Below are 55261 nucleotides of genomic sequence, written 5' to 3' on the forward strand. Positions count from 1 at the left end.
GGACCGCCGCCGGATAGCGGGCGGCACGGCGGCCACGGCGATCGCTGACAACGCTGTGCTGGATCGCTTCGAGATCTACTCGATGCAGACCGACAACTCCGATCTGACCGGCTATTACCAGGTCCTGGCGTACGACATCAACCGCCGCAGCACCGTCGAGATCAGCCCCGAGGCGACCGACGTCAGCTATCGCGCGGGTGTGCTGTGGTGGTCGACCGGAAGTCAGGACCAGTTCGTCCGCCACTCCCTCGACCTGCGGACCGTCTGAGGGCCGACGACCCGTCTTGATCGGTGGCAAACTCCACGGCATGGACGCCAAGGATCACCTCCGCCACTACCTCGACGAGGCCCGGAAGGTTCTGTTGTGGAAACTGGACGGCCTTTCCGAGTACGACGTCCGCCGTCCGCTGACCCCGACCGGCACCAACCTGCTGGGCCTGGTGAAGCACTCGGCCGGGGTGGACGCGGGTTACTTCGGCGAGGTGTTCGGCCGCCCGTTCCCCGAACCGATGCCCTGGATGTCGGAGACCGCCGAGACGAACGCCGACATGTGGGCGACGACCGACGAGTCCCGGGCGGACCTGATCGCCCTGTACCACCGGGTCTGGGAGCATTCGAACGCCACGATCGCGGCCCTTGCGCTGGACGCGATCGGTCAGGTTCCGTGGTGGGGCGCCGACAGCGAGGTGACCCTGCACCAGATCCTGATCCACGTGACGGCGGAGACGAATCGGCACGCCGGCCACGCCGACATAGTCCGCGAATTGATCGACGGCGTGGCCGGCACCCGCGCGAACGGCGTCAATCTGCCCGCGGCTGACCGGGAGTGGTGGAGCGCCTACCACGCCCGCCTGGAGGAGGCGGCACAAGCCGCGCGCTGAGCATCATGGCGGCCGGCAACGGCCCCCGGACGTACGCCGAGGGCCGTTGCCGCGGGACCGCTAGGAGACGATGCAGTTCCTGCCGTTCGCGCCGCTTCCGGTCTTGACCGGCTCGGCGCCGGTGTTGTTGCCGGTGTAGAGCCAGCAGGTGGGGATGCTGCCGATGTTGTTGCCCTTGAGGGTGGCGACGTCGCCGAAGTTGGTGTTGACGCCGGCGATCACCTTGCCACTGGTGGCGGTGACGTTCTGGATGGTCACCTTGCGGGCGGCCTGGGTGGAGCAGTTGCCGCAGGAGCGGTAGAGCTTGCCGAAGTTGGAGACCTTGAAGTTCTTGATGGTCACCGAGCCGCCGGCACCGCGGTTGTCCTGGAACACCTTGTCCGACGCGCTGGCGGCGCTGCCGCCGTCGATCACGACGGTGGCGTTGTTGCCGCGGAAGGTGGCGGCGTCCTCGCCGACGTCCTGCCAGGTGACGTTGCGGATGGTGCAGCTGCCGGCGCAGTGCACGCCGTCGGCCGCCGGGGAGCCCAGCACGACGTTCTGGATGGTCGCGCCGGACGCCAGGTTGAACAGCGGGTCCTGGCCCTCGGCCTGGCCGCCGGAGCCGAGGTCACCGGAGCCGATGTAGCGCTTGCCGCCGCCGTCGAAGGTGCCGGTCACCTGGATCGTCTTGGTGACCTTCACGTCGGTGGCGGCGGACGCCAGGCTCACCAGCGAGACCGAACCGGCCAGGGCGGCGGCCAGCACGGCGGCGCCGATGAGCAAGCGTGGTCGTTTCATTTTCGGACCTTTCGTCGAGTACCCGGTCAAGGCGTGACGCACGGGAGGAACATATGCCTCGGTAACCGGCTCGAGAACGGTTCGATATCGATGGATGTCTTAAGAGAAATTTAATCGATGCTTTTTTCAAGGCTAGGAATACTGCAAATAGCCATTGACATGGGCAAATGCCGGTTTTATGCAAACCTTTGCAAACAAGATCGGCGGCGCCCGCGCCGGCGGCTGTCCGGCGCGGGCGCCCGCCTCCCGACGGCCGAGCGGAGCTAGCCCTTGAGCCGGGCCATGGTCCCCTTCGCCGTACTGATCAGAGCGTCGTCGACAGCGGGTCCGCTCTTGGACAGGACCGCGATGGTCAGGTACAGGTTGCCGTCGTAGACGGCCAGGTGGGGACCGGTCAGCGGGTCGTCGTAGGAGTAGGCCCCCTGACCCAGGCCGGGCACGTCGGTCTGCTTGTCGCCGCCGGAGTCGCCGGCCTTCTTGAGACCGTCGAACTGCGACTGCATCGAGCTGGTGTCGGACACGTTGGCCTCGACCAGGACGCCGACCCGGGCGCCGGTCTTGCCGTACTCCCGTTCACACCGCGTGATGCTCAGCCCCGAGCCGGTGCGGCCCGGCCCCTTCTCGGCGTCGATCAGCGGCCCGAACTTGGCGGTCAGGGCCTGATCGTCAATGATCTTGCAGAGGTCGTCGGGCGCCCGGTATCTCCCACCGGCCACGCCCGCCTGCGAGGCCGCGACCGCGGGGGCCGAGGCGGGTGAGGCAGTTGGCTTGTCCGACCCTCCGCAACCGGACACCGCCAGCCCGAACAGTGCGACTACGACCAGTTTTGACGTCTTCAGAACTTCTCACTCCTTCACAAATCGAGCATTACCCATTCCTGAAGGAGGTTAGCCGGGTGGCGCCGACCGCGCTGACCCGTGACCGGCGGGCAGCCACCCCGGCCCGGTCCGCACCCACTGAGCCGTCCCCACAGCAGTACGGTGGAAGGCATGAGTGAAACCGAGACCGCCATCCTGGCGGGTGGGTGCTTCTGGGGTGTCCAGCAGCTCGTCCGCCGCCAGCCCGGCGTCCTCGACACGCGCGTCGGTTACTCCGGCGGCGACGTGCCGAACGCCACCTACTACAACCACGGCACCCACGCCGAGGCGATCGAGATCATCTTCGACCCGGCGGTCACGTCGTACCGGAAGATCCTGGAGTTCTTCTTCCAGATCCACGACCCGACCACGCTGAACCGGCAGGGCAACGACATCGGCCTGAGCTACCGCTCGGCGATCTTCTACACCAGCGACGAGCAGAAGCGGGTGGCCGAGGACACCATCGCCGACGTCGAGGCGTCCGGCCTGTGGCCCGGCAAGGTCGTCACGACGGTCGAGCCGGCCGGTCCGTTCTGGGAGGCCGAACCCGAGCACCAGGACTACCTCGAACGCCTCCCGAACGGCTACACCTGCCACTTCCCCCGGCCGGACTGGGTCCTGCCCAAGCGGAGCGCGTGAAGACCGAGCGTGCGGTGGCCGGCCCCTGGTCGCTGGCCACCTCCCGGGCGTTCTGGGCAGGCTTCGCCCCGGCCGCGCTGCGTGACCAGCCGGCCGGCGGCGAACTGCGCACCGTCTTCCTGGCCGAACCGGACTGGACCCGGGTCACCGCGACGGTCCGCCAGGACGGCCCGACCGCGCACCTGACCGTCGACGGTCCCGGCGACCTCGAGGCGGCCGCCGACCAGGTCGCCCGCTTCCTGTCCCTGGACGTCGACGGCCGCGGCTGGCCCGCGGTGGGCGAACGCGACCCGGTGATCGGCGAGGCCCAGCGGCAACTGCCGGGCTTCCGGCCGTGCGGCTTCCACTCACCGTACGAGGCGGCGGTGTGGGCCGTGCTGACCCAGCGCGTCCGCATGTCCCAGGCGCGCAAGACCCGAGCCGACCTGATCGCCCGGCACGGCCACGACGGCGCGTTCCCCGACCCGGCCCGGCTCCGCTCCCTCGACCTCGACCTGTTCGGCCGCCAGACCGAATATCTGCACGCGGTGGCCGAGGCCGCCCTCGACGGCCTGCTGGACGGCGCCCGGCTGCGCAAACTGAGCGCCGAGGCCGCCGTCGCCGAGGTCAAACAGGTCAAAGGGCTGGGCCTGTTCGCCTCCGAACTGGTCGCCCTCCGCGGCGCCAACCACCCGGACGGCCTGCCCCGCCACGAGCCCCGTCTCGCCGCCGCCATCCTGGAGAGCTACGGCAGCGACGCGAGCCTCGAAGAACTCTCCGCGGCTTGGCGCCCTTACCGGACGTGGGCCTCGGTGTACTTGCGGGCGCTGGCCTGACCCGGTCGCTCCGGCCCGGCGCGCGCCGGCCGCGTTCCCAGGCGCCCACGGCAAGCGCCACCGAACACCCGCTCGGCCGCCTCCGACGCGGCTGCCCGGCAGGTTCTCCTCACCGAGGCCCGCACGGCCAACACCTTCGCCCCGGCACCGGTGCCCGACGCCAAGACTGCGGCCGCCCCCGGCGGTGGCCGTGCTGGCCATGGACACCCGGTTCCACGCCGCGACTCGACCACGACGACGGGGTGCCGTGGGCCTGACCGCCCATCCCGAGCTAGGCGGCGGTGCGGTGCTCGGCGGCGGGCCGGAAGGCGGCGATCGCGGCGGCGGTCATCGGGCGGCCGTAGTAGTAGCCCTGGGCGTAGCGATAGCCCAGCCGGTAGAGCTCGGCCGCCTGTTCCGCCGTCTCGACGCCCTCGGCGACCGCGCGCAGCCGCATGCCGTCGCAGATGCCGATCAGGGCCGCGGCCACCACCGACTCGTGGCCGCCGGTCGCGATGTCGTCGACGAACGACTTGTCGACCTTGAGGATGTCGGCGGGACAGGTGCGCAGCAGGCCCAGTGAGGAGTGGCCGGTGCCGAAGTCGTCGAGGGCGATCTTGACGCCCTGGGCCGCGATCGCCCGCAGCTCCGTCATGGCGGTGCCGCCGTCGAACACCGCCGTCTCGGTCACCTCGACCGTGAGCTGATCCGGTGGCAGGCCGGTGCGGCGCAGCACGACGGCCACGTCGGCGGCGAAGCCGACCTCGCGCAGCTGGCGGGCCGACACGTTGACGGTGACGGTGCGCGGGGCGGCGTCCCCGAGCTCGGCGCGCCAGCGCACCGCCTGCCGGCACGCCTCCTCCAGGATCCACGCGCCCAGCGGCACGATCAGGCCCGTACGCTCCGCGGCCGGAATGAATTCGGCCGGGCCGACCGGCCCCCGCTCGGGGTGGGTCCAGCGCACCAGCGACTCGACGCCGAAGAGCTCGCCGCCCGGCATCGAGACGATCGGCTGGTAGAGCAGGAACAGCTGGTCGGTGTCGAACGCGGTGCGCAGGTCGGCGGCGAGCCGGGCGAGGGCGGCGGTGCGCTGGTCCATGGCCGGCTCGTACGCGACCGACCGGCCCTTGCCCTGTCCTTTGGCCTCGTACATCGCGACGTCGGCGCGCCGCAGCAGCTCCGGGGCGGTGTCGTCACCCCGGGCCGGGGTCAGGCCGATGCTGGCCTCGACGACCAGTTCGTACCCGCCGGCCCGGACCGGCCGGCGCAGCTCGGCCGCCACCGAGGCCAGGCCCGTGGCGGCGTCCCCGAGCAGCAGCAGGGCATATTCGTCGCCGCCGAGCCGGGCGACCATGCTGGTGGCCGGGACGGACGAGACGATCCGCTCGGCGACGGCGGTGAGCAGCTCGTCGCCGACCGCGTGGCCCAGGTCGTCGTTGATCGCCTTGAAGTCGTCGAGGTCGATCAGGGCGACGCTGACGTGGTCCGGGTCGTCCTCGAGCGCGGCGTCGATGGCGCGGACCAGCTCGCCCCGGTTCGGCAGCCCGGTGAGCAGGTCGTGGGTGGCGCGGTGGGCCAGTTCCCGCTGGCGGGCGTCGAGGTCGTCGAGCAGCCGGGCGTTGTCCCGCAGCGCGACCACCTGGCGGGCGGCGACCAGGATCGTGACACTTACCGACCCGACGGCGATCATCAGCCGGTCCGGGGCGCTCGAGCCGGTGGTGGTGAGAAGCAGGGCGCCGGTGGCGAGGACCGCCGCGTACGGCATCAGGGAGAGCCGCCGCGACACCGGCCGCGGAAGCGGCCGGCCGACCCGGGTGGCCCGCGTCTGCCGGTCGGCGGCCAGGCAGGTGAGCAGGCAGGTGGTCGGCAGGATGACGTACGCCGAATTGAGGTGCGGGCGGGCGGCGAGCAGCGGTGCCAGGGCCCCGCCGCCCGCACCGACCGCGCCGGTCAGAGCCAGGATGTGCAGCGCGCGCCGGTCGATCGGGTCGGTACCGGTGAAGGCGACCTTGATGAACGCGAAGACGCAGATGAACCCGGCCGCCACCACGACCAGGAAGGAGACCGACGCGGACGGGCTGTTGCCGAGCCAGTCGCGCCAGCGTGGATAGAGCAGATGCCAGGAGAACGTCAGCACGGTCACGATCACCGTGGCGATGTCGAGACCGAACCGGATCCACTCGATCCGGGCCCGTCTCGACCCGGGGATGCGCATCAGCCCGATCAGCATCAGGAGCAGGCCGGACACGTACACGACAGAGGTGACGACGCCGATCTGGCCGTTCTCGGCGCCGGTGAAATAGTCGCGCGCGGCGCTGGCCGACCCCAGCCCGACCAGGCCGACCCCGACCGAGACGTACCGCCAGAAGGTGCGGCCGTGCGCCCCGGCCCGCCACGAGGAGACCACGGCCAGCGGCACGGCGACGAACAGCGTCAGCCAGCCGAGCTGCGGCGGGACCCACACGGCGAGCCCGATCGCGAACCACAGCACGGCGAGGACGTCGAGGCCGATGCTCGTGGCCAGGACGCGGGTCAGCCGCCATGGCGGTACCACTGCCTCCACGACGATCTCTTCGGCCGCCCGGCCGTTTTGCAAAGCGCGTCGACGAGGCGGATCTAACATCGGACTGTGCAGCCCAAGACGGATTCGGCGGCCCGGCCGACGATCAAGCGGTTCCTGCACGGCGAGCTCGCCAAGGTCGACGACGAGGGCTGCATCCTCGACCTCGTCGTCGAGCTGACGGACGGCGTCGTGCACCACCACCTGGGTGGCCAGCACCCCGGACAGCGCGAGGTGGCCACCCGTTACGAGGTGGGCCCGGCCGGCGACCTGACCGTGTGGTCGGTACGCCTCGACCGGGACCTCCCGCCGGAGGTCCGGCGGGTGATCACGTACAGCTCGCAGGGGTGGCTGACCGTCGAGGGCCCGGCGTTGCCGCTGGACGTGCGGGTGCCGGAGCCCGCCGCGATGGTCGACCCCCGGGGCTGGCAGGACTCCTACAAGGGCCCGGGCCGCTCTCAGCTCGGGTCGTAACCGCCGTTCGCGATCTCCGCCGGCGCACTCGGCCGGGACGGCTTGCAGCCCAGCTCCCGGCGCGCCTTCTCGCCGGTGGCCCGCTGGTCGAGCAGCAGTGCCTCGCCGAAGCCACCGAGCCGCTCGACGGGCTGGTGGTGCCGGGCCGCAGACGCCGAACGGCGGCCCACCCGAAGGTGAGCCGCCGTTCGAGAAGCGTCGGATCAGAGCGGGCGAATGTTCTCCGCCTGCAGGCCCTTCTGGCCCTGGGTGATCTCGAACTCGACGCGCTGGTTCTCATCGAGGGTGCGGAAGCCGCTCGACGCGATCGCGGAGAAGTGCGCGAACACGTCGGGGCCGCCGTCGTCCTGGCTGATGAAACCGAAGCCCTTGTCGCCGTTGAACCACTTGACTGTTCCGGTAACCATGTCTACTCCTTCGCAGGCTGTTCGAGCCGCACCGCGCGACTCGCACGCCGCCGTGTTGATAACCTGCGCCGAACCGACACAAAAACGAAAAGGCGCCCATAAGGCGCCCGAAACGTCTACGGAAATCAAAACTGCAACGGGGCTAACCTAGCACAGGAGTCAGCGGGCTGCCGACAACGTCACCGATGGGGTCACGCCGTAGACCGAGGCGTACGCGGCGGCGAACCGGCCCAGGTGCGTGAACCCCCAGCGGTGCGCGGCCTCGGCCACGGTGCAGTCACCGTGCCGGAGCTGGTCGTGGACCCGGCTCAGGCGTACGCGTCGCAGGTAGGCCAGCGGCGCCATGCCGATGTGCTTCTGGAAGCCCTGCTGCAAGGACCGCACGCTCACCCCGGCGAGCGCGGCCAGCGACGCCGCGGTGTACGCGCTTTCCGGATCGGCCCGCATGGCCTCGACGACCACCCGCACATGGCGGGGCCGGGCCGGCGACACCGGCTTGTGCAGCAGCTCCCGGTACGGGTGGTCGATCGCGTACAGCAGGGTGGTGATCAACGCCTCGGCCAGCGGCTTGGTGACCAGCGGGCGGTGCAGCGCGCTGTGGAAGTCCTCGAAAACGTCGGTGAAGACGCGGAACAGCCGCAGCCACGCCGGCACCCCGGCCATTGGCAGCTCCGGCGAGAAGTCGACCGGACCGGGGATGTAGCGCTCGAGCAGGTTCTCCAGGTGCAGCTCCAGGTCGGCCCGCGGAATCTGCAGGTAGGTCATGTCGGTGCTGGGCTGGATGCGGTTCCGCCGGGGGGCGCGCACCGGCCGGTAGAACCCGGCCATGGCGGGCGTGATCCGCCACCGGTCGGTGGCCTCACCGACGTCGAGGCGGCCTTTGTGCACGGTCGCCAGGGCGTACACCTCGGTGCTGGCGGTCGTCAGGACGAGATCGGCGGGCACTCTCGACCGGGCGACCCGGATCCGTCCCACCATGCGGTTGTCCAGCCGCAGCCCCGGGGTCTCGAAGCTGGGCGAACGGTCGGCGGAGAGCCGGATCCGAGCGTGCGTGGCGTACCACGCGATGATCTCGTTCAGATCAGCCGACTTGAACATGGTTCGATGCATTCTTGCCACGCTACGGGAGCTCACCTGCGCGGGAAGAGGCCCTTCGGCCGTACCGCGCTACTGATCAGAGATCGACCGGTACGAACGGACGTTTCCCGGTTCCTGTTCGGACACCGGCGGTGTGGCCGGAACGGGTGGCGTGGCCGGGACCGGTGGCGTGGCGGTGGCCGGCGGCACCACCCGGGTGGCCCGGCGGCGGGAGACCGCCACACCGGCCAGGCACAGCGCTCCCCCGGCGAGGGTGAACCAGCCCGGCACCTCGCCGAGGAACAGCCACGACATCAGCACGACCAGGGCCGGTACGACGTAGGTGGTCGCGCCCAGCTTGCCGGCGGTGGTACGGGCCAGCGCGTAGGCCCAGGTGGTGAACGCGATGGCGGTGGGACCGACACCCAGGTAGAGCATGTTGAGGGTGGCGGACGGCGGAGCCTGCGCGGCTTCCCGGACGAGCAGACCGGCGAACGGCAGCAGCGCGACCGCGGCCACGAGCGCCGAGAAGGTGGTGATCTGCAGGGCGCTGCCGTGCTTCAACGCGGGTTTCTGGGCGACCACGCCGATCGCGTAGGTGATCGCGGCCAGGACGCACAGCAGCACACCGAGCAGGGAGGAGCGACCGCCGCCGGACATCGACAGACCCACCACCGCCGTGCCGGTGAACGACACCGCGATGCCCAGCCACAGCGAGCGCGGTGCCGCCTCGCCCAGCAGTCGGGCGCTGAGCAGGGCGATCAGGATCGGACCGACGTTGACGATGAGCGCGGCCGTGCCCGCGTCGACCAGGCGCTCGCCCCAGTTGAGGAAGACCATGTAGCCGCCGAACCACAGCAGGCCGGAGATCAGGATGCCCGGCCAGGCCCGGCGATCGGGCCAGCCCACCCGGCGGACCAGAGCGAACGCCCCCAGCAGCACCGCCGCGGTGGCCAGCCGGCCCAGCGCGAGGGCACCCGGCGAGTAGGCCTCACCGGCGCTCCGGATGGCCACGAACGCGGACGCCCAGAAGAACACGGTCACCGCGGCCGCCGCGAGGGCACCGGTGCTCTGTCGATCGCTCATGCGACGAACCTAGGAGCGCGACCCTTCGGCGGCCACCGAAATTGCGACCGGCCCCGATTGCGACCGGCCCCGGTCGCGACCGGCGCGGCTCAGATGGTGATGCCGGGACCGGCGCTGTCGTCGACGCCGAAGGAGATCTTGTCGACCACCTCCACCACGCCCGGGATCCGGTAGGCCAGCCGGGCGGCCTCGGTCGCCGACGACCACAGCCGCACCTGGCCGGTGAGCACCGTCACCCCGTCGGTGACCTCCGCGGCGACCCCGTCGGGCAGCACGCCTGTCACGTCGGCCCGGATGTCGTCGTCCGGGCGCAGGTGGATCTTCAGCAGGTCGCCGCGGGTCACGATGCCCACCAGCCGGCCCAGGTCGTCGACCACCGGCAGGCGCTTGACCCGCTCGGCGTCCATCTTGCGGGCCGCCGCCGGGATCGACGTGCCGGTCAGCACGGTCACCACCGGCGCGCTCATCAGGTCGGCCGCGGTCCGCCCGTGCGCCTTGCCCCGTTCGCCACGGCGGCGCCGGCCCTCGAACAGGCGGGGCTCGCCGCCCTCCGCGTACTCGATCTTGCGCAGCAGGTCGGCCTCGCTCACCACCCCGATGACCCGCTGGAAATCGTCGACCACCGGTACCGCGCTGAATCGGCGCTCGACAAGCGTGTCCACCACGGACCGGTAGGAGGCGGCCTGCTCGACCGACACGACCGCCACGGTCATCACGTCGTCAACCGTCCAGTTCCGCATGACTTCCTCCCTCGTCACCCTGAAGTTACGAGCGGTGATGTCGACGGCGTAGGGCCAGAAGGCCCGCTTTTCAAGTACGCACCTGCGTTCTTGTTGAGAAGGGGGCGCGGCAGAAAAATCAATGGCCGCCATGACCCCCGAGCAACTGCGCTTCCACGCCGCCAACCTCGACGGAATCCGGTCCATGCTCGGCGAGGTCAGATCCGCCTGCCACCGCATCGGCCGGGATCGGCCGGCGTTCGGCCCCACCTGCGGGTGGATCCTCATCGGCCTGGGTGACCGGCAGAAAAAACACGAGGAGCTCCTGGCGTACGTCGAGGAGACCCTGCTCCTGATGAGCCAGGGAATTCATCGGGTCGCCGACGGCACCGAGGAGTTGAAGACGCTCATCCGTCGCGACGACGACGACCTGCTGACCACGGACGGCGTGCCGATCATCGAGGACCCGCCGCACTCGCTGCACGGACTGATGGAGAGCGCGATCGACCGGGTCCGCGACCGGGAGTGGGTGGAGCCGGAACTGGCAAGCGCGGCCCCGGTCGCCGAGTTCGCCGCGCCGGTGGACGACCGTTATGCCGTGCTGCGGGCCGGTGGCCTGGCGTGCGCGATGCGGTGTGTCGAACCGCTCCGCCGAATGCTCGACGACCTCGCCGGCACGCCCGAGGTGGTGGCCACGCACGCCGCGGTGTGGCTCGGCAACGGCTCCGACCTGCTCGCGCTCAGCGCGCTGCTCGACGAGTGTCTCGAGGCCGACCTGCCCGACCGGGACCGGCAGGAGACCCGCTCCTACCGGTCCTTGATGGCCCACAACGTGCAGGCGCTGATCGGGCTGGCCGAGATCTCCACCGCGATGGGCTTCATCACGAAGGCGGCCGGCGACCTGATCCTGCTGGCCCGCGACATCATCCGCGGCCTGATCGGCGACCTCTTCGCCCGCGTCACCACCTGGATCGTCGACACCCCGGCCGGCGCCCCGCGACCCGCCATGGCGGCCCGGCTGGCCGTCGTCGTGCTCACCGCCTGGCGCATCCACGCCTACCTGACCGCGCTGGGCGACAGCATCAGCTCGCTCTCCCGCACCGTGGAGGGCTGAGCCCGCCGCTGTCGCCGCGCCCGGCCGGGGGTCAGGCGGTCGCCATCGCTTCGGCCGGCCGCTCGGCCTGGCTGTTGCCGCGGGCGCGGAAGAAGCCCCAGGCGACCAGGGCCGCGGCGATGACCGCGAGCACCAGGCCGGCGACAGTGAGAGCGTGCCGGAACTCGGTGGTCTGCCCCGCGGTCCAGTTGCCGCCGGCGAGGGAGCCGGTGAACATGGCGGCCAGGATGGTGCCGGTGACCGCGATGCCGGCACCCGTGGTGACCTCGGACGACGTGTCGACGAGGGCGGCGCCGATGGTGGTGCGGCTGGCCGGCAGGCCGCGGAGCACGTTGGTGCCGGCGACCACGCCGACCACCCGCAGGCCGGCGGCCACGAGCACGAGCGAGATCGCGACGAACACGTAGCCGTAGTTGCCGAACAGCGCGTAGAACGCGAGCCCGAGCACGACCGCCCCGGCGCTGAGCCACGCGGCCCGGTCGAGGCCGACCCGGTTGACCAGCGGCATGAGCAGGGCGCCACCGGCGACCAGCATGATCACCTGCGGCAGCATGCCGATCGCGGCGAGCCCGGCCGACCATCCCCAGTCGAGCTGGAGCTGGAGCGTCACCAGATAGCCCAGGCCGGCCGTGGCCAGCCCGGACGCGGCCTTGAACGCGAGGCCGCTGGACACGAGCGGGTGGGCGATCAGTTTCGGGTCGAGCAACGGGTAGCGCGCGGTGCGCTCGCGGAGCACGAACAGGACCGCCCCGGCGACCGCCGCCGAGGTGACCGCCCACGGCGCCCACGACCCGGTGCCCCGCTCGACGAAGAGCGTCGGCGCGACCAGGGCGAGCACGATCGTGGCCGTGCCGAGCACCGCACCCGCCCAGTCGATCGGGTCGCGGTGCCGGTCGGCCTCGACGTCGGCGGCGATGCCGGAGCGGATGCCGGCGAACGCGAGCGCCGCGATCGGCACGTTCATCAGCAGCAGGACCTGCCAGGGCGCGACCGCGAGCACGAAACCGCCGACGGTCGGGCCGAGCGCCAGGCCGACCAGGCCGACGGTGGTGATGATGTTCATGGCGCGCACCCGCAGGTCGTCGGCGGGAAAGAGCCGGAAGGCCAGGGCCATCGACCCGGGCGTGGTCATCGCGGCGGCCACCCCCATCGCCACCCGTACCGCGATGAGCTGCTCGGCGGTGGTGACGAACGCGGTGGCCAGGCCGGCCAGGCCGAGCAGGACCAGCCCGACGAGCATCACGCGGCGGCGGCCGAACCGGTCGGCGACCGCGCCGAAGGCCAGCATCAGGCCGCCGAACACGACCGCGTAGGCCCCGGTGACCCACTGGAGCTCGGTGGTCGAGGCGTGCAGCTCGCGCCCGATCGTGGGCAGTGCGACGTTCAGGATCGAGTTGTCGAGCATCTCGAACAGGAACACGGCCGACAGGCCGGCCAGGGCCACCCAGGCCTCTCGTAGCGTTCGCATAGCGCCTCCCCGCAGCGTGGCCCGACGACGCGGACCACGAGATGATGTGCAGGGGTCGGATCGGCACCCGCAGGACTAACTTTAGCGACTAAGTTTAGTGACACAAGAGGGAGACCGGATTTTGCCCAGAAATAGTGAGCGGGGCGGTCCGCTGACCCGTGCGCGGATCTCGACGATCGCCGCCCGGCTGTTCCTGGAGCACGGCTTCGACAACGTCACCGTCGCCCAGGTGGCGAAGGAGGCGGGGGTCTCCAGCGTCACGGTCTTCAACCACTTCCCGCGCAAGGAGGACCTGTTCCTCGACCGCTCCACCGAGGCCACGGAACTGCTGCGCACCACGGTCCGCGACCGGGCGCCCGGCCTCACCCCGGTCGCGGCCCTGCGCCGGATGACCCTGGCCCTGGTCGACTCGCGTCATCCGCTCTCCGGCGCCGACGATCGATCCGTCCCGTTCTTCCGCACCGTGGCGGCGTCCCCCGCGCTGCTGGCCCGGGCCCGGGAGATCGGCTACGAGCTGCAGCGGGCCCTCGCCGAGGAACTCGGGCCCGAGAGTGACCTGCTGGCCGCGTTCTTCGTCGCCGGCTACAGCACGATCATGGTCGACACGGCCCGCCGCCTGATCGCCGGCGAGCCGCACAGCACCCTGCTGGCCGATCACCGCGCCCGCTTCGAGCACCTGTTCGCGGCCCTGGCCGCCGCCACCGCACCGGCCGGGCAACCGCGGCCCGGCACCCCGAGCGGGGGCTAGCGCGCCGGCGGCGGGTCGAGGCCCGCGCGCGATCACCCGGGGACGGGCAGACTCGGCCTATGCGCCATTACTCCGTACACCTCAGGGCGCCGAACGGCGCTGAAGGCAACCTCGAAGCGTACGGTCACTGGGGTCGCCCGATCCTGGTCTTCCCGACCGAGGGTGGCAACGCGCGGGAGTGGGCGGAGCACGGCATGGTGGCGGCCGTGGCGCCGCTGATCGAGGCCGGGCGGGTCAAGTTGTACTGCGTGGACTCGTTCGACGGGGGCACCTGGTCGGCCCGTGACCTGCCGCTGGAGGAGCGCGCGCGGCGGCACGGCGATTACGAGCACTGGCTGCTCGAGGCGGTGGTGCCGCACATCCGAGCGGACACCGGCGACGCCGAGATCGGCACCGCCGGGTGTTCCCTGGGGGCCTTCCACGCGCTGAACTTCGCGTTCCGGCGCGCTGATCTCTTCCCCCGGGCGCTCTGCTTCTCCGGCAACTACGACCCGGGGACGTGGGGTGGGTGGGGCGAGCGCGGCGACGCGGTGTATTTCAACAATCCCGCCGATTACGTGGCCCACCTGCACGGCGATCATCTCGCCTGGCTGCGTTCACGGCTGTCGCTGCTGCTCGTCTGCGGCCAGGGCCGATGGGAGGACACCACCGGCGCGCTGCCGTCGACGCGGCGGATGGCCGAGCTGCTGACCGACCGCGGGATCAACCACGAGCTGGACGTGTGGGGCCACGACGTGCCGCACGACTGGCCGTCGTGGCGAGCTCAGCTGAGCCGTCACCTGCCGCGTCTCGGCTGACCTCGGGGCACTTCGGCGGGGCGATCGCGGTGGCCAGCCGGCGCAGCTCGCCCTGGTCGGCGGCGCCGAGGCCGGCGGCGATGTCGGGAAGCCGGTCGGCGATGTCGGTGTGCACCGCCTGCGCGGCCGCCTGGCCGGCCGGCGTGACCGAGAGCATGATCATTCGCCGGTCGGTGGTCTGGCATTCGCGTCGCACCAGGCCCCGCCGCTCGGTGCGGTCGACGAGCTGGCTGAGGGCGTTGCGGGCCATGCCGAGCACGTCCGCCAGCTCGGCCATGCACCGGGGCTGCCCGGAAATCGTGCACAGCAGCTGGGCCTGGGCCGGCGTGAGGTCGTGGTCGGCGCAGATCTGCGTATAACGCCGCTGAATGAGCAGCGACAGGCCGATCAGCCGATCGCCGAAGCCGTCGGACACCCGCGCCTCCCACCCATAGCGTCTGACCACCCAGGGTTTCCTTCATCACACCCGGGCGGGGCCATCCTAGCTTGCCGAAGTTCATGTCGTGAACTAATTTTCGTTCACGGCATGAATCATCGACCGTCTAGCGCCGGAGGGCACAACACGATGGCAACGGCATTCGAACCGTACGACATGGGCGGCATCAAGCTGGCCAACCGCATCGCGATGGCCCCGATGACGCGCAGCCGCGCCCACGGCCCCGGCCTGAGCCCGACCGAGCTGAACGCGACCTACTACGCCCAGCGGGCCGGCGCCGGACTGATCATCACCGAGGGCGTCCAGCCGTCGGTGACCGGCCAGGGCTACACGTTCACGCCCGGCCTGCACTCCGACGAGCAGGTCGCCGGCTGGCGGACGGTCACCGACGCGGTGCACGCCGAGGGCAGCGTGATCTTCGCCCAGCTGATGCACGCCGGCCGTATCGGCCACCCGAGCATCCTGCCCGGCGACCTGACCCCGGTCGGTCCGTCCGCGGTGAAGCCGGCCGGCCAGATCTTCACCCACGAGGGCCTGCAGGACCTCGAGACCCCGCGCGAGCTGACCGAGGACGAGATCCTCGCGACGATCGCCGACTTCGCCGCCGCCGCCCGCAACGCGGTCGAGGCCGGCTTCGACGGCGTCGAGATCCACGGCGCGAACGGCTACCTCGTGCAGCAGTTCCTCGCCGCGAACGCCAACCGGCGCACCGACCGCTGGGGCGGCGACGTGGCCGGCCGGATCCGCTTCGCGGTGGAGGTGGCCAAGGCGACCGCCGCGGCGATCGGCCCGAACCGCGTCGGCATCCGCATCTCCCCGGCGAACCCCTACAACGACATCGTCGAGGAGAACACCGCCGAGCTGTACGAGGCGCTGCTCGCCGAGCTGGCCCCGCTGGGCCTGGCCTACCTGCACGTGGTGGAGGGCCCGGACGCCGAGCTGACCCGCCGCCTGCGCGAGCAGTGGCCGACGACGTTCGTGCTCAACCCGCGCACGCACCCCGAGCCGACCGGCCCGGAGTCGCTGGCGCTGATCGAGGACGGCAGCGCCGACATCGTGTCCTACGGGGCGTTGTTCCTGGCCAACCCCGACCTGCCGGCCCGGCTGGCGGCCGGTGGCCCGTTCAACACGCCGGACATGTCCAAGGCGTTCGGCGGCGACCACAGCGGTTACACCGACTACCCCACCCTGGCCGGCTGAGCCGATCCGACCGACTCCGACCGGAAGTCGCCCCGGCCCGGGGCGGCTTCCGGTCAGTCGTGCACCTCGAACGTGCCGGTCAGCTCGGCCGTCGAACTGCCGCCGACCCAGACGTCGAAGACCGAGGCGTCGCGCACCCAGTCCCGCTCGGCGGCGTTCCAGTAGGTGCGGTGCTCGGGGCCGAGCGTGAAGGTGACGGATCGCGACGACCGGGCCGGCAGTGACACCCGTTCGAAGCCCTTGAGCTCGCGTACCGGCCGGGCCGCCGATCCGTGCCGCTGGTGCAGGTAGAGCTGAACGACCTCGGCCGCTTCCCGGTCGGATTCGTTGGTGACCGTCACCGTCACGGCCGAGTCGGAGACCACAAGGTCGCTGTACGCGAACCGGGCGTAGCTGAGCCCGTGCCCGAACGGGAAGAGCGGCGTGCTCTGCTCGTCCCAGTAGCGGCGGCCCTGGTTGGCGGGTTCGTGCGAGCGCGTGTGCGCGTAGGTCATCGGGACCTGCCCGACCGTGCGCGGCCAGGTGAAGGGCAGTTTTCCGCTCGGCGAGACGACCCCGAACAGCAGGTCGGCCACGGCGTTGCCGCCCTGCGTGCCGGGGTACCAGATGTCGAGGATGGCCGGCACGTTCTCGGCCGCCCAGCGCAGGTCGAGCGGCCGGCCGTTGAGCACCAGCAGGACGGTCGGCGTGCCGGTGGCGACGACGGCCTCGAGCAGGTCGAGCTGCCGGCCGGGCAGATCCAGCGAGGAGCGCGAGGCGGCCTCGCCGATCATGTTCTGCCACTCCCCCAGCACCACGACCGCGACGTCGGCCGCGGTGGCGGTGGCGACCGCCTCGGCGAACGCGGCGTCGGCGTCGAATCCCGGCGGGTCGCTCGGCGCGTTGTCGCCGAACATGTCGAACATGGACGGGAAGGTCCGCTGCCCCACCGGGATGCCGGGGGCATAGGTGACGTTCGGGGCGGCCGCGCGCAGGCCGTCGAGCACGGTCACGGTCTCGTCCAGGTCGAAGTCGAAGACCCACGGCCCGAGCGTGTCGCGCTTGGCGTCGGCGAGCGGCCCGAGCACCGCGATCGAGCTCTCCGGGCGCAGCGGCAGCAGGTCACCCTCGTTGCGCAACAGCACCGCGGACCGCTGCGCGGCCACCCGGGCGACCTCCCGATGGGCCGGTTCGGCCAGGATCTCCCGAGCGCGCGCCTCGTCGACGTACGGGTTGTCGAACAGCCCCAGCCGTACCTTGGCCGCCAGGATCTTGCGCACCCGGGCGTCGACGACCTCCTGGCTGACGGCACCGTCCGCGACGGCCGCCGGCAGGTGCGCATAGGCCGGATCGGTGATCGCCATCTCCAGGTCGACCCCGGCGGTCACGGCTCGCGCCCCGGCATCGGCGAGATCACGGGCAAAACCACGGGTCGCCAGATTGCGTACGGCGTTGGCGTCGCTGACCACGAAGCCGTCGAAGCCCCACGTGTCCCGCAGCACCTCGGTGAACAGCCAGTGGTTGCCGGTGGCCGGCACCCCGTTGAGGTCCATGTAGGCGGTCATGATGTTGCCCGCCCCGGCCTCGACGGCGGCCTTGAACGGCGGGAAGTAGACGTTCCACAGCTCGTGGTCGGAGAGGTCGACCTCGTCGTAGTCGCGTCCGCCGCGCGCCGCCCCGTACCCGCCGAAGTGTTTGGGCCCGGCGATGACGCCGTCCGCGCCGACCTCGCCGTCCGCGCCTCCCTGGAAGCCGCGGACCTGGGCGGCGGCGACGACCGAGCCGAGGTAGGGGTCCTCGCCGGCGCCTTCGACGATGCGTCCCCAGCGCGGGTCGCGGGCGATGTCGACCATCGGCGCGAACGCCCAGTGGATGCCGACGGCGCGGGCCTCGCGGGCGGCGACGGCCTGGCCGCGCTCGATCGTCTCCGGGTCCCACGAGGCGGCCATCGCGATCGGCACCGGGAAGATCGTGCGCAGGCCGTGGATGACGTCGAAGCCGAACAGCACCGGGATGCCGTGCGGGTTGCCCTCGATCGCGAGCCGCTGCAACCGGTTGATCTCGGCCGGATCGGTGACGAACAGCAGCGATCCGGCCTCGCCCCGGCGCAGCGCCGCCTCGACCGCGCGGGGCTGTTCGGTCACGTCGAGCCCGAGGGCCGGTTCGGCCTCGGCGCCGGTCGGGAGCTTGAAGTAGAAGTACTGGGTCAGCTGTCCGGCTTTCTCCGCCGGCGACATGCCCTCGAGCAGTTCCTCGACCCGCTTCTGCACCGCGTCCACGCCGCCACCTCTCTCGAACTTCGACGTGTCTCGAACTTACACGTGTAAGCGAACGCTACCCCGGTCCCCTGGCCGCGTCCACCGGTCGCCCGGCCCAGGGGCGTTCACCAGCCCATGGTTCCGGGGCCGCCCTTGAACGGCCCGGTGATGCCGTCGGTGATCCAGCCGCCGTAGAAGTCGCCCTCCTGCGCCCGCACCAGTTCCCCGGCCACCCGGCACTCGTCGACCCGGCTCGGATAGAAGGCGACGGCTCCGGCGATCTCCGCGAACCCGGGGGTGGGCCGTTCGTAGGACCAGCCGGCCCGCTCGACCCGGGGCGCCCCGGCCACGACGACGTCCCAGTAGCCGGCGACGCCCTTGAACTCGCACAACGACCGGCCCGCCCCGGGCTGCAGCACCCCGTCCGCGAGGTCGGCCCGGGGCACGTAGTAGACCGGCGGATGCGACGTCTCCAGGACCCGCCAGCAGTGGTCGCTGTCGGCGATCAGCTGCCCCGCGTGGGTGATGGTGACCCGGGCGTCGGTGCGTTCCAGACGCGGCGGGCGAGGATAGTCCCAAACTGACTCCATCGGTCCAGCTTGCCAGCTCGCCCCGCCGCCGGCCGCCGGCCGGCGGTGCAGGACCCGGCCGGAGCCGGAAATGGGTGGCGCCGGTCCCGGATCGGGGCCAGGATCAGCCACCGTGAAGGACGCGCCGGAGGTCCGGCTCCCCGCGGGGACGCTGCGAGGTGCTCGCGAGTCCGCCGTGGCGGTCTTCCGCGGGATCCCCTATGCGGCGCCGCCGGTCGGCGCCGACCGGTTCGCCGCACCGCGACCGCCGGACCGCTGGGCGGGCGTCCGCGAGGCGACGGCATTCGGGCCGTCCGCACCGCAGACCGACGTCTTCGGCAGCGGTTCCGCTGCGGGGCCGGCCGGCGACGGCTGGCTCACCGTGAACGTCTGGTCGCCCTCCCCCGGCCCGGGCGCCCGCCTGCCGGTGCTGGTGTGGATCCACGGCGGCGGTTACACGGTCGGCCGGTCGAGCTCCCCCGAGTACGACGGTGGCCGGCTCGCCCGCGAGGGCCCGGTCGTCCTCGTGACGTTCAACTACCGGCTCGGCGTCGAGGGCTTCGCGCACATCGACGGGGCGCCGGCCAACCGGGGCCTGCTCGACCAGGTCGCGGCCCTGGAGTGGGTGCGTGACAACATCGGCGCGTTCGGTGGCGACCCGGCCCGGGTGACCGTCTTCGGCGAGTCGGCGGGTGGCGGTTCCGTCGCGGCGTTGCTCGCCATGCCGCGTGCGTCGGGACTGTTCCGCGCCGCCGTCGCGCAGAGCGTGCCCGGCACGTTCTTCTCCCCGGCCTTCGCCGCCGGGATCGCCGCCGCCCTGGCGGCCGAGGTGGGGCCGCGCTTCGCCGACGTCGACCCGGCCCGTCTCGCCGCGGCCGCCGACCGGGTCACGGCCGGGTTCCGGTCGATCCGGTTCTCGCCGGTGGTCGACGGGGAGGTGCTGCCGACGACGCCGTGGGAAGCCGTGGGCGACCGCGACATTCCGCTGCTGACCGGCCACACCCGGGACGAGTACCGCCTGTTCACGGTCCTCAACGGCGGCCCGGCGACGACCTGCGCCGTCGAGCAGCTGGCCCCCGGCGGTGCGCGGAGCTATCCGGAGTCCTTCCCGGACGCCGGCCCCGAGCTCCTCGACGAGCTCGTGCAGTCCGACTGGCTGTTCCGCATGCCGTCGCTGCACCTGGCCGAGGCCCGGGTCGCCGGCGGCGGGCGGGCGTTCCTCTACGAGCTGACCTGGCCGGCCCCGGGTCTGGGGGGCGCCCTCGGTGCGTGTCACGGGCTCGACGTGCCGCTGGTGTTCGGCAATCTGACGAGCGGCCAGACCGCCGTGCTGCTCGGCGACCGGCCCGGGGACGACGCGATCGAGTTGTCCGCGCAGATGCGGGCCGCCTGGATCGCGTTCGCCACCGATGGCGATCCAGGCTGGCCCGCCTACTCCGCGGAGCAGCGGCTCACCCGGATCTTCGACATCCCGGGTTCGGTCACCGCGTACCCCGAAGAGCTCTCACGCCTGATCTGGCAGTCCCACTCCTTCGAAGCCCGGTGACCGCGCCGGGGCCGGCCGGCTCCGGGCCGGGTCGCCGTCGAGGCGCATCGCGACGAGCGCGGCGATCGGGGTGACCAGCAGAGCGGCGCCCGGCACCAGCGAGATGCCGTCGGCCGGATAGCCGAGCCCTTCGACCGCGAACAGCAGGTCGGGCGCGATGTGCCCGGGGAACGCCCCGGCCAGCCACAGCACGACGGTGCCGGGCAGCCCGGCCAGGGCCAGCAGCACCCACAGCGCGGCGGTGCGCCCGCGGGGCCGGGCCCGGTGCCGGCGGAGCAGCGCGACGAGGACCACGGCCAGCGGGATCCCGACGAACGCCCCGGCGACCGCGCTGCCGGAGTCCTCGCTGTCGGCCGGCACCGGCAGCAGCCCGGCGGCCAGGACCAGCGCCGCCGGCACCGCGATCACCAGGGCCGTCACCCACCCCGGGAGGCGGTGCCGGCGGACCGCGACGGCGGCGACGGCGGCCAGCAGCACACCGAGAACGGCCAGGCCGACAGTGGTGGGGCGGAGGCCGGACGGAAGGTACGGGTGATTGACGCCGGGCGTGCCCTGGGACAGCAGCAGCGGGACACAGACAGCCGCGAGGACCGCCGCCACCGCGATCCGCCGCCGCACCGTCCGCTCGCTCCCGGCGGCCAGCGGTCCCCGGGCGACGGTCCAGCCCAGCGCCACTGTCGCACCGCCCACCAGCAGCGCGAGCCGCAGCCCACCGGCGCCGTGCACGCCGAGGCGGACGAGCACCCCGTCGGCGCCGATCAGCACGCCGGCCAGCACCAGCGCGGCCGGCACCGCGCGCCGCCGGTCGGCCACCGCGACGAGCAGGGCGAGCGCGGCGAGCAGGATCGACGTCCAGCGCAGCTCGGCGACCCACAGGTAGATCTCACCGTCGCCGCCGGGCATCGGCGCCGACGCGGAGACGCCGGGCATGGCCGGGCCGAGGATCGCCACCGTGCAGGCCCAGGCGATGACGGCCAGGGCCAGGCCGGTCGCCCCGGCCGCGATGAGCACGGCCGGCCGGGGACGGGGTTCGTCGCCGGTCGCGACCGGGCGGAGAGCGCGCTCGGGCAGTGGGCGCAGCGCGGCGGTCCCGAAGGCCAGGGCCAGCACGGCGAACACGGTGAGGGTGATCGCCCACGGCCCGAGGTGGTAGAACGCGCGGCTGCTGAGGGCGCCGGGCGGGATGACGGAGAACTCCGGGGGCGGATTCCCGGTCGTCAACGAGGCGACGGCGGCCCGCAGACCGGCGTCGCTCGTGAGGGCCATCGGCAGGGTGGCGGCCGCGGCGGCGAGCGCGGCCACCAGCGGCGTGCCGAGCAGGAACAGGCGCCGGCCCCGGACCGCGGCGACCCCGAGCAGCGCGATGCCGGGAATCCACACCAGCAGCCCGATGAGCAGGGCCAGGACGTACGTCAGGTCCTGCTCGGTCACGGCCGGCAGCAGCAACGCGGGCGTCATCAGCAGCGGGGCGACCGCGGCCGAGGTGGCCGGCCCGAACCGCGCGCCGGGTTCCAGCGGCATCCGCCGGCCCAGCCAGCGGCCCGCGAACAGGCACCACCCGGCGGTCGGCGCGGCGGTCACGGCGGCGGCGAACCAGGGCCAGGCGTAGTTGTCCGGCCACGCCAGAGCGACCAGCAGCGCGACGAACTGACTCACCCCCAGCGTGAGCAGCCCGGCGACGATCAGGGCACCGATCGGCGCGGGCGATCCGGTGGTCTCGGCCCAGCCCCGCGGCGCCCCCGAGGAATCGCGGAGCGGGGGCGAGGTCAGCAGGCTCAGCGCGTACGCGAGGGCCCGCCGCCCGCCGCCCGGCCGGGTCTCGATCTCCGACAGTTCGGCGTGCCACTCGCGGGCCATCTCCGCGCGGATGTCGGCCGGCCAGCGGCGCGCGGCCCGGTCGAGGCACCAGTGCGCGAGGCGGCTCATGCCGGCCTCGGCTCGGTGACGCCGGCCTTGTCGGCGCCGCTCGCCCGGTCGAGCTGCTGGCGCAGGGCGGCGATCTCGAGGCGGGCGGTGACCAGGCCGTCCGGGGTGAGCCGGTAGTAGCGCCGGGCGGGCCGGCCGGCGGCCACCGGGTCGACGTCCTCCCAGATCGCGTCGACCCAGCCGGCCCGCTGCAGGCGCAGCAGGATCGGGTAGAGGGTGCCGCTCGGGTGGCCGCTGGCGCGCATCAGGTCGAGGCCGTAACGGTCGGCCTCCGGATCTTCGAGGAACACGGCGAGCACCTTCGACACCGCCGCCGTGACCCGTACCGGGTTCGTCATGGCGGACACCGTAGCCGACCCTTCGTCGGTTTTCTACATAGGGTCGGCGTTGTGGCACTGTTTAGCGATGAGCTGGCCACGCCTGAACGTCAAAGACTGGACCGAGACCCGGGACACGCTGCACATGTGGACGCAGATCGTCGGGAAGATCCGGATGGCGCTGACCCCGCCGGTCAACCATTGGTGGCACGTCGCCCTCTACCCGACCGCCCGTGGCCTCGGCACCTCCGCCATGCCCTACGCCGACGGCACCCTCGACATCGAGTTCGACTTCCTCGACCACGTGCTCCGGCTGCGGACGAGCGACGGCGAGACCCGCACCGTCGCCCTGGAGTCGAAACCGGTCGCGACCTTCTACGCCGAGGTCATGCGAGCTCTGCCCGGCGTCACCATCCACCCGGTCCCCAACGAGGTCGAGCACGCCATCCCGTTCGCCGAGGACCAGACCCACAAGGTGTACGACGGTGCCGCCGCCCGCCTGTTCTGGAGCCAGCTGATCCAGGTCGAGCGGGTGTTCGACCGGTTCCGCAACGCGTTCGTCGGCAAGGCCAGCCCCGTGCACTACTTCTGGGGCGCGATGGACCTGGCGCACACCCGGTTCTCCGGCCGACTGGCCCCGCAGCACCCGGGCGGCGCTCCCAACTGCCCGCCGTCGGTGATGCACGAGGGCTACTCGCACGAGCTGGCCAGCTTCGGTTTCTGGCCGGGCGGCGGCGCCGAGGGGGCGTTCTACGCGTACGCCTATCCGGAGCCGATCGGCTACCCCGAGGCCCCCGTGCGCCCGGACGCCGCCTACTACGACGAGGACCTCCGCGAGTTCCTGCTGCCCTACGAGGCGGTGGCCGACGCCCCCGACCCCGACCGGGCCCTGCTCGACTTCCTCGAGTCGACCTATCGTGCCGCCGCCGACCTGTCCCACTGGGACCGCTCGGCCCTGGAACGCCCCACCGCACCCTGAGACGGGCTAGCCGAACCAGGTCAGGTCGACCGCGTCGGCGATCGCCTTCATCCCCGCGGTGTTCGGGTGCAGGTGGTCGCCGGAGTCGAGGGACGGCCGCAACCGGGTCGGGGCGGCCGGGTCCCGCGTCGCGGCGTCCAGGTCGAGCACCGCGTCGCACCCGTTCGTCGAGCCGCGGACGAAGGCGTTGTAGGCGGCCCGCCCGTTCTCGGCGGCCGCACTCCAGTAGTCGGCGCCGGACGCCTGGGTCAGCGTCGAGCAGATCACCTCGAGGCCGGCCCCGTGGGCGCGGTCGACGAGTTCGCGCAGGGCCCCGGTCAGCTCGCCGGCCTGGATCGAGCTGTCGTTGCCCAGGTCGTTGGCCGGCTCGTCGGAGATGATCACCCAGCGGGCGCCGGGGCGGGTCAGCACGTCCCGGTCGAAGCGCTTGAGCGCGCTGTCGCCGCCGGGGCCGTCGGTCAGCAGACGGTTGCCGCTGATCCCGGTGTTGAGCACGGCGACCGTACGCCCGGACTGCCGCAGCCGATCGGCGAGCAGGTCGGGCCAGCGCTGGTTGGTGCCGGCCTTCGAGGCGAGGCCGTCGGTGACCGAGGCGCCGAAGGCGACGACGGCACCGGACGCCGCGGTGTTGTGCACGTCCAGCCCGCTGAGGAAGTAGTAGGCGCCGGTGGTGCTCGACTCCCGCAGGCCGGCCGCGGCGAACTGGTTGCCGGGGGCGGCGTAGTTGGTGCGGTTCGCCAGCACGTGTTCGGTCGGGGCGCCGGTGGCCTCGGGCAGGTACATGCTGACCGTCAGATCGGTGTCGGGCCGGACGGTGAACGCGACCTCGTCGGAGACGGCCTCGGCGCCGGCCGCCACGGTGACCGAGTCGGCGCCGCCGAAGGTGATCGCGCGGGCGCTCGTCAGGTCGATGCCGGCGCCGCCGGTGGGGTGGGCCAGGCCGACTCCGGTGACGGTCAGCGGGGCGCCGCCGAACTCGTTCGACACCCGCAGGCGCACCCGGTCGCCGCCGATGCTGGTGTGCACGATCTGGCGCAGCGTCTGGTCCTTGAACCCGTCGCGGCCGGACTGCACGCCGGCCGCCCAGGTGCCGACCCACCCCGGTTCGGGCGTGGGCGCGACGACCGGGCCGGCCGAGCGCCCGGCGGAGGGCCGGGCGGCGGGCTGGGCGGGTCGCTCGGTGGCCGCGCATCCCGCCACGGCCAGCACCATCACCAGGGCAGCCCTGGTCCACCGCATCTCGTCCCCCGCCCGTCACGAAACCCCGGAAGATCCTCTCACGCGGCCCCCGAGCCGGTGGCCGGCCACGATCGCGTTACCGGTCTCGTCCGCCCGCCGTCGGCGCACGCGTGGTTGCGGGGATCATGGACAGCGCGTTCCAGGGACGACGACCGAAGGACACCGATGCTGACCGACCTTGCCCCCGAAGATCTGGCCACCTACCGCAGTGCGCAGGTCAATCCGCCTGATTTCGACGCCTTCTGGGCCGAGACCCTGGCCGAGGCCGCCGAGCACGACATCGACGTGCGGCTGAGCGAGGTCGAGACCGGCCTGGCCACGATCAAGGTCTACGACGTCACCTTCAAGGGCTTCGCCGGCCAGGACGTCCGAGCCTGGCTGCGGGTGCCGGTCGGGATCGCCCAGCCGCTGCCGGCGGTGGTGCAGTACGTCGGGTACGGCGGTGGCCGCGGCCACGCGCTGGAGAACCTGTTCTGGGCGTCGGCCGGTTTCGCCCACCTCCAGATGGACACGCGGGGCCAGGGCTCCGGCTGGAGTCTCGGCGCCACCCCGGACATCGCCGAGATCCCGCCGCAGGTGCCGGGCGTGCTGACCAGGGGCGTCCTGGACCCGGCGACCTACTACTACCGGCGGCTGTTCACCGACGCGGTCCGGGCCGTGGACGCCGCCCGCGCGCTGGACGTGGTCGACGCCGGCCGGGTCTCGGTGGTCGGCGGCAGCCAGGGCGGCGGGATGGCGCTCGCCGTCTCCGGCCTGCGTCACGACCTGGCCGCGAGCGCCGCGTTCGTGCCGTTCCTCTGCGACTTCCCGCGCGCGGTCCGGGTGACCGACTCCTACCCGTACCGCGAGATCATCGACTATCTGAAGGTGCACCGCGGCGAGCAGGAGCAGGTGCACCACACCCTCGCCTACTTCGACGGCGTCAACTTCGCCCGGCGGGCGACCGCACCGGCCCTCTTCTCGGTCGCCCTGCGCGACCCGATCTGCCCCGCGTCCACCGTCTACGGCGCCTACCACGTCTACGGCGGGCCCCGGGAGATCAAGGTCTGGGAGTACAACGCGCACGAGGGCGGCGGCATCCTGGACGACGCGGCGGCGCTGCACCATTTCCGTACGCGAACCGGCGCCGCCTGAACCGTTCTCCGCACCGATTCAGCGCCGCGTCCGCATCGTCAGCAGCCCGTGGGTCTTGGCCAGCACGGCGGCGTCGGGCGGGATCGTCGTGCGGTCGCTCCCGGCCGGCCAGTAGCCGAACGACGGCTCGCCGGCCGGGCGGGCGTGCCGGTTCCAGGCGCGCATCTGCTCGACCAGCACGGCGGCGGCCGGCGCGGCGTCCCGGCCGAACGCCAGGGCGCCGAACTCGACGCCGCGGTCGGCCGGGCGGACCCGGATCAGGGCCAGGCCCCGCTCGTGCACGGTGCCGACCGGGAACAGCCGGGCGTGCCGGTCGAGCGGGCTGCCCTCGCCCACGGTCAGGCGGCAGAAGCCGGGCAGCTGCCAGGCCAGCCACAGGTAGAGGTCCGACCACGACATCGGGTCGGGGAACAGCACCCCGGACCACGCCTCGACCGGGCCGGTGGCGAGGACACCGGTGAGCGGGCCGGGCGGCGGGCTGCCGTCGAAGCGCAGCGTCACCCCGTCACCCAGGTCGACGAGGCTGTCGTCGTGGCGGCCGTGGCCCTGCATCGCGACGAAGCCGGCCACCCGCGCCGACGTGCTGACCAGGTGGTCGGTCTCGCGCCGGAACGCGATGGTCCGGGTGGCGCCGTTCATCACGAGCGGCACCACGAGCGTTCCGCCGGCCGTCAGCTGCCGGTGCCAGGCGGGGGCGATGTCCCAGGCCCCCACGGTCACGATGATCGCGTCGAACGGGCCGGGCACGTCGTCGTCGCCGTCGGCGGTCAGCACCGTCACCCGGTCGCCGTACCCCGCCCCGGCAAGCATCTGCGCGGCGCGCGCGGTGACCGAGGGGTCGATGTCGACGCTGACCACCCGGCCGCCGGGGCCGACGATCTCGGCGATCAGGGCGGCGTTCAGGCCACCCGAGCCGACCTCCAGCACGCTCATGCCGGGCCGCAGGTCCGCCTGTTCCAGCATCGCCGCCTGCACGTCCGCCGCGGTCACCGACGAGATCGCGGTCCCGGCCGGGTCACGTTTCGTGACCACGTTCTCGGACCCGTAAGCGGTCTGCGGCGCGGTGCCGGGTGGCATGAAATGCTCGCGCGGCACCGCCCGGAACGCCGCCTCGACCGGCGCGCTGACGATCGCGCCGGTCACCCGCAGGCGCTCGACGAGGTCCGACCGCAGCACAGAGGTCACGGGTCATTCCTATAGCAATCGCCGGACCGGCACCGACGATTCGGCACAGCGCCGGTACACGGATGAACCACTGCCCGCTCCGGCGGCGCTAGCGTCGGCGGTATGAGTCAACGCAGGACTCCCGACCCGGCGGTCGGTGAGCGGATCCGCACGCGCCGGTTGCTGCGCGGGTGGAGCGTCCGATTCGCGGCCAGCCGGGCCGGGGTCTCGCACGCCTCCTGGAGCCGGATCGAACGGGGGCTCCAGGCGGCCGACAACCGATTCACCCTGGCCGACATCGCCCGGGCGCTCGACTGCGCGCCGTCCGACCTGGCCGGCATCGGGGTGCCGGCGCAGGACCGGGCGGCCGCGGCGGGACGGGCGGCGGTGCTGGGCCTGCGCCGGGCGCTCATCGACATCGACCTGACCGAGCCGCCGTCCGGGGCCGCTCCCCCACCGGCGGCGCTGGCCCAGGGCGTGGCTCTGGCCGACGCCCGGCACAACGCCTGCGACTATGCGGGGGCCGCCCGGCTGCTCCCCGATCTGCTGCGGGACCTGCACACCGAGACGGCCGGCCCGGCCCACGCCGAGGCTCTGCGCCTGCTCTGCGAGGCCACCCACATCGCGTCCTCGGTGCTGCGCGGTCTCGGCCAACCGGCCGACGCCTGGCTGGGCGCGGAACGATGCCGGGAGGCGGCCGAGGCCTCCGGTGACCCGCTGCTGCCGGGCTTCGCCGCGTACGCCTCCGCCCGTGCCGCCGTGGCCTGCGGTTCCTACCAGCGGGGCCAGACCATCGCCGAGCGCGCGCTCGCCCGCCACCACGGCAGTCCCGAGATCCTGGGCTCGCTGCACCTGGTGGCGGCACTGGCGAGCCGTTGCCGGGGGCGCCTGGCGGACAGCCGCGACTGGCTGACCGAGGCCGCCGCGCTGGCCGCCCGGACCGGTGAGACCGACACGATGGGGATGTTCTTCGGCCCGACGAACGTGGACATCTGGCGGATGAGCATCGAGGCCGACGACGGCGACCCGGCCACCGTCGTCGAGATCGCCCGCCGCACCGACCCGGCCACGATCCCGGCCGGGGTCCGCCAGGTCTACTACTACGCCGACACGGCCCGCGCGCTGGCCCGGCTCGGCGCTCGCGACCGGGAGGCGATCCGTTTTCTGTTGACTGCGGAGCGTATTGCCCCACAGCACGTGCGCACCTCCGCGGAGCTGGCACAAACCGTCCGTGTGCTGCTCAATCGTTCCCGGCGACAGGCCGGCGGCACCGAGCTGCGAGCACTGTCCGAACGCCTGCAGTCCCAGTAACCGGGCGAATACGCCGCGGCTGCGCACTGGAGTGCGCTCCCGCCGATGACCAGAGTTCCAGGCATGCCGACCACAGACGCCGACACGATCGAAGCCCGGCCCCCTTCGATGCGACTGATGCTGCGAAACCTGCCGGCTCAATACCGGGAGATCCTCGTGGCGACCTATTTCCACCACCGCACCCCGCACGAGGCGGCCGAGCACCTGGGCCTGGCCCCCGAGGCGGCGAAGGCGCGCCTCTACGAGGCGATGCGCGACCTGTCCCTGATGATCGCGATGGGCCCCGACCTGGAGATCGGCTGACCGGTTGAGCCCGGCCTGCGCTCAGTCGGCCGGCTGTGTCGTCGGCGGGGTCGACGCCGGAGCGGTGGTCGCCTGGGCCGGTGCGGTGGTGGTCGGCCGCGGGACGACCGGCTTGGTGATCACGAGCGGGGGCGGAGGTGCCGCCGGCGCCGTTGTCGTCGGTGCGGCCGCTGGTGGCGTCGTCGCCGGCACGAATGCCCGCCAGCGTGCCTGCGCCTCCCCCGGCCCGCGCACGCATTGCATGAGCAGACCGGTCGAGGTTCGCCCGCTTGCTCCGGCGGGCGCGCAGAACGCCCCCGCGGTGATGCCGCCCCGGGTCGGAGCCGCGGTGGTCTTCACCGGGCTGTCCGCCCTGGTAGTCGCTGCTTCAGAAGTAGACGTCCGCGCGGGCGCGGCGCTCTCCGAGGAACCGTTTTCCGGCAGCGTCTGCTCCGCCTCGGGCGTCGCGGAGGCGGCCTCGGAGGCGGCCGACCCGGTGACGGCCGGCGCGAAGGCCGCCGACGGCGACGACGAGCCGCCGTGCAGGAGCCCGACGGCGACGACGATTCCGCCGACGACCGCCACCGCGCCGCCGCCGATCAGCGCCGGCACGGTGCGATCAGGTCTCATGCCGACCACCCTGGACCTCAGGGCGACCACCGTCGATCGCCGTTTCGGCCGGTCTCCGCGGCAAAACGGCGACCGCGCCGGCACGGCCACCTTGCTGCGCCTCGCCAGAATGTTGTCATGGTGGAATTCGGCAGCATCGCTGATTGGATTCAAGCCGGCGCAACGGTCGGCGCGCTGACGTACGTGGCTGTTCAGTTCCGTCGGGACCGGCGGCGTATCGCGGCTCTCGAGAAGCGGGACGAGGAGCAGCGCAGGAAAGATAGAGATCAACAGGCGCACAACGTCTGCACCGAGTTGGTGGTGCACGACTCGCAAACGCCAGCCGTGGTAGTGACCAACTACTCCGACAAACCCATCCGTAACGTGACGTTGCTGCTCCCGGTTATCGCAGCCGAGACGGAGGAACGCGGATCGCGGCAGATGATCCCGATCGCGCCGGTTCTCGGGCCACGCAGTCGCGTCCGAATCGATGCCAAGGCACTGGTAGCCCATCTGCGGCGACACCCGGGCGCTACACCGGCGTTTCGCCGGCTCAAGCTGTCGAACCTTCGCCTTTCGAACACTGAAGTCGGATTTCGGAACGTGACTTGCCGGGTCTACACCGGCGCCGTTTTCGAACGCCCGGAACTCGCTGCGACTCGCCTCGTTCTCCCTCGAGCGTCGTGCCCCGGCACTTTTGAAGTGACCTCGCTGGACGATGTCCACGAGTGGCCGAATTGACGCAGGCACGAATCCGCCGCCGACAACGTGGGGCCCCGTCCCGATGACGGGCGGGGCCCCACCTCCCCCCGCACTGCCGGGGAACACGGCGAACACCCGTCAGTGCGGAGAAGCCGCCAAGCGGACCGCCTCGACCTGCCCGTGGAGGGTGAGCTCGCCCGCGGCGTACGGGATGAGCAGGGTGTCGCCGTGCCGGACCGCGAGGCCGCCCAACCGGCCCTCGCCGCCGACCACCACCAGGATGCTGAAGCCCCGCTCCACCCGGTCGCCGCCGTAGACGCGGCGGGCGCTGAAGAACTCGTCGGCCGCCTCGGGCAGCAGCCGGACGGCGGTGCCGCGCAGGCCGGCGAGGCGGGACCGGGACCACCCGCCGCGGTCCACGCACTCGAGAGCCAGGTCGTAGCCGAGGCCGAGGTGACCGTCGGCGAGGCCGAAGTTCTCGTATTCCAGCAGCACCGAGAAATCGGTCGGCTCCTGGACCTCGACGAGCAGGATGCCGTCCCCGATCGCGTGCGGCAGGCCGGCCGGGCAGAGGATCGCGTCACCCGCCGCGACCGGGATCTTGTTGGTGGCGGCCAGCATCTCGTCCGTCCTCCGGTCGCGCACCCAGGCCTCGAGCTCGGCCGAGGCGACGTCACGGGCGAAACCCAGATGGACGTACGCGTCGGGTCGCGCCGAGACGATCACCCAGGCCTCGGTCTTGCCGTACGGCGAGGCCAGGTGCGCGTCGGCGAACCGCCGGTCGGGGTGCACGTGCAGCGGCAGGCGCTGGCCCGCGTCGAGCAGTTTGACGAGCACGCCGGTGTCGGTGCGGGCCGGGCCCAGCCACCAGGCCGGGTCGGCGGCGATCGCCTCGGCCAGCACCCGGCCGTCGTCCAGGGTCGACAGACCGGCCGGGGCCAGCTCGAACCGGCTGGTCACCGAGCCGACCCAGTCCTCGGGCCGGTCGGGCAGCGCCGGCCCGTTGCGGAAGCCGGCGATCCGGCCGGCGCCGCGGTAGAACGTCTCGGGCTGGTTGGCGGCCAGGGCGAAAACGGTCATCGGTTGTCCTCCCGGGAAGCGGCGAGTGCGGCCAGGAAGCCGCCGACGAACGTGTCGCCCAGGCCGACGGTAGTCGGGTCGGGGATGTCGAGCTCGAATCCGGGCACGCAGCGGACCATGTCGCCGAGCCGATCGCGCAGCGCGGCGGCGAAGGTCACCGAGGCGGGCCGCCGGGGCCGGCCGCGCAGGCGCTCGACGTCCGGGAGGGTGAAGTCGTCGCCGTGGGCGTACCGGGTGGCGGCCATCACGATGCCGTTCTCCACCGCCTCGGTGTAGTCCCCGGCGCCCAGGGCCAGCGCCCAATATTTGGTGTGCAGCACCAGTGTCGGCACCGGGATCAGCTCGTGGATCGCGGTCAGGGCGGCGGCCACGTCGGCCGGGTCGAGCAGGTCGACGGGCCGATTCAGGTAGGACTGCAGTTCGTCCTCGTTCAGCCCGTACACGTCGATGTCGGGGAGCAACGCCGCCCGGACCCGGCGGCTGAAGTCGGGTCGGTGGTAGGCCGCGTCCTCGAAGTAGGTGACCGCGCCGGCCGGCAACCGGCGCATGTGCCGCTTCAGCTCGGCGAGCCGGGCCTCGAGTTCCGGCGCCGAGCGCATGGCGTTGAAGCCGGAGATCAGGAAGACCTCCGCGGCGCTCAGCCGGTCGCCGAGGTCGTCGGTGAGCCGCATGTCGGCGTTGGCCGGGTCGTTGACGTAGATCAGCCGGTTCGGGAACGGGGCGTGCAGGTCGAGGTCGTTGGCCCGGATCCGCAGACCCCTGTGGTACTGCACGATCAGGTGCGGATAGAAGGTGTCCGCACCGCCGCTGTCGACCCACTCGGTGCCGGCCGGGAGCAGCCGGCGGAACGTGTCGTTGACGCTCACCAGGTGCAGCGTCGACGGCACGCCGAGCCGGCTCATCAGTAGGCCGGCCCGCACCGAGGTGCCGCCGAGGGTCTCCCGGTGCGGGAACCGGCCGGCGAAATCGGACAGTGCCGGGGCGGAGGCGACGAAGTGCTCGCCGCCCGCGCCCCGGGACAGGTATCCGAGGATCGACACCAGGAGGTCCCGCTCACCGGTCACCGCATGCGGCGCGACCGACAGTTCCGCGGCTACCACGCCGTACTCGATGATCAGCTTTTCCAGAACGCCAGCGGTCAGCTTCAACTCGTAGTCGACGCAACCGCCGAGGCCCAGAACTACGCGGGAGGCCTGCATGTCAGAACAGCGAGCCCTTGCCGTCGGCCCCGAAGAGTTCGATCTTCTGGGCGGCGACGACCTGCATGGCGCGGATGCACTCCGGCTGGATGGCGTTGGGTTCGCGCAGCCGCTCGTCGGTGCCGAGCACCTCGCGCATCTTGTTGTGGTACGCGACCTTGATGTCGGTCGAGATATTGATCTTGTTGATGCCGATCCGGGCGGCCTCGCGGATCTCGTCGTCCGGGTTGTTGGAGCCGCCGTGCAGCACCAGCGGGATCCGGACCCGGCTCTTGATCTCCTTGAGCAGGTCGAGTTTCAACTCCGGCTTGCGGTTCTTCGGGAAGAAGCCGTGATAGGTGCCGATCGCCACGGCGAGCGAATCGACGCCGGTCCGCTCGACGAAGGTGACCGCGTCGTCCGGGTCGGTGTAGATGATCGTGTCGGTGCCCTCGGACTCGGCGTAGCTGTCGTTGGCGCCGATGGTGCCGAGCTCGGCCTCGACCGAGACACCGAGCACGTGGGCCGAGTCGGCGACCTTCTTGGAGATCGCCACGTTCTCGTCGAACGGCCGGGTGGAGGCGTCGAGCATGACCGAGGTGAAGCCGAACTGGAAGGCCTGCAGCATCTGGTCGTAGGTGGCGCCGTGGTCCCAGTGGATCGCCACCGGGACGCTCGAGCGGTGCGCCCGCTCGACGATCCCCTTGATCATCTCGGCGCCGACGTGGGCCACCTCGTCGGGGTGGATCGCGACGATCAGGGGCGCGTCGGTCTCCTCGCTGATCTCCACGATGCCCTTGAACATCGCCCAGTCGCTGATGTTGAAGGCGGGAACCGCGAAGCCGTGCTCGTTGGCGACGTCGAGGATCGCCTTGCCGGTCGTCAGCATTTGTTTCTTTTCTCCTTCTGAAACGCGCGGTCAGGCTTTGACAGCACCGGCGGTCAGGCCGCCGATGAACCGCTTCTGGAAGAGCAGGAAGAGGATGAGGACCGGGATGGAGCCGAGGATGCTCATCGCCATCATCTGGTTCCACTCGTACGAGTGCTGGCCCATGAGCAGCTGGATGCCGATCGGCACGGTGCGCATGTCGTCGGTGCGGGTCAGCGACAGCGCGAACAGGTACTCGTTCCACGAGATCATGAACGTGTAGACGCCGACCGCGATCAGACCGGGCACCGAGATCGGCACCAGGATCCGCCACAGTGCGGTCCAGCCGGTGCCGCCGTCGACCTTGACGGACTCGTCGAGCTCTTTCGGGAGCGTGTTCAGATACGCGGTGATCATGATGATCGCGTACGGAAGCGTGAACACCATGTGGGTGAGGATCAGGCCGGGATAGGTGTTGTAGAGACCGAGCGCGACGACGAGCCCGAAGTACGGGATGACCAGGGTGATCGGCGGTACCGCCTGGACGCTGACGATCACCGCGTTGATGGTCTTCTTCATCGGGAAGTCGAACCGGCTGAACGCGTAGCCGGCCAGCAGCGCCACCAGCAGCGTCAGCACCGTCACCGCGATCGCGACGAGGTAGCTGTTCAGGAAGAACCGCAGCTGAGCGCCGTTGCCCAGGATCTCGGTGTAGGCGTCGAACGAGAAGCTCGAGGTGATCAACTTGGGCGGGTTCTGGAACACCTCGCCGTTGCTCTTGAACGAGGTGGACAGCATCCACAGCACCGGCAGGCCGGCGAAGAGAGCACCGAGGACCAGCCCGCCGATGACCCCGGTCTTGGCGAGGGTGCGCTTGGTCTTGACGGTGGCCATCAGCGCTCCCTTTGCGAACGGACGTAGAAGAAGGCCAGCACCATCGTGATCAGCAGGACGAGCACGGCGGCGGCGGACGCGGTGGCGAACTCGTACTCGCTGAAGGCCTGTTTGTAGGTGTAGGTGCTGAGCATCTCGGTGGTGTTCAGCGGCCCGCCGCCGGTCGTCATCCAGATCAGCGCGAACTGCTGGGACGTCCAGATCAGGTCGAGCACGGCCATGCTGATGATCACCGGCCGCAGCTGGGGCAGGGTCACGTGCAGGAACCGCTGGAACCAGTTGGTCCCGTCGACGGCGGCCGCCTCGTACAGGTCGTTGGGGATGCCCTGCAGTCCGGCGAGCAGGCTGATCATGAAGAACGGGTAGCCGGACCAGATGTTGATGAAGGTGACCGCCCAGAGCGCCTTGCCCGGGTCACCGAGCCAGTTCACGCCCTCGTTGATCAGGCCGAGCGTGTGCAGCACGTAGTTGACGACACCGGAGGGGTCGAGCAGCATCCGCCAGATGACGGCGACGACAGCGATGGTGAACAGCCACGGAAGGATGTAGACGATCCGGAAGACGGCCTTGGTGACACCGCTGAGCAGCTGGGTGTTCAGCATCATCGCGAACGTCAGGCCGAGCACCAGGTGGGCCGCCATGCTCACGGTGATGAAGACGGCGGTGTTCTTGAGCGCGGCCAGGAAGTCCGGGTCGGTGAGCACCTTCGTGTAGTTGGCGAGGCCGGCGAACACCGAGTTGTCCTGGACGATCACGTTGTCCCGGAACGAGTAGCTGATCACCATGACGATGGGGACCACCATCAAGACCACGATCAGGATCAAGGTCGGCGACAGATATCCGTACGGGACCAGGCGCCGCGCCAGCGTGCTCCGCTTCGGCGGCGCCGCCTGTTCGACCGGCTCGGCGGTCTTGGGGGCGAGCAAAGTCATGACTGTCTCCTAGGTCGGGCACCGCGCACTTTTCTGGGCAGCAGCGCGGTGCCCGGACGGGCGGGCTACTCGATGACCGAGGACCAGTTCTCCTGTGCCTTGGCGAGGGCGTCGTCGACGCTGGACTTGCCGGTGAGCACCAGCTGGAGCTGCTCGTCGAAGCTGCGCATCAGGTCCTCGGACTTGGGCAGGCCGACGAACTCGTTGGCGACGGTGCCCTCCTTGTAGATGTCGAAGGCGGTTTTGAACATCGGGTCACTGGTGCTGAAGTCGGGCTCCGAGGTCTTGTTGCCGGGGAAGCCGTTGGCGATCGTGCTGAGCTTCGAGTTGGTCTGCTGGCTCATCAGGTAGGAGACGAACTTCCAGGCCTCGGCCTTGTGCTTGGTCGAGTTGGAGATGCCGATGCCCCACGACGCGTACGGGATGCCGCGCTTGCCGGTGTAGCCGTCCTCGGCCGGGATGGCGGCCACCTCGAACTTCAGGTCCGGCTTGTTCTTCTTGATCAGGTTGATGTGCGCGAGCGAGTCGATCATCATGCCGACCTGGCCCTGCGTGAACTTCTCGACCTTGTCCTGCTCTTTCATGGTCAGCGAGCCGGGGGCGATGACGTTCGCGTCGTTGAGGCTCTTGACGAACTCGACGGTGCTCTTAACCGCGGGGGTCTGCAGGGCCGGCTTGCCGTCGGCGAGCATGCTGCCGCCGGAGGCCCACAGCCAGGACATCACGTCGTTCTGGACCCCGTTCGGAACGGCGGTGTCGAGCGGGAGCGCCCAGCCCTTGACGTCGCCGCCGGTCGCGCTGATCTTCTTGGCCGCGTCGAGGAACTCGCTGCGGGTGGTCGGCGTCTTGGCGACGCCCGCCTTGGCCAGCAGGTCCTTGTTGACGAACAGCGGGTAGATGAAGTTGACCACCGGGATCATGTACGTCTTGCCCTTGAGCTGCACCTGGCTGGCGAGCTGGCTCGAGTCGTAGTTCGCGTCGGTCATCAGCTTGGACAGGTCCGTGATCGCGCCCTGCTTGGCGAAGTCGCTCACCCAGGCGCCGTCGAGGCCCACCACGTCGGGCAGGGTCTTCGAGGCCGCACCGGTGACGAGCTGCTGCTTGGTCGAAGCGTACGGCGCGCTCAGCAGCTTGATCTTGATGTTCGGGTTCTGCGCCGTGAAGTCACTGATGATCTTGTCGAACTCCCCGGCCGGAAGCTCGGCCCCCCACCACTGGGCGAACTCCAGCGTCACGTCGCCGCCCGAGGCGGAGGCGTCCGAGTCGCCGCCACCACAGGCCGCGACGAACGCGAGAAGCGTCGTCGCCGTCACCGCCCCTAGAACTCGCTTCAGCCGGCTTGCACGAACCGCCATAGCGGATCCCTTCTATATCGAGATCTTTCTGTTCTTTGCCGTGTTGGCGTCACGTTAGCAGCGTGTTACGAATGATTACAAGAGAAGAACAGCAGAAAGCTGCGGAGTACGGCATACTAGTGCGTCATGAAGCAGAACCGGGTCTTCCCCCAGGGCCCTCCGAGCTGTAGTTTGCCGCTACAGCTGGATCTTTTCGCAGCTCCTGCCCATCCCTGCGGCCAGTTGCAGCTCTATGCGGCAGTGTGCTCAATGGACACGCATTTGTGGCATACTGCCGCACTGACGAGGGGGGATCAGTGAGCGTCGACAGCAACGAGCGGCAGCGCCATCTGCCGGCCGGACGCAAGGCCCAGCTGGCGGCCTACGTCGCCGAAACCGGCCAGGTGACGGTCAGCGAACTGGCCGAACGCTTCGGCGTCTCGATCGACACCGTCCGGCGCGACCTCGACCAGCTCGCCGCCGACGGAAGCCTCGTGCGCACCTACGGCGGAGCGGTCAGCCTGTCCACCGTCTCCCGCACCACCGACCGCGCCGTCGACCAGCGCCTGGCCGTCCAGGAGCAGGAGAAGGAAAAGATCGCCGCGCTGGCCGCCGCCCTGGTCCAGGACGGCTCCACCATCATGATCAACGGTGGCACGACCACGCTCGCCCTCGCCCGGAACCTCGGCCAGCACCGCGAGCTCACCGTCGCCACGAACAACCTGCTGGTGCCGGGCGCCCTGCCCACCACCGCGATCCGCGACATCTACCTGTTCGGCGGCGCCGTCCGCTCGCTCACCCTCGCCACCATCGGCCCCGTCAGCTTCCGCGCCAACACCGGCGCCGACCTCGACATCAGCTGCGACCTGGCCCTGATCGGCGTGGGCGCGGTCTCCTCCGAAGCCGGCTACACCACGAGCAACCTGGCCGAAGCCGCCATGATGCAGGAAATGATCTCCCGAGCCGCCCGGGTCGCCATCCTCGCCGACTCCTCGAAGTTCGGCCGCCGCCTCTTCGCCCAGGTCTCCGAACTGGGCGCGGCCGACTTCCTGATCACCGACACCGCACCCCCACCCGACCTGCGCGACGCCCTCGAGGCCAACGGCGTGGAACTCCTCACCCCCACCACCACCAGGCCGGCCACCCCCCGCCAGCCCTGACCCGCCAGCCCTGACCCGGCGCCCTGAACCGCCCGCCCCGGCGCCATCCCGACCCCTGCACCACCGGCGGCTCCCGCCCGGCTGAGCCGGCCCGCTGAGCCGGCCCGCTCCCCTGCCGACGCTCGGGCGGCGATCGCACCAACTCCCCGAGCTCGACCCCTACGGAGGCGATAAGTCCCGTTAGGGGGGTTTGGTCCAACCGGCGGCGCGAGAGCTCGGTGCGGGTGCGTGTGATCGGGCGGGGGCAGGGGCTAGCGCCAGGGCAAGTTTGAGCGCTCCTGCCAATAGCGGGCGCTCGGCATGGCCAGGCCGGCCCAGCGGGCCGGGTCGACGGAGGACCGCTCGGCGCGCAGGTTCGAGGCCAATTGAGCGGTGGTGGCCGCGCCCGACAGCACCACACTCACCCACGGCTGAGCCAGCGCCGCAGCCAGGGCCACGGCGTCGCCCGGAACCGGACCACCGGCCGGCCCGAGGCCGGCAACCGGCTCGGGGGCAGCGGCCAGGCGGCCGTTGGCCAGGGCTTCCTTGACGATCACGAAGCAGCCTTGAGCGTGGGCTTCGGACAGGGCCGGGGCGGCGCTGGGTTCCAGCAGGTTCCAGGTGGCCTGCACGCTGCGGAACAGCGGGCGGCCGCCGACCCGGATGTCGAGGGCGGCGCGGATCGTGGCGGCCTGGGCCGGGCCGCTCGTGGAGAAGCCGACGGTGACTCCCTCGGCGGCGAGATCGGCGAGGCGGGCGTGCAGTTCGGGGTCGGTCAGGGCGGGGCTCTCGGGGGTCAGCGAGTGGATCTGGTAGAGGTCGAGGTGGCCGCCGAGCAGGGTGCGGGTTTCGGCGAGTTGTCGTTCGAAGGTGGCGACGCCGTGGTCCTTGACCTCGTGCACGTCGGCGTCGACGCGCCAGCCGGCGGTGTAGGTGTAGCCCCATTTGCTGCCGACCACGACATCCTGGCGGTTGCCGAGCCAGGTGGACAGGAACTCCTCGGCCCGGCCGTAGGAGCGGGCGACGTCGAAATAGCGGACCCCTGACGCGTACGCCGCATCAAGCAGTTCGTGGGCGCGGGCCCGCATCGCTTCGACCGACCGTTCGGGCGGCAGGTCGGCGTCCCGGCCGAGGGTGAGGTAGCCGGGGCGGCCGACGGCGGCGAGTCCCAGTCCGATCCGGGGGGCGCCGGCGAGCCGGTCGGCGATGGTCATGCGTTCATCAGACACCCTCGTGGGTAGCACCCCGGTTGCGGGTTGCCGGGAAGCTCAACATCGGTTCGGCCGCACCGATGCGGAATGCGTGAACCAGATCCTGCGCGCCGGTCGCTCCGGCCCCGCCGTCATCGCGGTGCTCGCGCTGCTCAGCGTCGCCGGGCAGGTCGTCGGCGTGCTGGCCGGCGCCGCCTGGTCGCTGATCTCGGTGCTGACGATCATCGGGCTGGATTTGGTGGGCGCCGTCTACAACTGGCGGGCGTCCAACCGGCCGGGGTTGAACCGCCGGTCCTGGCGGCTTCTCGCGGCCGGCCGGATCAGTTCGATAGTGACGTTCGCGCTTTTCGTCGCCGCCGAGGCGACCGGGAGCACGGTGCTGAGCGGCGCCATGCTGCTGTCCCGAGCGGCGATGTATGGGCTCGTCACGCTCGGCGCGCTGGTCGGCGCGATGCGCGGTCTGCGCGGCCGGGAGCGTTCGGCGTTGATCGCCGAGGCCGCCACGGTGCTCGCGGCCGGGTTCATGATCGTCTGGTACGTGTCCCTCGAACCGGCACTGGCCGACAGCGAGCCCTCGCTGCTGTGGTTCGGCACCATCGGCTGGCCGATCGGCGACCTGCTGCTGCTCGCGGCGGTCGGGGCGATCGTGCTCCGCGGCGCGGCCAGCCGGTTCTCCCCGCCGATCGTCGTGTTCACCCTGGGAATGGGCGTCTACGCGATCGCCGACCTCTACATGACGCGCGCCGCGGCCACCGGCGCCCACACCGCCAACGTGGTGGCCACCTGGATGCTCATCTTCGCCAGCCTGCTGCTGGACGCGGCCGCGATCCTCGCCCTGGGTTCGACCGGCCGGATGGCCGCGCAACGCCGCACCAAGGCGCCGACCTGGTCCACCCACCTGCCGATGGCCGCCATGATCTGCGGTTGCCTGCTGATGCTCGTCGTCACCACGATCGAGGGCCAGTTCCTGCCGTGGGGTGGTCTCGTGCTCGGGCTGATCGTGATGACCTGCGCGGCCGCCGCGCGTCAGATGTTGTCGCTCCGCACCAGCCGCGAACTGCTGATCACCGACGCGCTCACCGGGCTGGCCAACCGGGCCGGGCTCGACGACGCCCTCGACCGGGCGTTCAAGCGCGGCGAGAACCCGGCCGTCCTGCTTCTCGACCTCGACGGTTTCAAGCTGGTCAACGACGCGTACGGGCACGCCGCCGGCGACATGTTCCTGGTACACGTCGCGCACCGGCTGCGTGGTGGCGTGCGTGGCAAGAACACCATCGCGCGCATCGGCGGCGACGAGTTCGCGATCATGCTCACCGAGATCACCGACGACGAGCAGGCCGCGGCCGTGTGCAAGCGCCTGCTGGCCGACATGGCCGCCAACCCGATCGAGCTCGACGACGACCTGATCCCCGTCCGGGCGAGCATCGGGGCCGCCCGTTTCGAGGCCGGCGTCGACGACAAGGCCCTGTTGCGCCGGGCCGATGTGGCCATGTACCAGAGCAAGCGGGCCGGCAGCCACGGCTTCACCGTCTACCAGCCCGGCATGGTCGACCGCCGGTCCGCCGATGCCGCCCTGGCCGGCGACCTCGACCAGGCACTCGACCGGGACGAGCTGGCGGTGGTCTTCCAGCCGATCGTCGACACCGCCTCCGGCCGTACGCTCGGTGCCGAGGCCCTGCTGCGCTGGGAGCACGGCGCTCGCGGCCCGATCCGGCCGGACGCGTTCATCCCGGTCGCCGAGCGCACCGGGGCGATCATCCCGATCGGCCTGTGGGTGCTCGAGCAGGCCCTGGCCCAGGCCGGGACGCTGGGTGGCGGCCGTTACCTCAGCGTCAACCTGTCGCCGCGTCAGTTGCGCGAGCCGACGATCGTGCGCGACGTGCTCGCCGCCCTGGCGCGCTCGGGGGTGCCGGCCGGCCGGCTGGTCCTGGAGATCACCGAGTCGGCCCTGGTCGACGACGGCAACGGGATCGCGGCGCTGCACGAGTTGCGGGCCCACGGGGTACGCATCGCGGTCGACGATTTCGGCACCGGCTTCTCGTCGTTGCAGTATCTGACCCGGCTGCCCTGCGACATCCTCAAGATCGACCGCAGTTTCGTGGCCGAGCTCGACGGAAGCACCGAGGGTGCGGCCGTCACCACCGCGATCGTCTATCTGGCGAACGTGCTCGGCCTGCGCACCATCGCCGAGGGGGTGGAGACCCGCGAGCAGGCCGCCGAGTTGCGCTCGCTGGGGTGCGAGACCGGTCAGGGCTATCTGTACGCGAAGCCGCTGTCCCCGGCCGGCCTGGCCGAGCACGTAAAGGAGCGGAACCCGGCGGTCCAGTAGGCGTACGGTCTCGGCGTGGCCCACACCTATCCGCCGCTGAACGTCGAGGTGCGCACCCCGCGCCTGACTTTGGCGGGCGCCTCCGACGAACTCCTGGAACGTCTCGTCCCGCTGGTGCGGGCCGGGATCGCCGACACCGAGCCGTGGCCCTTCGACGATCCGATGTCGTTCTACGCGGACAGCCCCGAGCGGGAATGGCAGTGGCTGCGCGGCATCTGGCGCGGCCGCGCCCGGGTGAGCCCGGACGCGTGGCGGCTGTATTTCGCCGTCCTCGCCGACGGCGTGCCGATCGGCATGCAGGACCTGGTCGGCCTGGACTTCGCCCGGTTCGGCACGGTGTCCAGCTTCTCGTGGCTGGGCCCCGGCCACCGCCGGCAGGGGTTCGGCCGCGAGATGCGGGCGGCGATCCTGCATCTGGCGTTCGCCGGGCTGGGGGCGGCCGAGGCGGGCAGCGACGCCTTCGTCGACAACGAGGCGTCCAACCGGGTCTCCCGCGGCCTGGGTTACGAGCCGAACGGCACCGACTGGGACACCCGTCGCGGTGAGCCCGCCCGCATCCAGCGGTGGCGCCTCACCCGGGCGGCGTGGGAACGGCGGCGCCGCGACGACATCGAGCTGATCGGCGTCGAGCAGTGCCGCCGCGGGCTGGGCCTCGACTGAGTTCGGGTGTCCCTACAGGCCTGCCGCGAGGTGGTCGACGATCGCGCGGGCGTCGTCCTCGATGCCGTTGATGAACGACGAACGGCGGCGGCGCAGCATCGGCAGGCCGAGCGCGTAGAGGCCGGGGGCGTCGACCACGCCGCCCTCGTGGCGCAGGCGCCCTTTCGGGTCGACCACCGGGACGTGCAGCCAGCTGTAGTCGGGGCGGAAACCGGTCGCCCAGAGGACGGTGCCGATCTCGCCGCGGTTCAGGTCGATCTTCAGCCGGGCCGCCGGTGGCACCGCTGTCGGCGCGATCTCCTCGGCCGGCGCGGTGACGCCGGCCCACTCGTCGAACGCGGTGAGCAACCGGCGCATCTTCAGGTCGGCGAGCGAGCACACGTTGCGCAGGCCGCCGGAGAACAGGGCGGCGCCGTCGCGCACCAGCGCGAACCGGCCGACCAGCTCGACGCCGAGCGCGGTGAGCGTGTTGAGGTCGAGGGTGCTGCGCTCGGGCGTGCCGGCCAGTTGCGGTGACGGCAGCCGGCGGGCCCGGTCGAGGTCGTCGATCCGGTCCCAGCGCTCGTCCCACACGCCCGACTCGTGCATCCACCAGAGCACGTCCCGGCCGCGATGCAGGCGGGGCAGGCGAACGTGCTCGCCGACGGCGAGGGTGACCTGGCGGCCCGACCGCTGAATCTCGGCCGCCAGCTGCACACCGGTGGCCGAGGCACCGACCACCAGCACGCCGGCTTGGTCCAGGTCGCCCGGTCCGCGATAGTCCAGCGGGGTCATCTGCCGGATCTGCGGGGGCAGGACCAGCGGCGGGACGGTCGCCCTGTTGTAGGCGCCACCGGCCAGCACGACGGTACGGGCGGTCAGCGGGCCCTGGCTCGTGGCGAGCTGGTAACCGCTGTCGGCCGGGCCCACCGAGGTGACCTCCACCCCGGTACGCACCTTGATCCCCTGGGCGAAGTGCTCGATGAACTCGACCACCTCGCCCATCGTCATGTAGCCGTCCGGGTCCGGGCCGTCGTAGGCGTGGCCGGGCAGCCGGCTCAGCCAGTTGGGCGTGAGAAGGCGCAGCGAGTCCCATCGTTCCCGGCGCCACGAGTTGGCCACCTCGCCGCGTTCGAGGACGACGTGGTCGACCGAGCGTCGGCTGAGGAAGTGGCTGGCGGCCAGGCCGGCGTGCCCGGCCCCGATGACGGCGGTGGTGACGTGTTCGATGACTCTGCCCTCTGGCTAGGCGACTTCGACCGTGATGTTCGTCGGGTTGGTCAGTGCGTCGTAGACCGCCGACCGTTTCTGCGACTGCGCGACCAGGGCCTCGATCTCCTCCTTCGACGCGTCGGCGTCGATGTTGAAGGTGACCTTGATGTCGTTGTAGCCGTTGCGGACGTCGCTGTCGACGCCCAGGATGCCACGGATGTCGTGGGCGCCCTCGACTGTGGACTCGACCGAGCGCAACTGGATGCCGCGGTTCTGAGCGACCGAGGCCACCCCCGCGGTCAGGCAGCTCGCCAGGCCGACCAGGAGGTATTCGATGGGGGTGATGCCCTGGTCGGCGGCCGCGAAGACCTCCGGGTGGTCGGCCGAGAACACCGACTCGCTCTTGTGGGTCTGTTCCTGACCGAGGCCGAAGAACTTCTCGACGGTCGCGGTGCTGTGCACGCCGTTCTGCCACTTGGCGGAGGCCCGCCAGGTGAACTGGGCGGCCTCGGGGGCGCTCCTGAGTGCCTCGCGGGCGTCGAGCAACGCCTGCACGTTCACTCCGTTATCCACCGTTGTCATGGCTGATCTCTCCTTTTCGCCCGTTGTCCTATCGAACCCATAGGGGATCTCGGCAACAATACTGGCCTGCCCGGACGCCGGATAGATAGGATCGCCCGCATGGCTTCAACTTCGACTCTCCCGGCCGGGTCGGTCGGCAGCGTCGAAACCCGTTTCGTCGATCTGCCGGCACCGTTGCCGCTCGACTGCGGACGTCAGCTCGACCAGGTCCGCGTCGCCTACGAAACCTACGGCACGCTCGCCCCCTCGCGCGACAACGTAATCCTTGTGTGCCACGCGCTGAGCGGTGACGCCCATGCGGCCGGCTACTCCGCGTCCGCGCCGGCCGCGAGCACCCGCGACGGCTTCGCGGCGGAGCGTCGCGACGGCTCCGCCGGCAAGGCCCTCGGCTGGTGGGACGGCATGATCGGGCCGGGCAAGGCGTTCGACACCGACCGCTTCTTCGTCGTCTCCACGAACCTTCTCGGCGGTTGCCGGGGCACGACGGGTCCCTCCTCGACCAACCCGATGACCGGTTCGGCGTACGGATCGGACTTCCCGGTCATCACGGTCGCCGACATGGTCCGTTGCGAGCGCGCGTTCCTCGACGAGCTCGGCATCGAGCGGCTGGCCGCGGTGGCCGGTGGGTCGCTGGGCGGCATGCAGGCGCTCGAGTGGGCGATCAGCCATCCCGACCAGGTCGACTCGATAGTGGTGATCGCCTCCACCCACGCGCTGCACACCCAGGGCGTGGCCTGGAACGCGATCGCCCGCGAGGCGATCATGCGCGACCCGGCCTGGCAGGGCGGCGACTACTACGGCACCGGCCGGGCCCCCGAGGCGGGCATGGGGGTGGCCCGGATGGTCGGCCACATCACCTACCTGTCCGCGCCCTCGCTGAGCGAGCGGTTCGGCCGGCGGCTGCGGTCCGGCGACGACATCCGCTACACGATCGACCAGCCCGAGTTCGATATCGAGAGCTACCTCGACCACCAGGCCGGGTCCTTCGTGAAGCGGTTCGACGCCGGCACCTACGTCCGGCTGTCGCGCGCGCTCACCTATTTCGACGTGGCCCGTTCGCACGGCGGCGGCTCCCTCGACCGGGCCCTGGCCACGGTGCGGGCCCGTACCCTGCTGATCGCCTTCAGTTCCGACTGGCTCTACCCGCCGGTGGCCTCGACCGAGATCGAGGCCGCGCTGGCCGGCAACGGCAAGCCGGTCGAGCTGCATGTGCTCGACGCGCCCTACGGGCACGACTGCTTCCTGCTGGAAGAAGCCCAGCAGATTCCCCTCGTCCGCCGATTCCTGGGACTTCCATGAGCACAGAGCACGAGTTCGGATTCGAGACCCGCCAGCTGCACGCCGGCCAGCGACCGGATCCGAACACCGGCGCCCGCGCGGTGCCGATCTTCCAGACCACGAGCTACGTGTTCGAGGATCCGGAGTCGGCGGCGGCCTATTTCAACCTCCAGGAGTACGGCAACACGTACTCCCGCATCATGAACCCGACCGTGGCCGTGTTCGAGGAGCGGATCGCCAGCCTGGAGGGCGGCTCCGGGGCGGTGGCGTTCGCCAGCGGCATCGCGGCCCAGGCGGCGGCGCTGTTCACGCTGCTCGAACCGGGTGATCACGTGGTCGCCTCGTCGGCGCTCTACGGCGGCACCGTCAACCAGCTCAAGCACCTGCTCCGCAAGATGAACGTCGAGCTGACCTGGGTCGATCCGGACGACCCGGACGCGTGGCGCAAGGCGGTCAAGGACAACTCGAAGGCGTTCTTCGGCGAGACGATCGGCAACCCCGGCGGCAACGTGCTGGACATCGAGACGGTGGCCGGCATCGCCCACGAGCACGACCTGCCGCTGATCGTCGACAACACGTTCGCGACGCCCTATCTCTGCCGCCCGATCGAGTGGGGTGCCGACATCGTCGTGCACTCGGCGACCAAGTTCATCGGCGGGCACGGCACCAGCATCGGCGGCGTGGTGACCGAGGCGGGCACGTTCAACTGGTCCAACGGGCGGTTCCCGGTCGTCGCCGAGCCCTCCCCGGCCTATCACGGCCTGCAGTTCCACGAGACCTTCGGGATGTACGGCTACCTGATGAAGCTGCGCGCCGAGACCCTGCGTGACCTCGGTGGCGCACTGTCACCGTTCAACGCGTTCCTCTTTCTGCAGGGCCTCGAGACGCTGTCGCTGCGGATGGAGCGCCACGTCGCCAACGCCGCCCGGGTCGCCTCGTTCCTCGACGAGCACCCCCTCGTCACCCGGGTCGGCTATCCCGGCCTGGCGTCGAGCGCCTACCAGCCCCTCGTCGCGAAATACCTGCCGCTCGGGGCGGGCGCGGTGTTCTCGTTCGACGTCGAGGGCGGCCGGGACGCCGGGCAGGACCTGATCCGGGGCGTGCGGCTGTGGTCGCACCTGGCGAACGTCGGCGACGCCAAGAGCTTGATCATCCACCCCGCCAGCACGACTCACCGCCAGCTCAGCGACGAGGAGCTCGCGGCGGCCGGGGTCGGCGCGGGCACCATCCGGCTGTCGGTCGGCACCGAGTCGGTGGACGATCTGATCTGGGACCTCGAACAGGCGCTGGCGGAGGTGTCGTCGAAATGACCGACTATCAGGACGTCAACCAGATCCAGCGGGTGCTGCACAATTCGCGGAAGATCGCGATCGTCGGCCTCTCCGGCAATCAGCTGCGGGCGAGCTATTTCGTCGGCTACTACCTGAAGCGGCACGGTTATCAGGTCTTCCCGGTCAACCCGCGGGAGACCGAGATCCTCGGCGAGACGAGCTACCCGAGCCTGCGCGACCTGCCCACGCCGGTGGACGTGGTGAACGTGTTCCGCGCGCCGAGCGCCCTGCCCGACATCGCCCGCGACGCGGTGGCGATCGGCGCGGGCACACTGTGGACCCAGTTCGGCGTGGTCAACGAGGAGGGCGCACGGATCGCCGAGGAGGGCGGGCTCACCGTGATCATGGACCGGTGCCTGAAGATCGAGCACGCCCGTTACGTGGGCCGCATGCACTGGCTCGGCTTCAACACCCACCGCATCACCTCGGTGCGCACCGGCCTGCAGTGACCCCCGCGGGCCCCGCCCCTCGATCTCAGCAGGTGACGTGGGCCCAGCAGGTGATCAGGCTCAGCAGGCCGGGCGGGCTCAGCAGGTGACGCGGGTGCGGTGGCGCGGTTCGGCCGGGGCACCGGCGTCCTCGCCCAGCAGCTGGGCGCGCAGGGTGGCGACGGTGCGGGAGAGCAGCCGGGAGACCTGCATCTGGGAGATGCCGAGGCGCTCGCCGATCTCCGACTGGCTCAGGTCGTCGTAGAAGCGCATCGCCAGGATGCTGCGCTCGCGCTCGGCCAGGCCGGCGATCGCCGGGCGCAACGCGATCAACTGCTCGGTCAGCTCGAAGGCGGCGTCCGGGCCACCGATCGTGTCGCCCAGCTCGCGGTCGCTGCCGTCGGCGACCGGGGTGGACAGGCTAGTGGCGGCATAGGCGCGGGCACCCTCCAGGCCCTCCAGCACCTCCTCCTCGGTGACCTCGAGGTGGGCGGCCACATCGGCGACCGTGGGTGCGCGACCGAGGCGCTGGGTCAGCTGGGCGTTGGCGGAGCTGATCGCCAGGTGAAGTTCCTGGAGGCGGCGCGGGACCCGGATCGACCACGAGTGGTCCCGGAAGTAGCGCTTCACCTCGCCGAGGACGGTGGGGATCGCGAACGCCGGGAAGTCGACGCCCCGCTCCGCGTCGTACCGGTCCACCGCCTTGATCAGCCCGATCATCGCCACCTGAGACAGGTCGTCCTCGGCCTCACCACGGCCGGCGTAGCGCCGGGCCAGGTGCTTGGCGAGCGGCAGCCAGGCCTCGATCGCCCGGTCGCGCAGGGCCGGGCGGGCCGGGTCGGCGGGGTCGGCGGTCGCGTAGGCCTCGATCAGCTCGGCGGCCAGCTGATCTGATATCGCAGTTTCCTGCACGTGTAGTCCCCTTTTTGCCGGTGAAACAATTGCCTTGCCGCAACAGTAGCCACGTGGCAAGCGGATGAGGCGATCGGTCCACGTGTCGCAAGTCATCCATTCGAGGAGTTAGAGCGCAGGTCACGGGGGCATCCGGGCGGAGCGGCAGCGCGCCTCAGCGACCGGCCTCGAGAGGCATCGCGGGCCGGAAACGACCCGAGCGACCGTCCGGGATCAGGGCCGGCACCCGGCGCAGCCTGGTCGACAGGACCCCGCTGAGCACGACGAAGATCAGGGACAGACCCACCACGGCCGGCCACGAGCCGAGTGACCACGCCGTACCGGAGAGACTCCCGAAGATCGACGAGCCCGCGTAGTAGCAGCAGAGGTAGAGCGACGCGGCCGGCCCGGCCGGCAGGCCCGCCGCGTGGGCCCGGACCGGGACCCAGCCGCTGGCCACCCCGTGCACGCAGAAGAAACCGGCGGTCATCACGGCCAGCCCGACCACGACGACCGGCAGGCGGTCGGGCAGGGTCAGCAGCAGGCCGGCCGCGGTGAGCAGGCTGCCGAACGGCATCACCGCGCGGCGGCCGAACCGGTCGGCCAGCCGGCCGGACAGGGTCGAGCTGAGCGTGCCGACCGGGTAGACCAGGAACACCGTGCCGGCGGCGGCCGCGCCCAGCAGGAACGGCGCCGAGGTCAGGCGGAAGCTCATGGCGTTGTAGACGGCCACGAACGCGCCCATCGAGCAGGCACCGACCGCGTACAGCGAGACGAGTGCCGGATCGGTGAAGGCGCGCACGGTGAAGGCGCCGGACCGGCGGGGGACGAAGTTGCGGGACTGCGGCAGCAGCACCGCCACCACCGCCGCGCAGAGCAGGCCGAGCAGGGCGACGGCGGCCATCGCCCAGCGCCATCCGAGCAGGTCGGCGACCCCACCGGTGAGCAGGCGGCCGGACATGCCGCCGAGCGCGGTGCCGCCGATGTACAGACCGGCGGCGCGGGCGTGCGTGTCGGCGTGCAGTTCCTCGCGCAGGTAAGCGGTGGCGACGGCGGGCAGGCCGGCGAGCGCGATGCCCTGCAGCAGGCGCAGCGCGAGCAGGGCCGGCCAGGTGGGGGCGATCGCGCCGGCCAGGCCGACGACACCGGCGAGCGCCAGGGAGAAATGGATCAACCGGGTGCGGCCGATCCGCTCCGAGAGCGGGCCGGCGATCAGCAGCGCGACACCGAGTCCCATCGTGGCGATCGACAGCGACCACGCACTGTGGGCCGGGCTCACCCCGAACGTGCCGGCGAGCTCGGGCAGCAGCGCCTGGGTGCTGTAGAGCAGCGCGAACGTGGCCACTCCGGCGGCGAACAGAGCAAGGCTGACCCGGCGATAACCGGCTTCCCCGGGGCGATATCCACGCACCCGCCCACCCTGCGCCGCCTTTCTTCATGCGGCTAATGCATCAGAAGCTTCAATCGCATGTGTACGGCGTATGATGCCTGCTCGTGCAGATCGAAGACCTCCGCAGCCTGCTGGTCCTGGGTGAGCACCGACACGTGACCGAGGCCGCCGCCGTCCTGCACACCAGCCAGCCGACCCTGTCCCGGCTGCTCGCCCGCCTCGAGGCGGAACTGGGCGCCCGCCTGTTCGAGCGGGACGCCACGGGGGTGCACCCCAACCCGCTCGGCGAGCTGACGCTCGAGGCCGCCCGCGAGATCGTCGACCGGCACGACCGGCTACGCCGCGACCTGGCGAGCGTGCTCGATCCCGAGGCGGGCACGGTGCGGCTCGCGTTCCTCGACTCGATGTCCACCTCGCTGGTGCCGCGCATGCTGCACGACGTGCGCCGGCAGGCCCCACGGCTGCGGGTCGAGCTGCGCCAGGAACCGAGCCACGTGATCCTCGAGGACCTCACCACCGGGGCCGCCGAGCTGGCCCTGACCTCCCCGCGACCCGACGGCTCGTACGGCTGGCTGGAGATGCAGCGGCAGCGCCTCGCGCTCATCGTCCCGGCCGGCCATCGGCTGGCCGGCCGCACGTCGGCGCGCCTCGCCGACGTGGCCGGCGAGGACTTCGTGACGGTGCCCCCGGGCTTCGGGTTCCGCGCCCAGGTCGAGGAGCTGTTCGCGGCGGCCGGGGCGGCGCTGCGGGTGGCGTTCGAGATCGGTGACCTCGGCACGGTCGAGGGTCTGGTCGGTGCGGGCCTCGGGGTGGCGCTGGTGCCGGAGCAGTTCGCCGGCGCCACCGGTACGGTCGGGATCCCGCTGCGGGCACCCGGTGCCGAGCGGATCGTCGGCCTGACCTGGCGCACCGACCGCCGCCTGGCCCCGCCGGCCGAACGCTTCCGGCAGTGGGTCGAGGCGGCCGGCCCCTACGACTGACCCGCCGCGACCCGCCCGGCCGGCTGGTCCGGCCGACGTACCAGCCAGCCGACGTATGAGAAGGAAGGCCGATCCGGTGCCCAAGCGCGTGGACCATGAGGAGCGCCGCCGGCAGCTCGCGGAGGCGGTCTGGCGCATCGCCGCCACCCGGGGGCTGCCGGCCGCCACGATGCGCGAGGTCGCGGCCGAGGCCGGCGTGTCGATGCGCCTGGTGCAGTACTACTTCACCACCAAGGAACGCCTGATCGTCTACGCGTTCGAGGAGGTGGCGGCGGCGGCCGGGCGGCGCATGCGGGCCCGCTTCGCGGCCCTGGGCCGCACCCCGACACCGGTCGAGGTGGTGCGCACCGTCCTGCTCGAGGTGATGCCGTACGACGAGGAGAGTCACCTGCTGTCGCGGGTGCACGCCGCCTACTACGCGGCGGCGCTGACCGACCCGGCCCTCGCCTCGGCGGCGGCGCGGAACCCGCAGGACTCCCTGGAGAACGTCATCGCCCGGCAGTTACGCGCGGGACAACAGGCCGGCCGGGTCTCCCCCGGCATCGACCCCGACCTGGAGGCCCGCACCCTCGCCGCGCTGGGCGCCGGGCTGGCCTCGACCATCCACGTCGGGGTGCGCACCCCCGAGGAGGCGGCGGCCGTCGTCGACTACCAGATCCGCCGTCTCTTCGGCGAGTAGCACCGCCGGGTCACACCCGGAACGTGGCGACCAGACCGCTCAGCTCGGCCGACATGCGGGCCAGGTCGGCGGTCGCCTCCTGGGTCTCGATGACGCCGTGGCTGGTCGTCCGGGCCGCGTCGGCGACACCGGTGATGTTCTGCGCGATCTCGTTGGTGCCGCCGGCCGCCTCGGCCACGCTGCGGTTCATCTCGGCCGTCGTGGCGGTCTGCTCCTCGACCGCCGAGGCGATGGTCGTCTGGAAGTCGCTGATCCGCTCGATCACCAGCGAGATCTCCTCGATGGCGGCGACCGCCCCGCTGGTGTCCGCCTGGATCGCCTCGACCCGGCGGGAGATGTCCTCGGTCGCCTTGGCGGTCTCCTGGGCCAGATCCTTGACCTCGCTGGCCACCACGGCGAAGCCCTTGCCGGCCTCCCCGGCGCGGGCCGCCTCGATGGTGGCGTTCAGGGCCAGCAGGTTCGTCTGCTCGGCGATCGCGGTGATGGTCTTGATGACGTTGCCGATCTCGGCCGACGAGTCACCGAGCTTGCTCATCGTGGCCGACGTGGCGGCGGTGACACTGACCGCCTCGAACGCCACCCGGGCGGCCTCGGCGGCGTTCTGCGAGATCTCCCGGATCGACGCACCCATCTGCTCGCTGCCCGCCGACACCGTGTCGACGCTGCGCGAGACCTCCTCGGCCGCCGCCGACACCGCCAGCGCCTGCGCCGACGTCTGCTCGGCCGAGGCGGCGATCTGCCCGGCGGTGCTGGTCATCCGCTCGGACGCGCCGGCCAGCGAGGCGGCCGACCCCTCGATGGTGGTGATGGTCCGCCGGAGCCGGGCCATCGCGGTGTCCAGCGAGTGCGCCATCCGGCCGGGTTCGTCGCGGGTGTCCAGGCCGGTGGTCCGGGTCAGGTCGCCGTCGGCGAGACCGTCGCACACGTACGTCACCTTGGTCAGCGACGCCACGATCTTGCGGGTGACCAGCAGGGCGATCGCCATGGCCAGCACCAGCCCGACGGACAGGGTGACGATCTCCAGGGTACGGCTGTTCTTGTAGCGTGACTTCGCGGCGGCGGCGTTGCTGGCCGCGTCCGTGGTCTCCGCCTCGTCCAGCTTGGTGAACGCCGCGTAGAGCTCGGTGAGGACCGGCAGCGTCTCGTTCTTGCGGATCGTGGCCCAGCCACGCAGGTCGTTGCGCTGACCGGCGGGGAGCAGCCGGGTGTTGACCAGATTCGTGTAAGTGTCCCAGAGTCCCTGCACCCGGTCGATGAGCGCGGTCTCGGCGGCCGGCGTGCTCCCCCGGTACAACTTCATCACCGCGGCGAAGTTGGCCATGTCGGTCGCCACGTCGCTGGTGAACTGCCGGGTCGTCTCCGGGGTCAGCGACAGCGCCTGGTTGGCGGCGTCCGAGCGGGTCTGCGTCGCCCAGTACCGGATCTGACCGACCGACTTGATGCTCGAGACGTTGCTCTTGTAGATCAGCTGAGCCGACTCGCTGGTCCTGCTCAGCGCGACCAGCCCGGCGATCCCCACGATCAGCGCGACCAGCGCCGCCGTGGCGACGGCGAGCAGCACCTTGACGTTGACGCTCAGATCGGCGAACGAGACCCGGCGCGGCCGGGCCGCGATGCTCGTCCCGCCGATGACCACCGTGCTCATGACGGTCCCCTACCGCGCATGTCCTCACTATGCGATCAGTCGCCGGGCCCGGGGTGGCGATCGGGGATTTCCGCCGGGTTCCGACGCGGGTTCGGTAACGGAGTGAAAGGGGAGAACACGTGAGCACGTCACGGACTGTCGACCTCGCCGGCCACCGCGCGGAGAACGTGGCGGCGCGTCACCGCCGATGGTGTGGCAGGTCGCCGTGCTCCTCCAGCAGGGCTTCGAAATGCTCGGCCGGCATCGGCCGGCCCAGCAGCTCACCCTGGGCGAACCGGCAGCCGGCCGCCTGGACGGTGTCCAGGTCGGCCGGTGTCTGCAGGCCGAGCGCGATGACCTCCATGCCGAAGCGCCGGCCGAGCGTCACCGCCACGTCCATCACCCCGGACATCTCACCGTCGATCTTCAGCAAGTCGATCGGGAGGACGCGCAGCCGGCTCAGCGAGGTCGGGCCGGTGCCGAAGTCGTCGATCGCGGTGCGGACCCCCTGCACCCGCAGCCGGCCCAGTTGCGCGGCCACCTCCTCGACCGCGGGCCGGTGCGCGGCTTCCCCGCGTACGTCGAGAAGGTGTTGCTCGGAGATCTCCACGACCAGGGCCGAGTGGGGCAGGCCGTGATTGTCGAGGGCGGTGTGCAGGCTCGCCTGGAAGGCCGGGTCGACCAGCTCGCGGGGGCGTACGTTGACCGCCAGCCAGAGCGAGTCGTGCAGCTGCCGCCACTCGGCCAGCACCCGGCAGGAGCGGTGCAGCAGCCAGTGCCCGAGGTCGCCGAGCAGGCCCAGCTCCTCGGCCAGCGGCAGCAGTTCGGCGGCCGGCACCGCCCCGAGCGTGCCGTGCCGCCAGGACGGCAGCACCTCGGTGCCGACGACGTGGCCGGTGGTGAGGTCGACGATCGGCTGGTAGCTCAGGTTGATTTCGCCGCGGTCCAGCGCGCCCGGCAGGTCCTGCTCCAGTGTGGAACGGCGCAGCAGCCGGGACTCCATCTCGGCGTCGTACCACTCGACCGAGCCCGGTGGGCCGGAGCGCACCGACCGCAACGCCAGCGAGGCCCGGCGGATGACCTCGGCGATGCCGTGCTCGCCGGTGACGTCGGCAAGGCCGGCGCGGGCCGACAGGTGCGCCACCGTGCCCGCCGCCGGGTAGGGCGCCGACAGCGCGTTGACCAGCTGACCGGAGAGCAACTGGGCGCGCACGGCACCGGAGTGGGTGAGGATGGCGAGGCGGTGCTCGCCGACCCGGGCGGTCACGTCGGCGTCGGCGACCCCGGTCCGCAACCGGCGGGCGGCCTCCACCAGCACCACCTCGGCGAGGTCGCGGCCGTGCACGTCACCGATGGCGGTCAGGCCGCTGAGCTCGACGACGATCATCGCGCCGGCGTCCGGGATCAGCTCCGCCGCGCGCAGCAGGCCCTCGTGGTTGACCAGGCCGGTCTGCCGGTCGAGATGGGTGTCCTGACGGAGCGCCTGCTCGAGATCGCGCAGGTTGGTGACGTCGCGGATGTGCACGACGAGGGTGTGGCCGGGTTCGGCGGGATCGGTGCCGCCGGCGGTCCATTCGGTCTCCCGCCAGTCGCCGAAGCCGTCGCGGATCTTGACGGATTTCCCGTCGTGCCCGTTGCGCAACATCTGCTCGGCCAGGAAGGCGTGGACCTCGTCGACCTGCTCCGGGTGGATCAAGGCGGACACCGGGCGGCCCAGGACATCCTGATCGGAGAGTGCGAAGTGGCGGGCGGCCGCCGCCGACTGCCACCGCACAGCCAGGTTGGCGTCGAGGACCATGGCCACGTCGGCCGACCCGAACATCAGGCTACGCAGGCGGTTGCCCTGGTCGGTGAGGTGCCCGGCGTGCCGGCGCAGGGCCATCGCGGACACCCACTCGCGGGCCGCGACGGCGGCCACCGCCACCGTGCCCAGCATGATCGATGCCTCGTCCACGCCCCGGCCGTTCATCAGGTGATAGACGGTGACCAGCGCCGAGCCCAGGATCAGGACCGCCAGCAGCGGGAAACTGCCGGACGGCTCGCTGCCCGGCGACGGCACCGTCCCGACGTCCGGCGAGATCCGCACCGAGCCGTGCCACAGGGCCACGGCCGCCACGTTTATCGCGACGGCCGCGGCCACGGCGGCGATCGCCGCGTTCGGCTCGCCGTGGAAGTCGGCCGCCACGACCAGGGCGGTCAGCCCCGCCAGCGAGAGCGACGCGGCCGGTCCGCACCACTGCAGCGCGGCGCGGTCCCGGATCGCGTGCACGCCGGCGACGGCCGCCGTGGCGACCGCGGCCGACCCAAAGATCAGCGCGGTGATCGACGCGCCGAGCCGGGGGCCGGCACTGAACAGCGGCAGCCATGACGCGAACATCAGGCAGGCGGTCACGCCCAGCACGTCGAGCCCGAACCGCAGGCGGGCCAGGGTGTCGCGGCGTTGCGCCGGGCGCAGGATCGCCGGCAGCACCAGCGCCGCCACGAAGAACAGGCTGACCAGCGGGATCTCGGCGGCCAGCGGGACGCCGCCGGCCACCCGGGTGTGCGGCGCGAACAGCGCCGCGAAGCCGCTGCCGGCACCGGCGAGCGCGGTCAGCCCGACGCCACCGGCCAGCGCGAGGGCGCGCAGCCTCGGCCCGGCCGAGCGGCCCGAGACGGCGGCGCGCGCCATGATCGCCGCGGTCACCCCGGCCCCGGCGATCATGAAGCCGGCCACGGCGGCCGGCGGGAGCAGCACCAGCCCGGCCGCGCACAACAGAACCGGCGCGGCGATCAGCACCGCGCGGGAAAGGGGTCCGGCTGCCATCGATGTCGTCCCGGAAATGCGAGGGGAAAGGGGGGCACTTTCATGTCCGACGTGTGGGTAAACGACGGACCGCGGCCTCGGTTACGGCCGTCGCGCGATCTGTCGAATCCTTCCACCGGCGCACGCTCGCCCGCATCGACGAAACGGTCGTTGCCCGGGCCGCTTGGTCTGCGGTAAACGGGGGTAATCAGAGGAACATGATTCCGAACCTGATTCGACGCTTCGTCATCATGGCCGTGGCCGTTCCGGTGGCGATCGCCGGTGCTCGCAAGCTCAGTGACGTGGTGGAGTCGCGGCGCGGCCCCAACCGGGCGTCCCGTCTGCTCCGCCAGGGTGCCGACACGCTGCAGGGCTTCCGCAAGCCGAAGCGCCGCCGCTTCTCCTTCCGCTGAGCCGTCGCCGGG

Annotated in this window: 54 protein-coding genes (1 of these 54 running past the window's edge); 24 read left to right on the forward strand and 30 right to left on the reverse strand. The window is 71.4% G+C overall.

Features of this window, described 5'->3' with window-relative positions; all coding sequences use genetic code 11:
• Together Afe05nite_RS11025 and Afe05nite_RS11030 are read left to right on the forward strand one after the other, a co-directional pair.
• Window positions 1–268: the 3' portion of a hypothetical protein gene (locus Afe05nite_RS11025; protein WP_203816920.1), read on the forward strand. 797 nt of this gene lie to the left of the window's left edge; 268 of the gene's 1065 nt are visible here — the last part of the coding sequence; its start codon lies beyond the left edge, outside the window; it ends in the stop codon at window positions 266–268.
• 40 nt (window positions 269–308) lie between these two features.
• Window positions 309–881: a DinB family protein gene (locus Afe05nite_RS11030; protein WP_203816921.1), complete on the forward strand. Its 573-nt coding sequence runs from the start codon at window positions 309–311 to the stop codon at window positions 879–881.
• Window positions 882–941: 60 nt separating this feature from the next.
• On the opposite strand, the gene Afe05nite_RS11035 is transcribed toward Afe05nite_RS11030, so the two are convergent.
• Window positions 942–1661 carry a pectate lyase gene (locus Afe05nite_RS11035; protein WP_203816922.1) on the reverse strand — a complete coding sequence of 240 codons (720 nt, stop codon included), beginning with the start codon at window positions 1659–1661 and terminating at the stop codon, window positions 942–944.
• 263 nt (window positions 1662–1924) lie between these two features.
• Window positions 1925–2377: a hypothetical protein gene (locus Afe05nite_RS11040; protein WP_203816923.1), complete on the reverse strand. Its 453-nt coding sequence runs from the start codon at window positions 2375–2377 to the stop codon at window positions 1925–1927.
• Between the two features lie 273 nt (window positions 2378–2650).
• Between Afe05nite_RS11040 and msrA the strand changes: the two genes are divergently transcribed.
• On the forward strand, window positions 2651–3157 hold the full coding sequence (gene msrA, locus Afe05nite_RS11045) for a peptide-methionine (S)-S-oxide reductase MsrA (protein WP_203816924.1): 507 nt from the start codon (window positions 2651–2653) through the stop codon (window positions 3155–3157).
• On the forward strand, window positions 3154–3972 hold the full coding sequence (locus Afe05nite_RS11050; RefSeq protein WP_203816925.1) for a DNA-3-methyladenine glycosylase family protein: 819 nt from the start codon (window positions 3154–3156) through the stop codon (window positions 3970–3972). Before msrA ends, Afe05nite_RS11050 begins: the two co-directional genes overlap by 4 nt.
• A 271-nt stretch (window positions 3973–4243) precedes the next feature.
• Here Afe05nite_RS11050 and Afe05nite_RS11055 read toward each other — a convergent pair whose 3' ends face one another.
• Complete coding sequence (locus Afe05nite_RS11055) at window positions 4244–6514, reverse strand: putative bifunctional diguanylate cyclase/phosphodiesterase (RefSeq protein ID WP_203816926.1); 2271 nt, start codon at window positions 6512–6514, stop codon at window positions 4244–4246.
• Window positions 6515–6580: 66 nt separating this feature from the next.
• Between Afe05nite_RS11055 and Afe05nite_RS11060 the strand changes: the two genes are divergently transcribed.
• On the forward strand, window positions 6581–6985 hold the full coding sequence (locus Afe05nite_RS11060) for a hypothetical protein (protein ID WP_203816927.1): 405 nt from the start codon (window positions 6581–6583) through the stop codon (window positions 6983–6985).
• Here the strand turns inward: Afe05nite_RS11060 and Afe05nite_RS11065 are convergent.
• From Afe05nite_RS11065 to Afe05nite_RS11085, 5 genes are all read right to left on the reverse strand, one after another.
• Window positions 6970–7155: a hypothetical protein gene (locus Afe05nite_RS11065; RefSeq protein WP_203816928.1), complete on the reverse strand. Its 186-nt coding sequence runs from the start codon at window positions 7153–7155 to the stop codon at window positions 6970–6972. The two genes, Afe05nite_RS11060 and Afe05nite_RS11065, sit on opposite strands and share 16 nt — an antisense overlap.
• A gap of 33 nt (window positions 7156–7188) precedes the next feature.
• Window positions 7189–7392, reverse strand: coding sequence for a cold-shock protein (locus Afe05nite_RS11070; protein ID WP_203816929.1), 204 nt, complete (start codon window positions 7390–7392; stop codon window positions 7189–7191).
• A 159-nt stretch (window positions 7393–7551) separates the two neighbouring features.
• Window positions 7552–8502: a helix-turn-helix transcriptional regulator gene (locus tag Afe05nite_RS11075; protein ID WP_203816930.1), complete on the reverse strand. Its 951-nt coding sequence runs from the start codon at window positions 8500–8502 to the stop codon at window positions 7552–7554.
• Window positions 8503–8559: 57 nt separating this feature from the next.
• Window positions 8560–9555 carry a DMT family transporter gene (locus tag Afe05nite_RS11080; RefSeq protein ID WP_203816931.1) on the reverse strand — a complete coding sequence of 332 codons (996 nt, stop codon included), beginning with the start codon at window positions 9553–9555 and terminating at the stop codon, window positions 8560–8562.
• Between the two features lie 89 nt (window positions 9556–9644).
• A complete protein-coding gene (locus Afe05nite_RS11085) occupies window positions 9645–10295 on the reverse strand; it encodes a CBS domain-containing protein (protein WP_203816932.1) in 651 nt (216 codons plus the stop codon).
• Between the two features lie 130 nt (window positions 10296–10425).
• On the opposite strand from Afe05nite_RS11085, the gene Afe05nite_RS11090 reads away from it, so the two are divergent.
• Entirely contained in the window at window positions 10426–11388 is a 963-nt protein-coding gene (locus tag Afe05nite_RS11090; protein WP_203816933.1) for a hypothetical protein, read from the forward strand.
• Between the two features lie 31 nt (window positions 11389–11419).
• Here Afe05nite_RS11090 and Afe05nite_RS11095 read toward each other — a convergent pair whose 3' ends face one another.
• Complete coding sequence (locus Afe05nite_RS11095; protein ID WP_203816934.1) at window positions 11420–12856, reverse strand: MFS transporter; 1437 nt, start codon at window positions 12854–12856, stop codon at window positions 11420–11422.
• A 121-nt stretch (window positions 12857–12977) separates the two neighbouring features.
• On the opposite strand from Afe05nite_RS11095, the gene Afe05nite_RS11100 reads away from it, so the two are divergent.
• Both Afe05nite_RS11100 and Afe05nite_RS11105 read left to right on the forward strand, forming a co-directional pair.
• On the forward strand, window positions 12978–13604 hold the full coding sequence (locus Afe05nite_RS11100; RefSeq protein ID WP_203816935.1) for a TetR/AcrR family transcriptional regulator: 627 nt from the start codon (window positions 12978–12980) through the stop codon (window positions 13602–13604).
• A 59-nt stretch (window positions 13605–13663) separates the two neighbouring features.
• A complete protein-coding gene (locus Afe05nite_RS11105) occupies window positions 13664–14401 on the forward strand; it encodes an esterase family protein (protein ID WP_203816936.1) in 738 nt (245 codons plus the stop codon).
• Here Afe05nite_RS11105 and Afe05nite_RS11110 read toward each other — a convergent pair.
• Window positions 14307–14846: a MarR family winged helix-turn-helix transcriptional regulator gene (locus Afe05nite_RS11110; RefSeq protein ID WP_239117724.1), complete on the reverse strand. Its 540-nt coding sequence runs from the start codon at window positions 14844–14846 to the stop codon at window positions 14307–14309. The genes Afe05nite_RS11105 and Afe05nite_RS11110 overlap by 95 nt on opposite strands.
• A gap of 120 nt (window positions 14847–14966) precedes the next feature.
• Between Afe05nite_RS11110 and Afe05nite_RS11115 the strand changes: the two genes are divergently transcribed.
• The gene (locus tag Afe05nite_RS11115) at window positions 14967–16037 is read left to right on the forward strand and encodes an alkene reductase (protein WP_203816937.1); all 1071 of its coding nucleotides are present in this window, start codon (window positions 14967–14969) and stop codon (window positions 16035–16037) included.
• Window positions 16038–16090: 53 nt separating this feature from the next.
• Here the strand turns inward: Afe05nite_RS11115 and Afe05nite_RS11120 are convergent, their stop codons facing one another.
• Both Afe05nite_RS11120 and Afe05nite_RS11125 read right to left on the reverse strand, forming a co-directional pair.
• Window positions 16091–18295 (reverse strand): glycoside hydrolase family 3 N-terminal domain-containing protein, encoded by a 2205-nt coding sequence (locus tag Afe05nite_RS11120; RefSeq protein ID WP_203816938.1) that lies wholly within the window; start codon window positions 18293–18295, stop codon window positions 16091–16093.
• 104 nt (window positions 18296–18399) lie between these two features.
• Window positions 18400–18864, reverse strand: coding sequence for a DUF427 domain-containing protein (locus Afe05nite_RS11125; protein ID WP_203816939.1), 465 nt, complete (start codon window positions 18862–18864; stop codon window positions 18400–18402).
• Between the two features lie 112 nt (window positions 18865–18976).
• On the opposite strand from Afe05nite_RS11125, the gene Afe05nite_RS11130 reads away from it, so the two are divergent.
• Window positions 18977–20389: a carboxylesterase/lipase family protein gene (locus tag Afe05nite_RS11130; protein WP_239117725.1), complete on the forward strand. Its 1413-nt coding sequence runs from the start codon at window positions 18977–18979 to the stop codon at window positions 20387–20389.
• Here the strand turns inward: Afe05nite_RS11130 and Afe05nite_RS11135 are convergent.
• Together Afe05nite_RS11135 and Afe05nite_RS11140 are read right to left on the reverse strand one after the other, a co-directional pair.
• Window positions 20348–22315 (reverse strand): hypothetical protein, encoded by a 1968-nt coding sequence (locus tag Afe05nite_RS11135; protein WP_203816941.1) that lies wholly within the window; start codon window positions 22313–22315, stop codon window positions 20348–20350. The genes Afe05nite_RS11130 and Afe05nite_RS11135 overlap by 42 nt on opposite strands.
• On the reverse strand, window positions 22312–22653 hold the full coding sequence (locus tag Afe05nite_RS11140) for a PadR family transcriptional regulator (RefSeq protein WP_203816942.1): 342 nt from the start codon (window positions 22651–22653) through the stop codon (window positions 22312–22314). Before Afe05nite_RS11140 ends, Afe05nite_RS11135 begins: the two co-directional genes overlap by 4 nt.
• A 67-nt stretch (window positions 22654–22720) precedes the next feature.
• Here Afe05nite_RS11140 and Afe05nite_RS11145 point away from each other — a divergent pair, with 67 nt between their 5' ends.
• Entirely contained in the window at window positions 22721–23611 is an 891-nt protein-coding gene (locus tag Afe05nite_RS11145; RefSeq protein ID WP_203816943.1) for a DUF5996 family protein, read from the forward strand.
• Window positions 23612–23617: 6 nt separating this feature from the next.
• Here Afe05nite_RS11145 and Afe05nite_RS11150 read toward each other — a convergent pair whose 3' ends face one another.
• Entirely contained in the window at window positions 23618–24850 is a 1233-nt protein-coding gene (locus tag Afe05nite_RS11150) for a GDSL-type esterase/lipase family protein (protein WP_203816944.1), read from the reverse strand.
• 165 nt (window positions 24851–25015) lie between these two features.
• Between Afe05nite_RS11150 and Afe05nite_RS11155 the strand changes: the two genes are divergently transcribed.
• Window positions 25016–25984, forward strand: coding sequence for an acetylxylan esterase (locus Afe05nite_RS11155; RefSeq protein WP_203816945.1), 969 nt, complete (start codon window positions 25016–25018; stop codon window positions 25982–25984).
• A gap of 18 nt (window positions 25985–26002) precedes the next feature.
• Here Afe05nite_RS11155 and fxlM read toward each other — a convergent pair whose 3' ends face one another.
• Window positions 26003–27169 carry a methyltransferase, FxLD system gene (gene fxlM / locus Afe05nite_RS11160; RefSeq protein ID WP_203816946.1) on the reverse strand — a complete coding sequence of 389 codons (1167 nt, stop codon included), beginning with the start codon at window positions 27167–27169 and terminating at the stop codon, window positions 26003–26005.
• A gap of 102 nt (window positions 27170–27271) precedes the next feature.
• On the opposite strand from fxlM, the gene Afe05nite_RS11165 reads away from it, so the two are divergent.
• Together Afe05nite_RS11165 and Afe05nite_RS11170 are read left to right on the forward strand one after the other, a co-directional pair.
• Window positions 27272–28459, forward strand: a complete 1188-nt coding sequence (locus Afe05nite_RS11165; protein ID WP_203816947.1) for a helix-turn-helix domain-containing protein — start codon at window positions 27272–27274, stop codon at window positions 28457–28459.
• A 63-nt stretch (window positions 28460–28522) separates the two neighbouring features.
• A complete protein-coding gene (locus tag Afe05nite_RS11170; RefSeq protein WP_239117726.1) occupies window positions 28523–28762 on the forward strand; it encodes a sigma factor-like helix-turn-helix DNA-binding protein in 240 nt (79 codons plus the stop codon).
• A gap of 21 nt (window positions 28763–28783) precedes the next feature.
• Here Afe05nite_RS11170 and Afe05nite_RS11175 read toward each other — a convergent pair whose 3' ends face one another.
• Window positions 28784–29371 carry a hypothetical protein gene (locus Afe05nite_RS11175; RefSeq protein ID WP_203816948.1) on the reverse strand — a complete coding sequence of 196 codons (588 nt, stop codon included), beginning with the start codon at window positions 29369–29371 and terminating at the stop codon, window positions 28784–28786.
• 117 nt (window positions 29372–29488) lie between these two features.
• On the opposite strand from Afe05nite_RS11175, the gene Afe05nite_RS11180 reads away from it, so the two are divergent.
• On the forward strand, window positions 29489–30091 hold the full coding sequence (locus Afe05nite_RS11180) for a hypothetical protein (protein ID WP_203816949.1): 603 nt from the start codon (window positions 29489–29491) through the stop codon (window positions 30089–30091).
• Between the two features lie 99 nt (window positions 30092–30190).
• Here the strand turns inward: Afe05nite_RS11180 and Afe05nite_RS11185 are convergent, their stop codons facing one another.
• The 6 genes from Afe05nite_RS11185 to Afe05nite_RS11210 form a co-directional block, all read right to left on the reverse strand.
• The gene (locus Afe05nite_RS11185; protein ID WP_203816950.1) at window positions 30191–31132 is read right to left on the reverse strand and encodes a class I mannose-6-phosphate isomerase; all 942 of its coding nucleotides are present in this window, start codon (window positions 31130–31132) and stop codon (window positions 30191–30193) included.
• The gene (locus tag Afe05nite_RS11190; RefSeq protein ID WP_203816951.1) at window positions 31129–32331 is read right to left on the reverse strand and encodes an ADP-dependent glucokinase/phosphofructokinase; all 1203 of its coding nucleotides are present in this window, start codon (window positions 32329–32331) and stop codon (window positions 31129–31131) included. The genes Afe05nite_RS11185 and Afe05nite_RS11190 overlap by 4 nt, the downstream gene beginning before the upstream one ends.
• Before the next feature lies 1 nt (window position 32332).
• Window positions 32333–33199, reverse strand: coding sequence for a ketose-bisphosphate aldolase (locus tag Afe05nite_RS11195; protein ID WP_203816952.1), 867 nt, complete (start codon window positions 33197–33199; stop codon window positions 32333–32335).
• 30 nt (window positions 33200–33229) lie between these two features.
• Window positions 33230–34072, reverse strand: a complete 843-nt coding sequence (locus tag Afe05nite_RS11200) for a carbohydrate ABC transporter permease (protein ID WP_239117727.1) — start codon at window positions 34070–34072, stop codon at window positions 33230–33232.
• Window positions 34072–35004: a carbohydrate ABC transporter permease gene (locus Afe05nite_RS11205; RefSeq protein WP_203816953.1), complete on the reverse strand. Its 933-nt coding sequence runs from the start codon at window positions 35002–35004 to the stop codon at window positions 34072–34074. The genes Afe05nite_RS11200 and Afe05nite_RS11205 overlap by 1 nt, the downstream gene beginning before the upstream one ends.
• Window positions 35005–35069: 65 nt before the next feature.
• A complete protein-coding gene (locus Afe05nite_RS11210; RefSeq protein ID WP_203816954.1) occupies window positions 35070–36359 on the reverse strand; it encodes an ABC transporter substrate-binding protein in 1290 nt (429 codons plus the stop codon).
• 296 nt (window positions 36360–36655) lie between these two features.
• On the opposite strand from Afe05nite_RS11210, the gene Afe05nite_RS11215 reads away from it, so the two are divergent.
• Complete coding sequence (locus Afe05nite_RS11215) at window positions 36656–37498, forward strand: DeoR/GlpR family DNA-binding transcription regulator (protein ID WP_239117728.1); 843 nt, start codon at window positions 36656–36658, stop codon at window positions 37496–37498.
• A 251-nt stretch (window positions 37499–37749) separates the two neighbouring features.
• Here the strand turns inward: Afe05nite_RS11215 and Afe05nite_RS11220 are convergent, their stop codons facing one another.
• Window positions 37750–38691, reverse strand: coding sequence for an aldo/keto reductase (locus Afe05nite_RS11220; RefSeq protein WP_203816955.1), 942 nt, complete (start codon window positions 38689–38691; stop codon window positions 37750–37752).
• Window positions 38692–38779: 88 nt separating this feature from the next.
• On the opposite strand from Afe05nite_RS11220, the gene Afe05nite_RS11225 reads away from it, so the two are divergent.
• Complete coding sequence (locus tag Afe05nite_RS11225; RefSeq protein WP_203816956.1) at window positions 38780–41017, forward strand: putative bifunctional diguanylate cyclase/phosphodiesterase; 2238 nt, start codon at window positions 38780–38782, stop codon at window positions 41015–41017.
• A gap of 15 nt (window positions 41018–41032) precedes the next feature.
• Window positions 41033–41677 carry a GNAT family N-acetyltransferase gene (locus tag Afe05nite_RS11230; RefSeq protein ID WP_203816957.1) on the forward strand — a complete coding sequence of 215 codons (645 nt, stop codon included), beginning with the start codon at window positions 41033–41035 and terminating at the stop codon, window positions 41675–41677.
• A gap of 12 nt (window positions 41678–41689) precedes the next feature.
• Here Afe05nite_RS11230 and Afe05nite_RS11235 read toward each other — a convergent pair whose 3' ends face one another.
• Together Afe05nite_RS11235 and Afe05nite_RS11240 are read right to left on the reverse strand one after the other, a co-directional pair.
• Entirely contained in the window at window positions 41690–42886 is a 1197-nt protein-coding gene (locus Afe05nite_RS11235) for an NAD(P)-binding domain-containing protein (protein WP_203817223.1), read from the reverse strand.
• Between the two features lie 15 nt (window positions 42887–42901).
• Window positions 42902–43450: an OsmC family protein gene (locus Afe05nite_RS11240; RefSeq protein WP_203816958.1), complete on the reverse strand. Its 549-nt coding sequence runs from the start codon at window positions 43448–43450 to the stop codon at window positions 42902–42904.
• Window positions 43451–43549: 99 nt separating this feature from the next.
• Between Afe05nite_RS11240 and metX the strand changes: the two genes are divergently transcribed.
• The 3 genes from metX to Afe05nite_RS11255 are packed head-to-tail and all read left to right on the forward strand — an operon-like array spanning window position 43550 to window position 46508.
• Window positions 43550–44749, forward strand: coding sequence for a homoserine O-acetyltransferase MetX (gene metX / locus Afe05nite_RS11245; protein WP_203816959.1), 1200 nt, complete (start codon window positions 43550–43552; stop codon window positions 44747–44749).
• Complete coding sequence (locus Afe05nite_RS11250) at window positions 44746–46038, forward strand: O-acetylhomoserine aminocarboxypropyltransferase/cysteine synthase family protein (protein WP_203816960.1); 1293 nt, start codon at window positions 44746–44748, stop codon at window positions 46036–46038. The genes metX and Afe05nite_RS11250 overlap by 4 nt, the downstream gene beginning before the upstream one ends.
• Window positions 46035–46508: a CoA-binding protein gene (locus Afe05nite_RS11255; protein ID WP_203816961.1), complete on the forward strand. Its 474-nt coding sequence runs from the start codon at window positions 46035–46037 to the stop codon at window positions 46506–46508. Before Afe05nite_RS11250 ends, Afe05nite_RS11255 begins: the two co-directional genes overlap by 4 nt.
• Window positions 46509–46586: 78 nt before the next feature.
• On the opposite strand, the gene Afe05nite_RS11260 is transcribed toward Afe05nite_RS11255, so the two are convergent.
• Window positions 46587–47399 carry a SigB/SigF/SigG family RNA polymerase sigma factor gene (locus tag Afe05nite_RS11260; protein ID WP_239117729.1) on the reverse strand — a complete coding sequence of 271 codons (813 nt, stop codon included), beginning with the start codon at window positions 47397–47399 and terminating at the stop codon, window positions 46587–46589.
• Window positions 47400–47553: 154 nt separating this feature from the next.
• Window positions 47554–48789, reverse strand: coding sequence for an MFS transporter (locus Afe05nite_RS11265; protein ID WP_203816963.1), 1236 nt, complete (start codon window positions 48787–48789; stop codon window positions 47554–47556).
• A gap of 83 nt (window positions 48790–48872) precedes the next feature.
• Between Afe05nite_RS11265 and Afe05nite_RS11270 the strand changes: the two genes are divergently transcribed.
• Window positions 48873–49748, forward strand: coding sequence for a LysR family transcriptional regulator (locus Afe05nite_RS11270; RefSeq protein WP_203816964.1), 876 nt, complete (start codon window positions 48873–48875; stop codon window positions 49746–49748).
• A gap of 76 nt (window positions 49749–49824) precedes the next feature.
• A complete protein-coding gene (locus Afe05nite_RS11275; protein ID WP_203816965.1) occupies window positions 49825–50427 on the forward strand; it encodes a TetR/AcrR family transcriptional regulator in 603 nt (200 codons plus the stop codon).
• 10 nt (window positions 50428–50437) lie between these two features.
• On the opposite strand, the gene Afe05nite_RS11280 is transcribed toward Afe05nite_RS11275, so the two are convergent.
• Both Afe05nite_RS11280 and Afe05nite_RS11285 read right to left on the reverse strand, forming a co-directional pair.
• A complete protein-coding gene (locus tag Afe05nite_RS11280) occupies window positions 50438–52072 on the reverse strand; it encodes a methyl-accepting chemotaxis protein (RefSeq protein WP_203816966.1) in 1635 nt (544 codons plus the stop codon).
• Between the two features lie 178 nt (window positions 52073–52250).
• A complete protein-coding gene (locus Afe05nite_RS11285; protein WP_203816967.1) occupies window positions 52251–54857 on the reverse strand; it encodes a putative bifunctional diguanylate cyclase/phosphodiesterase in 2607 nt (868 codons plus the stop codon).
• Between the two features lie 197 nt (window positions 54858–55054).
• On the opposite strand from Afe05nite_RS11285, the gene Afe05nite_RS11290 reads away from it, so the two are divergent.
• Window positions 55055–55249, forward strand: coding sequence for a hypothetical protein (locus tag Afe05nite_RS11290; protein ID WP_203816968.1), 195 nt, complete (start codon window positions 55055–55057; stop codon window positions 55247–55249).
• Window positions 55250–55261 lie beyond the last annotated feature (12 nt).

Source organism: Paractinoplanes ferrugineus, from assembly GCF_016862195.1.
GTDB lineage: Bacteria > Actinomycetota > Actinomycetes > Mycobacteriales > Micromonosporaceae > Actinoplanes > Actinoplanes ferrugineus.

Coding starts and splice junctions, on each gene's coding strand:
- Afe05nite_RS11125 (WP_203816939.1), bottom strand. CDS start 18,864: ATGGAGTCAGTTTGGGACTATCCTCGCCCGCCGCGTCTGGAACGCACC.
- Afe05nite_RS11200 (WP_239117727.1), bottom strand. CDS start 34,072: ATGGCCACCGTCAAGACCAAGCGCACCCTCGCCAAGACCGGGGTCATC.
- Afe05nite_RS11210 (WP_203816954.1), bottom strand. CDS start 36,359: ATGGCGGTTCGTGCAAGCCGGCTGAAGCGAGTTCTAGGGGCGGTGACG.
- Afe05nite_RS11165 (WP_203816947.1), top strand. CDS start 27,272: ATGAGTCAACGCAGGACTCCCGACCCGGCGGTCGGTGAGCGGATCCGC.
- Afe05nite_RS11075 (WP_203816930.1), bottom strand. CDS start 8,502: ATGCATCGAACCATGTTCAAGTCGGCTGATCTGAACGAGATCATCGCG.
- Afe05nite_RS11195 (WP_203816952.1), bottom strand. CDS start 33,199: ATGCTGACGACCGGCAAGGCGATCCTCGACGTCGCCAACGAGCACGGC.
- Afe05nite_RS11190 (WP_203816951.1), bottom strand. CDS start 32,331: ATGCAGGCCTCCCGCGTAGTTCTGGGCCTCGGCGGTTGCGTCGACTAC.
- Afe05nite_RS11115 (WP_203816937.1), top strand. CDS start 14,967: ATGGCAACGGCATTCGAACCGTACGACATGGGCGGCATCAAGCTGGCC.
- Afe05nite_RS11070 (WP_203816929.1), bottom strand. CDS start 7,392: ATGGTTACCGGAACAGTCAAGTGGTTCAACGGCGACAAGGGCTTCGGT.
- Afe05nite_RS11175 (WP_203816948.1), bottom strand. CDS start 29,371: ATGAGACCTGATCGCACCGTGCCGGCGCTGATCGGCGGCGGCGCGGTG.
- Afe05nite_RS11105 (WP_203816936.1), top strand. CDS start 13,664: ATGCGCCATTACTCCGTACACCTCAGGGCGCCGAACGGCGCTGAAGGC.
- Afe05nite_RS11285 (WP_203816967.1), bottom strand. CDS start 54,857: ATGGCAGCCGGACCCCTTTCCCGCGCGGTGCTGATCGCCGCGCCGGTT.
- msrA (WP_203816924.1), top strand. CDS start 2,651: ATGAGTGAAACCGAGACCGCCATCCTGGCGGGTGGGTGCTTCTGGGGT.
- Afe05nite_RS11220 (WP_203816955.1), bottom strand. CDS start 38,691: ATGACCATCGCCGACCGGCTCGCCGGCGCCCCCCGGATCGGACTGGGA.
- Afe05nite_RS11145 (WP_203816943.1), top strand. CDS start 22,721: ATGAGCTGGCCACGCCTGAACGTCAAAGACTGGACCGAGACCCGGGAC.
- metX (WP_203816959.1), top strand. CDS start 43,550: ATGGCTTCAACTTCGACTCTCCCGGCCGGGTCGGTCGGCAGCGTCGAA.
- Afe05nite_RS11135 (WP_203816941.1), bottom strand. CDS start 22,315: ATGAGCCGCCTCGCGCACTGGTGCCTCGACCGGGCCGCGCGCCGCTGG.
- Afe05nite_RS11080 (WP_203816931.1), bottom strand. CDS start 9,555: ATGAGCGATCGACAGAGCACCGGTGCCCTCGCGGCGGCCGCGGTGACC.
- Afe05nite_RS11185 (WP_203816950.1), bottom strand. CDS start 31,132: ATGACCGTTTTCGCCCTGGCCGCCAACCAGCCCGAGACGTTCTACCGC.
- Afe05nite_RS11140 (WP_203816942.1), bottom strand. CDS start 22,653: ATGACGAACCCGGTACGGGTCACGGCGGCGGTGTCGAAGGTGCTCGCC.
- Afe05nite_RS11250 (WP_203816960.1), top strand. CDS start 44,746: ATGAGCACAGAGCACGAGTTCGGATTCGAGACCCGCCAGCTGCACGCC.
- Afe05nite_RS11180 (WP_203816949.1), top strand. CDS start 29,489: ATGGTGGAATTCGGCAGCATCGCTGATTGGATTCAAGCCGGCGCAACG.
- Afe05nite_RS11090 (WP_203816933.1), top strand. CDS start 10,426: ATGACCCCCGAGCAACTGCGCTTCCACGCCGCCAACCTCGACGGAATC.
- Afe05nite_RS11030 (WP_203816921.1), top strand. CDS start 309: ATGGACGCCAAGGATCACCTCCGCCACTACCTCGACGAGGCCCGGAAG.
- Afe05nite_RS11035 (WP_203816922.1), bottom strand. CDS start 1,661: ATGAAACGACCACGCTTGCTCATCGGCGCCGCCGTGCTGGCCGCCGCC.
- Afe05nite_RS11150 (WP_203816944.1), bottom strand. CDS start 24,850: ATGCGGTGGACCAGGGCTGCCCTGGTGATGGTGCTGGCCGTGGCGGGA.
- Afe05nite_RS11290 (WP_203816968.1), top strand. CDS start 55,055: ATGATTCCGAACCTGATTCGACGCTTCGTCATCATGGCCGTGGCCGTT.
- Afe05nite_RS11240 (WP_203816958.1), bottom strand. CDS start 43,450: ATGACAACGGTGGATAACGGAGTGAACGTGCAGGCGTTGCTCGACGCC.
- Afe05nite_RS11255 (WP_203816961.1), top strand. CDS start 46,035: ATGACCGACTATCAGGACGTCAACCAGATCCAGCGGGTGCTGCACAAT.
- Afe05nite_RS11170 (WP_239117726.1), top strand. CDS start 28,523: ATGCCGACCACAGACGCCGACACGATCGAAGCCCGGCCCCCTTCGATG.
- Afe05nite_RS11085 (WP_203816932.1), bottom strand. CDS start 10,295: ATGCGGAACTGGACGGTTGACGACGTGATGACCGTGGCGGTCGTGTCG.
- Afe05nite_RS11155 (WP_203816945.1), top strand. CDS start 25,016: ATGCTGACCGACCTTGCCCCCGAAGATCTGGCCACCTACCGCAGTGCG.
- Afe05nite_RS11280 (WP_203816966.1), bottom strand. CDS start 52,072: ATGAGCACGGTGGTCATCGGCGGGACGAGCATCGCGGCCCGGCCGCGC.
- Afe05nite_RS11205 (WP_203816953.1), bottom strand. CDS start 35,004: ATGACTTTGCTCGCCCCCAAGACCGCCGAGCCGGTCGAACAGGCGGCG.
- Afe05nite_RS11095 (WP_203816934.1), bottom strand. CDS start 12,856: ATGCGAACGCTACGAGAGGCCTGGGTGGCCCTGGCCGGCCTGTCGGCC.